This is a genomic window from Chryseobacterium sp. NFX27 (assembly GCF_049887855.1).
Classification (GTDB): domain Bacteria; phylum Bacteroidota; class Bacteroidia; order Flavobacteriales; family Weeksellaceae; genus Chryseobacterium.
On the sequence record NZ_JAGEKK010000003.1, the window covers coordinates 1 to 57,671 of the forward strand.

Here is a 57,671-nt window from a genome sequence, read left to right on the forward strand (position 1 = left end):
ACTCAGAGAAGGCATTCGGCTTTAGGGAATTTAACCATAAAAGAGTATCAAAATTTAATGTCTAATCTATCTAAAAATGTAGCATAAAGAGTATATAAATTTTGTCTCAAAAATAGTTGCAAGTTCACATGGAGCATTGCAGATGATCCCGCACAGACTGTTTACATCAGCAAAATGGGAGTCCGCTATTATAACGTGCACCGCATAAGACACAGTTTTGATCTGAATATGGATTATGAATTCAATTCCAAAAACAAGATCTATGCTTCTGCCATGTACAATTTCAGAACCGATAAGGAAAACAGGTTTGCCTTGGGTTATAAAATAAAGCCGGTTTATAATGACGATGAAACTGAAATTACAGGCTGGAAAGGCAGTATTACAAGGCAGAATAAAGGCGGAGATGCAGATAATGACAACACACGTCTGGAAAGACAGAAGGTACAGAATTATGCTTTAAGAGGAGAACATCTTTTGGGCTCGAAGATTGATCTTGACTGGTCCATGAACTATGCAACGGCCAGTGAAAAGAAACCTCATGAACGTTATATAGAGTTTGAGAACGGAAAGATGAATTTCTCTTCAGACCTCAGCGATCCGGAAAGACCGATGATCACTCCCCTTTCTGCTGACAATTTAGGCGTTTATGAGTTAAGTGACCTTTCAGATTCCAACAATTTTACACAGGAAAAAGAATTTGGGGCAAAGGTCAATGTCCGTTTTCCGTTTTCTGTGGTCGAAAACCAGAAAGGCAGACTTCGTGCAGGTTTACGTCTACGTTTAAAGGAAAAAGAACGGAACAATGATTATTATGCATTTGAGCCTTTGAATGATATGGGAAGCCTGTTATCTGTTCCTACTGTTCATTTTGACGGTCACAACTTCCAGCCTGGAAACTACGTTCCGGGAACATTCGTAAATCCGTCATACATCGGTGGCCTGGATCTTTTTAATTCTAATTTATTTACAGGTGAAATGAAGCCTGAAGAATTCCTTTCCAGCAATTATACCGCAAAAGAAAATATCTATGCCGGATACATCAGATGGGACCAGGATTTCAGCGACAAATTCTCAATGATTGCAGGAGCCCGTATTGAAACCACAAAAATTGATTATACCGGAAATTATGTACTGGATGAGGAAGATCTGGCAGGAAAGATCAACCGTACGAACACCTATACCAATGTGCTTCCGAATGTATCCTTCAAATATGTCCCTGTCAAGGATCTTATATTGCGTGCAGCATTTACAACAGCTTTGGCCCGTCCGAATTATTATTCACTGGTTCCCTATCTTAACGTTATTTCAGGGGATGAGACCATTGCGGCAGGAAATCCGGATTTAAAGGCAACGTATGCTTATAATTTTGATTTTATGGCAGAGAAATATTTTAAATCTGTGGGTATTCTTTCGGGAGGTATTTTTTATAAGAACCTTAAGGATTTTATTTATACCTATTCGAGAAGAAATTATACATCGGGTGATTTTTCGAATGATTTTGCAGGACAGTCCAATCCTATTCCTGCCGGAGAAAATAACTGGAGCTTTACACAGCAGCGTAATGGTGACAATGTAGATATTTATGGTTTTGAAGTAGCTCTTCAGCGCCAGCTCGACTTTATTCCGGGAGCATTCTGGAAAGGTCTTGGAGTATATGTCAATTATACGTATACCAAATCCAAAGCAAAAGGAATCACAAATGAAGATGGTGTAGAAAGAACAGATGTAGGTCTTCCGGGAGCTGCTCCGCATATGTTCAACGGATCTCTTTCGTGGGAAAACAAACGTTTCTCGGCAAGGGTTTCTATGAATTATGCATCTGATTATATCGATGAACTGGGTGGGAAATCATTTGAAGACCGTTATTATGACAAGCAGGTTTTCCTTGATGCCAATGCATCGTATAAAATTACAAGCCAGCTCAGAGTTTTTGCCGAAGCCAATAATCTGACGAATCAACCGTTACGGTATTATCAGGGTATCCAAAGCAGAACTGCACAGGTGGAATACTATAAACCGAGATTCACTTTAGGATTGAAATTTGATTTTTAAACGTATGAAAAAGTTACCATTTATTATAGCGATATCAGTTTTACCTTTTGTGGTGAGCTGCAGCACGCAAAATTTAGGAAAAAATATAAACCCTTCCGTGATTACAGAAACGGTAGTTCATGATACGGATGATCCTGCCATCTGGATCAATCCTGCGGATGCTTCCAAAAGTATTATTATCGGCACAGATAAGGATACTGACGGAGGACTGTATGCCTTTGGCCTGAATGGAAAAATCGTCAATAAAGTTTTAGGATTAAAACGGCCGAACAATGTAGATATGGAATACGGCTTTATGCTGAATGGAAAGAAAACAGATATTGCTGCTGTTACGGAAAGGGAAACCAATACGGTAAAGCTTTACAGCCTTCCTGACTTGAAGGAAGTAGGTAGATTTACAGTATTTGATGGCGAAACGGAGCGCGACCCGATGGGAATTTCTATGTACCGAAATCCTGCATCAGGAGAAATACATGCTGTTGTGGGAAGAAAATCCGGACCGGCCGATGGCTACCTGTGGCAGTATAAGCTTTCTGAGAAAGAAGGAAAAATAACAGGTGAAGTTATCCGGAAGTTCGGAAAATACAGTGGTCTGAAAGAGATTGAAAGTATCGCTGTAGATGATGAAATGGGCTACATCTATTATTCTGACGAGCAGTTTGGGGTACATCAGTATTATGCAGATCCGGACAAAGGAAATGAGGAACTTCTGGTGTTTGGAAAAGGTGATTTTAAGTCCGATGTGGAAGGAATCTCTATCTATCCTACTTCAGAAAAAACAGGATATATTCTGGTCTCCAACCAGCAGAAAGATACTTTTAACGTGTATCTGCGAGAAGATCCCACCAAAGGAAGGATTGCCGAGATTCCTGTTTCCACCAGTGAAAGTGACGGTTCAGAAGTTACGAATGTAAATTTGGGACCGGATTTTCCAAAGGGAGTATTTGTCGCTATGAGCAATGGAAGGGTTTTTCATTTCTATGACTGGAGAATGATTGAGGAGAGGATAAAAGCTCAGGTGAACGCGGCAAAAACAGGAAATTAAAAATGTGATGTTTTTGAATCATTAAGGAGTAATAAATACCCGGCTAAGTCTCAGAGTAGCCTTGTCAAGGTTCGAACCTTGACAAGGCTTATTCTTAGACAACTATTAAATAATTGAGGATTGTCCTATTGATTTTAATATGCCGGATACTTTATAAAAATCGTATCCTAAAACTTCTCTTTCTTTTCTTAAAATTTTCTGCAGAAACTCCCAATCTTCCACTAAACTCCCCATAGTTAAATCTTGTGGCTCTTGATATGCATTATACAATTTATCATCAGGAATACTCCAGTATAAATCCTTTTCTAATGAAAACTTATCCGTTGGGAAGTTATCCAGTTGATCAATTAACATGAAAAGAATCTTTTTTAAATCTTCTTTTTGAATTTCTATATTGTTTTTCATTTAATCTGTTTTTAAATCTCCTTTCTGTTATATCCATAGTAATAAGCCGATTTTCCAGTTGACTTATCATAACTCTCATATTTTAGAAACTTTTTTTCTGGAATTTCTGCATTTCCAATTAGACTTAAAATCGTCTAAAACGTTTGTTTTCTACATGGCTATTTACATTAATTCATCACCGATACGTCCCAAAAACCCTGTCCCAGACCGAAGTATAAAAACCAAAATTTTTATTCTCAACCAGATGATGTTGGTTATGAAATCTCGTTGTTCCTACAAAAAAACGGTCAAACGACGCCGGAAAGAACTCCCGGTTCAGGTGGCCTATCGTTCCCCAGATAAGATTGATGATTAAATAAAGACTGATGGATTGAATAGAAAAATCATAGCCCATCAACAGGGCTAAGATCATGAATCCAAAACCAATGGTTTCAAAAGGATGCAGTACGAAAAGACTCAGAAAATTGGTGCTTACATGTTCATGATGCCTTGCGTGTAATTTTTTGTATATAAAAGGCTGATGGGCTGCATAATGAAAAAAGTACATCAAAAGATCCATCAGAAGAATCAAGGTAATGGTTTCAAGAAAAACTGAAACCCCAGAAGGATCCTGATTGAGGCTGATCCAGTTGATTTTCCATAAAAAAGCTCCTAAAAGCATAACGAAGCTATTGCAGATAACCGTGAGCAAGCAGAGATAAAAATCCGATCCGGAGACAGGATGATTCCCCTTCTGAAGCTGCTGTTTAGGGCATGTCTTTTCAATAAACTGAAAAAGTCCTATTGAGAACAAACACAGAAATACATTAGATAAAATACTGAATATGATCCACTGCAGCCATGAAAACTGCCAGAATATCTTTAAATAACCGGAAAAATCAAGCCAATTAAGAACCATATATCATCACCTGTAAACTAAGTTCATAAATGTATGAATTTCCTCTTTAAATATCAAGCCTTCACAAATCCAGGAATACAAGGCGTTATGACAATCTGCTTCATCAAAATCTGCGTGATTTATTTTATGACCATTCTGATCTCTCGCAGATTTTGCAGATGAAGCCGTTATTTTGTTTCGCAAAATGAATGGGAAGCAACAAGATTATTTCTGTCTCTGCTTTCTTTTCAATTCCCGGACCCGTAAGGTCAGTTGTTTTCGCAGATCATTGTGATACTGTCTGTAATTTTTTATGCTTCTTTCCAGTTGTTTCTTTTGAGCCAGATAATCCTCATATAATTCACTTAATTCCGAGACCTTTGAAATCATCTCAGAAGGCTGAATATCCGGATCTCCGGCTGCTTTTTTCAGCAGACCACGGTAATATTCCATACGGTCTGTAATGCTGCTGTGAAATTTTGGTTCTATTCCCTGCATGGCTGTTGGTTTATGTATTAAAATTTAAAAATGGTCACTTTCCGATGGCTGCAGAAGGCGTATCACTCTGAAATAAAATCTTAACACTTTGGTCCAAAGCATTCTTGCCTGCTGATTTTGAATAAATAGTGTTCAGGGCGGATGAAATCAAGGTTTCTTCCGGATCTCCCAGGGGAAGCAAGGGCAGCGAAGCATATTCACCGGCTGCAATCTGTGGAGGAATCCCATTGCTGTAAGCTCCTTCCCCATTTGCATTGAACACTTTATAAATCACCGGATGAAGCTGCCACGATATTTTTTTGGGGTTTCTTTTGTCTTCCACCATAAATCCGGCCATATCTTTCCCCAATGTCACACCTCCCACCTGAATGACCTGCATATAAGGTTTAAGGTTATTGATCACAATCTCCGAAGCAGATGCCGTACTGGTTGAGGTAAGAATATAAACTTTACCCAGTCCCAGAGCATTCGCACGCAGAGTATTAAAGTCAAGGGCATTAGCATCATAGCTGATCTGCTGGGCAAATGTCCGTTTCACTTCACCTCCGTTTTTATTCCCTTTATAGATAATAAATGGAGAGGACGAGGAAATGCCGGAAGGGATCAGTGAGCAAAGTGCCGCTGCTGAAGCCACAGATCCTCCATAATTGTACCGGATATCAATGATAAGATCCTGTATTCCGGCTGCTTTGAATGCGGCGAACTTCTGATTCAGAACAGAAGTCATTCCGTCCGGAAAATCATAAATGTAAAGATATCCTGTCTTTTTTCCGTTTTTTTCAAATATTTTAGATTCCAGAGGCTGTTCAAAGGAATACCCGTAATAGAAGGTGATGTTCTTTTCATGTACAACAGTATCATTTTCCCACCTTCCAACTGTTAATTCTATGACCGTCTGATCTTTAATTGATGACGTCAGTTCTTCCGCATTGGACGCGGTAATCGTTTTACCATTGATCTTCGTGATGATCATCCCCCTTTCCAGGCCGGAATTGAATGCCGGAGAGTTTTTCATAACAAGCTTTACGGTGGTTACAACACTGCCATTAGCGAGCTTTATAACAGTATAATCAAAGCCATACATATTCCGGACAGAACGCGGATAGGAAGAAGGGTCTTTACTGTCTACAGCAAATGAAAACCTGTCCTGTGAGGATAAAAGGCTCTTAAAAAAATCCTTCACCGGTAGATGGTAATCCGGTTTGGCGGGCATCTGGTCTGCCCAGTAATAGTATCTTTTCATGCTGTCCTGCACCCATTGGTTTACAGACTCCCTGCTTCCTTCCGGGAAACGCGGAAGGCCCTCATCATCATTACGGTTACATGATAAGATAAAGATAGAGACTGCCGAGAGCAGCAATAGAAAATTAAAATATTTCTTCATACAATTGCCCATCATTACAGATAATCTACCACATCAATCTCTCCTTTAACAGTGAAGGCTCCATTTTCCATTTTTTCCTGAAGAATGATAAGATTGGCTCCCATATCCTGTTTTATTTTTACTTTAATGATTTCAGTTCCGGTATACGGCACAGAGCTGTCCGGTTTATACAGTTCAAGATAGACAGGAGCTATATTGCTGAAAAAATTATAGATCTTTACCTCAGTAAAATTTTTCTTTCCGATATCGGCAAATTCTGCAAGCACGGTTCCGTTTTCCCTTTTCAGAACCCCTTTTACATTGGAAAGTGAACTCCCTGAGTATTCACCCAGATTGGGGAAAATAAATTCAAAGCCTACTTTTCCAAGATTGATCTGCGGCTTAACAGCGGATGCCTGAAGAAAAATACCCGGAAGATTGAAAAAATTCAGGGTTTTATAATCACTGACATTGTCGTAAGTGATATTGTAACGGGCAATTTCGGCCCCTGTTTCATTATTGTAGATTCCAAGCTTATTTGTTTCTCCTTCATCCAGAACGAAATCAAGTCTGGTCTCAATTTTATTGGTATAAGAAGTGTTTCCGTCAATAGATACGGGGGTCCCGTTCAGTCTCAGCTGGATGACATCCGGCTTGGAATACCCTTTGATAGTCACCTCAGCGGGTTTCTGTGATTTATCAAACGGCTGCATCACGCTGCCATCCGAACAGGAAACAAGTAATGTAAAAAATACGAGTGCAATGAACTTATTCATTTATATTATTTTAAATTAAAAAATCTAACTCAGAAAATGTTGTCCCGCCCGGTGAGAGTACGGGACAACATAATAATTATAAAAAAAAACTAAGTTGGATATGTTTATGATCAAACGGTTTTTGCGGGGAAGCTTTAAACCTGTTTGATCTATTAAGTTTTCATGGTTAATTCCTGCAGAATACTCTGAAGGCTGGGTGGATAAACGGTGATTATTTTTTTATAAACTTCAGTTTCTCCGTTGTTTTCCCGTCAGAAACTTCAGCAATGTACATTCCGGACTGCAATGATGCTACATTAACAGATCTGCTGTATTGAGCTGAAAGTACTTTCTGTCCGGCCACATTATAAATAGAAACCGCCGTCATATTTTCTTTAAAACTTGGATTTAATTGTAGCTGAAGGAATTCCTTTACCGGATTTTCTTCGATTTTCGTTAAATTTTCTTTCTTCTTTACATCTTTTGTGTCCAGGAATGTGGAAGCATAAATCGCCATTTCATCGATATTGATATTCTGGAGATTATTACCGCTTGGCTTTCTGTTAGACCATATTCCGATATAGATCTTTTTACCCGCAAAGGCTGAAATATCAACAATACTTTCGTTAAACTGAGTTAAATCATTAGGAAAAGGGTTAGCCACAGTTCCTGCAATGATGCTGTAAGGGCTTGGCATATCATTCCCGTCTACGTCGACTGTCATAGCCTGAAAATCGGCCAATTCCGGAACCGGTTTCTGAGGGGTGCTCACATAAATAAAAAGATCACGCCCTACATTGAAATGGGTTGTTCTCTGTCTTCCGATATAAGCCGCCAGGCTGATTGTTCCTGATGCGCCCTGCAGATCAATCGGCGGCGAAATAATCCAGTCGTTTTCAGTAGCGAAACCTGCAACATTTCCGGTTGGAACCAGACTTACTGAATATCGGAGAACTCCTGCAGTACCATAAGTAAGGGCATTGGTCCCGTTAAAATAAATATTCTGTCCCTGAACCCATCCGTTTCCATTATTGTTCAGATCATGAGCAGTCCATCCCTGAAGATCAGCAGGGGTATCAAAAGAATTGCTCCATACCAGAGACTGCGCAGCAGCCGCCTGTGAAAGCAATACAACAGATAATAAAAATAATTTTTTCATAATACAGATTATTAGAGATTAAAAAAATAAAAGCAGGGAAAGACATGGGAAGCTTCCCCTGCATTTAAAATTATTCTACAATAGAGAAGTTATATTTCGTCCAAGTTCCCTGGAAGTCTCCACAGTTTCTAGGAGCCACGTTCCATGGTCCTACGTTGAAGAATGGCTGAGTCATTCCCCAAGCTGAAGCTGTACTTCCTACCAGTAGGTTGGCAGCAGGGATTCCTGCAGTTCCTGCACCTGTAACAGAAGTTGTAAATCCGTGTACTTTGATGGTGTTTAAAGTAGAAGCTGAAGACAGTTCAGAACCTGTTCCCTCTACTTTGATTCCTGTAGGATAACCTGTTACTACAGCGTTATTCAACGTTAATTTTCCTGCTCTTCTGATGTGGATACCATTTTCATATAATGGTCCTGAAGGTGTTGATGAAGAATATAACACGTTAGTACGAGATCCTACGATAGTAAGGTTGTTGATCACAGGATTTGTAATAAGCGGTGTAGCTGTACCCGTTGAGTTGTTATCCAGCTCAATACCGTTGGTATCGGAAACACCACCACTAATACTGTGTGTAGAGTTGTTGTCTGCTAAAGCAAGGGCACAAGTAATTGTTCCTGTATATCCGTTGTCGAAATCAAAGTTATCATCATCCGGAGCAAAAGAAACAAGATTAGATGCATTCACAGTACCTCCGAAGAATTCGAAAGAGTCATCTTTCCCGTAAGATACCTGTATGTGGTCTAAAGTAGTCCCGTTTCCTACAGCTCCCAAAGTAAGACCGTTGATCTCATTTCCTGAGTTTGGAGCTAAAAGATCGAATCCGGCAAATTCAATACGAACATACTTTAAAATTCCAGCATTGTGAGCTGCATTGGTACCTCCGTAATAGAAATCAGAACCGTTTAATCCTTCGATAGTTTTAGTATCAGGTGTATTTGCAGGTGCATCTCCTAAAACAATCACACCACCAAAGTCACCAGGAGCAGCCGTTGTATTTTCGTCTCCATCTAACAGTTTATAACTTGTAAAAATAATCGGCTGTGTCGCTGTACCGGTAGCATCTATTTTACCAGCTTTAGAAATCACAAGAACACCAGTAGGGGTATTCGTAGTGTTTGGTTTTGCTTTGATGAAAGTTCCTGGCTGGATTGTTAATTTAGCACCATTCTTTACGGTAACGATACCGTTAAGTTCTACCACACCGCTCCATGTAGTGTTGGTAGTGATGTCACCACTTACGGTTGTTACCGGAAGTGAAGAAGCTGTAATATATTCAGCAGAAGCAGACTGCATTTCGAATGGTGTAGAAGAATCCGCTAAATGATCATTTTGACACGCAGTAAGAGATAATGCTGCAACAGCAATTAAAGTTAGTTTTTTCATTGTTATAATTTTTAATAGATCCAGTAATGTTATTTTAATAACCGGAAATTTTAATATTTAGGAATATCCGCCTCTATATTCCTGCGATTTGGTTTATTTCACCCTGCATTTCAGGAGGAGCTGTCCTGCCGGGGTTTCCTGCTTATCCGCTGTTGTCCGGAAAAAAACAACAGCGTCCGGTTTTTATCTGATCCGGTACTGCTGTGCGCATCATCAGTATTGATCCGGCTCGTGCCCAGGATTCCGAAACCTGTACATTGCATCAATGAGCTCTTTTATTCTGTTTTTTTAATGTCTTTAAAAAGTATAATTCACGCTTAAACCGAATATCCTTCCGCTATAAGCCCGGAATGTAATCTTGTCGATATCTTTGTCATATTTATCAGTGGCTCCCGGCAGAAGCTTCCAGGCCTCCCTGTCTGTAGATATGTTGCTTCCTCCTGATCCATTGGGTACTGAATAGGAATTGAAATTGTTATAAAACTCTTTAACTCTGTTGAAAAGGTTTCTGACGTTAAATTTCACTTCCAGATTCCTGTCCCTCAGGAATTTATAAGAAATCTGGGCATCTGCTACAGCATAAGGACGCTGTATTTCTTCTCCGTTATAATCATATCCTACCGTGATGTACTGATCACCTTTGGCATTGTATAAAAAGCTGGCCCCTAAACGGCCTCCATCATAGGTCATTCCTAAATTGTAGGCATAAGGAGTCTGCCCGTACAGCGGTCTTTCCACTTCATAGGTTTCTCCATTGTCTCCTGTTTTATACTGATCTTTGAAAGCGATTATCTTTGTCGTATTATAGGTGAAATTTCCGCTTACAAAAAGTTTTTCCAGAAAAGATTCTTCAGCAATAAACCCCAGATTTTTCCGGACTTCCACTTCTACTCCTTTCAGTTTTGCATTTTTAGAATTTCCGTTGTACAGGAAGAGGTTTCCTTCGTTCGAAAGACGTCCTTCACGCTCAATAGGCCTGTCGATGTCCTTGTAATAAAGTGCGGCAGAGAATATTTCTCCCAGGCCGGGAAACCATTCAAACTTGAAATCATAGTTATTGACTACCGATGAGGTCATTTCCGTATTATAAATCAGACCGTTGGCTACCGGATCAAAATAAGGCAGCCCTGTTCTCTCATTAAACTGAGGACGGATTACCGTTTTATTGTAGGCAAGTCTTACATTAATTTTATTGGTCGGGCTGTACGTAAAATTCACGGAAGGCATCCACTGCCACGGTTTATCATCTATCGGCTCTTTTGTAACCGTTTGATTATCCGAAAGATCTAATTGCTGAGAAATAAGGTCGTATTTAAAATATTCTGCACGAACTCCCCAAACCAACCTGAATCTATTCTTCCAGCGGTTGTCAAACATAACATAAAAGGCATTCTGGGTTACTTTCCCTTCGTATTTGTTATCCTTGTACAGAGGTCTGGTCTGCCAGCCTATTCCCCCGGGAACATATTTGGAACCATCAAACCACTGGGACAAAGAACCATACATCGTTAAAAGGCCTTTTACATTATTCGGAACATCTCTGTTTTCATCCACTCTTAAAAAAAATTTCTCCTGCTGATTGGTATTATTCTTTATAACACCGGCATAGCCTGCTTTAATGTCATTTTTAAAATTTCCTTTATCTACATTCCATTTAAGGGAAGCTCCGTAATTATAATCTGTTTCTTTATTGCCAATATATCCTCTGTAAAAGTTTGATGCTGAATTATATATATTATGATAGGTAAGAATTTCACCTCCAATGAAATCATATTGACTCAGGTACTGTGTATAATCTTTGGTATCAGATTTCACTCCTGTTCTTGCAGCAAACCAGTTGATTTCTGCATTTCCAACTTTGTGGTTTCCCTCAAGCTTGTTCTGTAAAAGTGTCTGATAGATAGGATAATTAGTATTGTCGGTATAGGGCTTATCCAGATCCTTGATCTGTGCGGGATTATTATTGGGAATAATGCCGTTATAGAAATAATTATAGGATGCTTCAGCATTGGCGGCCATTCCGCTTCCTCCTGTATATTCGTTCCAGCCGGTTATTCTTGTCAGCGTATTATCATAAATATGAGTGTAGGAATTACGGAAGGAAATTCTGTTTTTTCCCAGCTGCAATCCAAAATTCAGCATTCCTGCCAATGTTGAGTTATAATTGTATGAAGCTCCTTTATTTTTGAAATTGTAAAATACTATCGGGCTTGTTCCATTCTCCTGCCAGTTAGGATCGTATGGTGCTGTGGTGTCCAGCCAGTTTCCTCTTCCTGTATGATCGATATCTAACTTATTCTGCTCATTTCTTACCGTAAATGCTCCGGCAAAGCCCCATTTATTATTATTTTTAAGTGCAAATGATCTTCCTAATGCTACCTGTACATTGGAACCCATATCCCCTGTGGTACTGAATGTGGAAAAATTATCATTTTTGAATTTTTTGGACTGTTCAAAAAACAAAGGATTGTTCCAGTCTGTTGCTTCAAGACCTTTGGGGAAATCTCTCGTGCCGTCATCATATCCGAAATAATCGTATTTTCCACGTTTACGGGTCAGAAATTCCTTAAATGCTGACTGGTCATTATAGGAAGTTCCCATGCTTACCGTCGTAAAGTTTTCGTTGGGAATATCTTTGGTTCTTACCTCCACATAACCTCCTGCAAAGCTGGCATTCATATCCGGTGTTGCCGTTTTACTTACTACAATGCTTTCCACCATGGCGGTAGGAATAATATCAAATGAGAAGTTCTGGTTGTAAGCCTCTGTACTGGGAAGATTGATTCCGTCCATAGCCGCTGTATTCCAACGTTCTCCCATAGACCGGACCACTACATATTTGTTATCTATGGTCGTTATTCCTGTCACTCTTTTAAGGGTTCCTCCTACGTCGCTGTCAGGAGTTTTGGCGATCTGCTCGGCAGAGATCCCGTCACTCATCTGGGCCGCTTTTTTCTGTTGGGCGAGAAGTCCGGCCTGGGTATCTGCTTTTCTGGTTCCGGTAATCACCACTTCCCTGATATCCGTTATTTTATCGGGAGCCTGCTTCATGGCAAATGAGACCGTATTGGTTTCATTAGTGTTCACTGAAAGTTTTTCTACGCGCAGCGGGCTGTATTTTGAAGCTTTTACGGTTAAAGTATATATTCCGGAAGGAAGATCTACCATGAAATCTCCGTTATTATCTGTAAGTACGGTCTTTTTAGCAACCGTCACTTCAGCTCCGGCTACAGGATTTCCTACTTCATCCACAATCTTTCCGGTGATTCTTCCGTCTCCCGCTACCGAAATACCGGTTCCTTCATATTTTATTGAAATAAGATCTCCACGAAGGCGGAATGCCACCGGAAGCCCGTTTGTAATATCTTTAAGACAGTTATTGACAGAAGTATTTTCACATTTTACGCCTTTTACCTTCAGCTCTTTAATATCCATTTTAGAATAGGCCAGCCTCATTCCCGTTTTTCCGGCAAAATCTTCCAGAACCTCAATAAGAGGTCTGCTTGCAGGCACTGAAAATGATACTTTCTGAACCAGTTCCTGAGCTTCAGCTGCTACGGTAAAGAATACTGCCGCAACGGTAAGACCGCATTTCAATCTTTTCATATGTTCAATTTCTCTTTTAATAATTTATTTTTCTTTTAGTGTTAATTCTATTTATGCTATTTCTTCAGAGTGTATACATCATCTTCTTTGTGTACCTCAAGTCCCAATATAAAGGCCAGCGCTTCCATGTTTTCATCAGCTGAACCTCCTGTGAAATCTGCCGTTATCCTCTTTTCTGCAGTTTCCCTGGGATACAGGATCCTGATCTTATAATTATTCTGCATCACATCTGCCACTTGTTTAAAGGAAACATCATTGAAGCTTAATGACAGCAGCTCTGTTTTCAGGTTTCCAGGTTTCTTATCTTTCATCATCGAAATCACGGCTGCGGTATGGGCTATCCCGAAATTCGTCCATTTCTGATTAGGCTTCAGGTAAGAAATGGGGACTCCGGCATAGGAAACAGCAACTTTTCCTTCGTAAAGCTGTACGGATTTATCTTTTCCAGACTGTGAAATTCTAAAAACAGTTCCCAGGACTTTGGTACTGAAACCGTCCGCATGTACAATAAATGGATGGGTTTTTGATTTGGCCACAGAAAAAATGGCATCTCCTTTCAGATTCACAATCCTCGTGGAAGCAGGAAATGACTTATCGACTGTAAGTTCTGCACCTTTTAGCAGAGTTACAACTGAACCGTCTGCCAGGTAAACTTTACGGTTTTCCGGGCCCGAAGTATAGGTATCGGGTTTAAAAAAAGCAGTATAAAGGATTCCTCCTAAAGACAGCAGAAGTATAATTGCTGCCGCTGCTGTGTAAGCATATTTTTTCAGTGAATGAACAGGGGCTTCTTTCGCAGGCTTCATAAAATACAGTTCCAGTGCAGATAAAACCCTTTCTTTGGATTCCTTCATATGGATTCTGTCCAGGTCTTTTTCTGCGCGGGTTTCCCACTGGTTTAAAATTTCATTTTCTTTTCCGGAAATTTCCCCTTCGGAAACTTCTCTTTGCCAGAGCTTAAAAACGAAAGCTGCAGTATTCTTATTTTTTTGGCTTTTCATAAAATATTTCATGTATTCACAGATACTTCTATCTATAAGACTGTGAAAATGAAAAACTTCCCCAGGCGGTTCTTAATATTGTATTCATATTAAAACCAACTTGTTAACATTTTTAACCTATTTTGCTGTTTTCTCAACATTTGATTCACATTCCAGGGATATGTTTCAGAAATAATTAATCTTAGAATCCCCAAAGTTCATAAAAAGTTAATTTTCCTTTAGGTAATTTTGTACCAACGATATGATGCTTACAGACTATACGATATTAAAGAAGATAAAATCAGGTGACCGTCCTGCATTCATGCTGCTCTATGAGCGGTACTGGGACAGTCTTTACCGTTTTGTTTTCATGAGGACGAGAGACAAAGAGATGTCTGAAGAACTGCTGCAGAACCTTTGGATAAAGATCCTGGAAGATACGGCCTCTATACAGACCGACGACACGGAAAGTGCAAAAGGCTACCTGCTGCGTTATCTTCATTACCGGATTATTGATCATTATAACAGCTCTAAAAAGATACCGTCTACCATTAGTATTGATGAATATGATCCTACCGGCGAAATGAATATATCGGATACGGAATATTTTGAAATTCTTGAAGAAAATGAGATCTCTGCTTTATTATCTATGATTGATGAGGTGGTTTCTCAGCTTCCCACGACGGAGCAAAGCGTGTATGATATGAGAATCAGAAGAAATATGTCTGTTGATGAAACTGCAGAAGCTCTGGGCATCAGCCATAAGACGGTAAGTAATAAATTAAGTAAAGCCTTGGGGGAAATAAGGGAACAGCTGAACCCGGAATACCAGTCTTCTAAAAAACTGGTATCTATCCTGATGCTGATGGAAATTCTGACGAAGTACTAAAGACTACGGTTATTCATAAACTACGTAATTTACTTTATCCACTCCTGTATTCCCAGATTTCTCGTGGTAGGCATATAAGGTAAGTTCGTAATTTCCGGGGATATTCAGCATATCAGTTCCTTCAAACAGGTTGGTAGAGATGAGTGATAAGGTAACCTCTTTGATATATTTATCGTCTTTTTTAAGAATTCCTTTTACTTCAATTTCGTCGGAATTCCAGACACCTCCTTTTTCAATGACACATCCGCACATCATGACAATATTGGCCTGAAACTGAAAAGGTTTTCCTTTAATGGTATTTAAAGGAATGTACTGATGGGTCCTGGGTTTCAGGATGTCAATAATAAAACCGGGAACTTCCAGAATAATTCCGTCACCCAGAATATGTTTTCCGGGAATCAGCCATAGCTCTGTACTGATCGCAGCTTGTGCCTGTTTATTGTTCAGCGGAGAAATCATTTCAATGGTGATGAAAGTAGGTTCATGAATATCTATGGATGCAAGAAAACCAGCGGTCTGGGAGTCGGTGATGGAAGCTCCCCTTGCTTTAGCTACTTTCATAATCAGATCTGTATTTCCTGTACTTCCGGTTGTATTCCCTTCTGCCAGGATCTGCCGGTTTACTTTATTCCGCACAATAATATGGGCGCCTCCCAGAGAACTTCCTATAAATTTGGCGTCTCTTGCTTTTGCCCTGATCATAATCTTGGTCTCTGCTGCAGAAAGAGTCAGGCTGGAGAAAAGAAGTGTTGCAATAAAAATGAGTGCTTTCATACGATATTTGTTTTTAAGTATTCGTTTTTAAACCTGTCGTGAAAAGATTCGTTTTTAAGACGTGAATCTATACCGTCCAGATAGGTAAAAATTGCCAGATCATCGGAAAGAACCTGTAAGATAGCTTTCTCACAGCTGTCCCACACCTTCTCTAGCTGTGGAAGCATTTTAACTGCTTTTTCTGTAAGCGAGACCATCTGTTTCCGTTTGTCTGTAAGGTCTTTTTTAATAACCAGATAGCCTTTATCTGCCATTTTTTTTACAATAACGACTACTGAAGGATGGGCGTATCCTAAAGGCTCTGCAATATCTATAATGGACATTTCTTTATTTTTTTGAAGCAGCATAAAAACAAGATACCAGTTAGGTTCTACATCTATTTTCTGCTCTTTATAAAATTTCCTGACATCATGGGACATCCGGTCGCTTATTCTTTTTAATCTGCTGTCCAGTGCTTTATATCCTAATTCTTTAATAAAATCCTGATTCATTTCCTGATGATTTAAATACAAATATATAAATTATAAAGGGAACTATATAGTTAACTTTATAATTATTTCAAATGAATGGTGATTAAAAAGGGAAAGAGTAATTTTTGAAGTCAAAAGGAGATCCTGATCAAAAATCAAGATAATCTGGCTATATTTTAGTGATCAGGTTTATTTAAAATACTCTTTCTGTATTCTTTAGGCGTCATATTTCTGTGCTTCTTGAAAAGTTTTGAAAGATGGCTTTCATCACTGAACTGAAGTTCGTACGCAATTTCACTTAACCGGACACTGCTGTATTTTAAATAGGTTTCCACCAGCCGTAAGCGATAATCCAGCAGATAATCCTGGTAAGAAACACCCGTATGCTGTTTGAAGTATTCTCCAAAATAATTCCTGGAAATCCCAAAATGATCCGCTATTACCTGAATCCTGGTTTTATCTTTATCTTTTATATGCTCCTGGATATAGGTGATGATCTTCATGATAGAAAAAGCGGTTCTGTTCTGCGGCAGATCGGAGGTTTCGCTTTCGATGATATTCCGTGCAATAAGATTCAGTAAAATGGAAATACAGTTCCGGATAATCAGGTAATCATCGGTTTTATTTTTATATTCTTTCGCAATCTGTAGGATAAGGGTTTCAGCAAAACATTCATCATCTTTATTACGGAATACACATCCTGCCCTCGCATGAAAATTATTACTGATATATTGCAGTTTGTAAAGGTTTTCGCAGCTCTCTATACGGTCAGCTTCCAGCCTTATTTTATCAATGAATTCAATCGGGCATTCTATAACGATCAATTGCGCATCACTGCTTTCAAAATGGTACAGCTGATGTTGGGGGATAATAAAAAGCTTCGATTCTCCGAATGTAATAGTACGTTCGTCATAGGTGAGTGTTCCGCGCCCCTTCAAAACATAAACCAGCGAAAGAAAAGCTTTTGTTTTAAGAACCAGTCCTTTGCAAACCCGGATTTCCTTTACATCAATGCGTTCAATCTGTAACATTTTCATACCTGAGTACTTATTTTTCCTCCAAAAGTACAATTTTACAGGTACAATCAGAGGCTAATTTTGCAGAAAAAATATGAATATCTATCCCAAACGATGGCAGGCACTGGCCTATCTTACAGCAGGGGCTTTTCTATCACCACTTGATTATTTTATAGTCAATATGGCACTTCCCTCCATTAAAAAGGCTTTTGCTGCCAGCGATCATCAACTCCAGATGGTAGTTGCTATTTACGGTCTGACTTATGCTGCACTTGTGGTTTGTGGAGGACGTCTGGGAGATCTATATGGGAGGAAGAAAATATTTTCCCTGGGATTGTACCTTTTTTTACTTTCTTCTCTTGCCTGTGCTTTCTCTCCGAACATTACATTTCTTATTATTTCCCGGATGTTTCAGGGAGTTGGAGCTTCTTTTCTGGCTCCGCAGGTTTTAGCATCTATAAGGGTTTTGTTCAACAGCAGTGAGCAACCTAAAGCGGTAAGTATATTCAGTTCTGTATTCGGACTGGCTTCTGTTGCAGGGCAATTGTTAGGTGGTTTTCTTCTTAATCTGCACTGGGCAGCATTTTCATGGGAAACGGTATTTCTAGTCAATGTTCCGGTTACGCTGCTTTGTATCATAGGGATTCATTATACCATGGATAATAACCGGGAAGAAAAGAGACAGCCTATTGATTTTACCGGAGCATTATTATTAATCACCTCCTTATTAATGCTCATATGTCCTATTATTTTCGGGCGGAAATACCATTGGGCATGGTGGATCTTTGCGCTTTTACTGACCGGACTTTTTCTGCTTACTGTTTTTTACAGATATGAAATCAAAGCCATGCAAAAAAACAAACCTGTACTGATAAATCCTGATCTTTTGCAGCACCAGCCCTTTGTTTTATGTCTGTCTATTATTTTCTTTTATAATTTCACATCAGGTCTGTTTATCTGTTATCCATATTATCTACAGCAGTTTCTGAACCGGAACCCGGTAGAGACGGGGCTTGCCATTATTCCTTATGGACTGGCTTTCTTTATTGGGCCATTACTTATTTCGAGAATAAAACATTCTTCACATACGATGATCTATATTGGTTTGGGGCTCCTGATTTCAGGGTTCTCAATGGCTTCAATATTCATTTATCTTCAGGAAAAACCTTCGATAGAAATGGATATCAGCTTATTTTTGGCCGGGTTGGGTCATGGTATTATCATGCCTGTGATGATGCGGGAAGCTATTGCATTAATAGATAGAGAAAAGGCAGGTCAGGCCTCAGGGTTGATCAGTATCAGCATACAGATCGGCAGTGTAACCGGTGGTACCATTATCGGGACTGTATTTTTCAGTACCATTGAATCTCTGGGGTTCCCGAAAGCTTTTGCTTTGGCTGTTTTGATGATTGCACTCTTTCAGGTCGCAGGCGTTTTCATCAATAAGAAGCTCTTGAAGCATAATAAATTATAAAATGAGTAGACTTTAATCATTTTCAGTAACAAGAATTATATATTTAAACTTATGAATAACACAGAAAAAATCATTACAGAAATCAAGGAATTCCACAGAGATATTGAAGCGTGGTTCCATGGAAAAGAAGACAACAACGGGCTTTACAAAAAACTAATGTCCGGGTTTGATGCAGATTTTAAAATGGTCACCGGCAATGGTGATACAGTGACTTTAACTGCATTTTCAGAATGGCTTCCGGAAGCCTACGGTAAATTTCCGGAACGAAGCATCATTATTGAAAATATTGAGATTCAGACTACAGAAAACCATGGACTGGCTTCGTACGTTGAGATCCAGACCACCGGAGCTGTAGTGACGCGCAGGAAATCATCAGCGGTTTTTGTGATCGGGGAGAAAAAAGCATGCTGGCTTCATCTTATTGAGAAATGGATCTGATTGTTATGGAAGGATTCTTATTTAGGTTTTGGCTAAAGCCAAATGAATTAGAATTGAATATTTTGTAAGCGGGCTAAAGCCCGCTCCTATTGAATTTTAACAACAAGATCTTTTATCTTTTATCTTTTATCTTTTATCTTAAAATCACCCACTAATCTTATACACACACCGCTGTCCGCCGGAAAGAATATGGTTTACTCTTTCCACCTGATACTCTTTGCCGATCAGGTTCCGGAAGTTGGAAAGCTCTGCACGGCAGAATCCCTGACATTCGGTGGCGGCGGCACATATCGGGCAGTGATTTTCTATCAGGAAATAATCATTGCCTTCTTTGGTCCATTCTGCCATATAGCCTTCATCGCTTCGGGCCTTTACCAGTATTTCTAAACGATGTTCTAAGGATTCTGCTTTTACCAAAGCTTTTTCATAGCGTTCGTACGTATTTTTTTCTCTGTCGTTGATCAGCAGATCCAGTGCATTTTCACCCAACAGATTTTTTACAGACCTGAGGATCTGTACCGTTACATCGGCATGGGAATCGGGAAACTGCGACAATCCTTTTTCAGTAAGAATATAAAAGGTTGAGGGCCGTCCGACGCCTTCACTTTTTGCGACAGAACGGATCAGTCCTTCCCCTGCAAGATTCAGTAAATGCTTTCTTGCTCCCTCCTTGGTTATGGAGAGCTCTTCAGAGATCAAACGCGATGTGGCCTCGCCTCTCATCTTTAAAAACATCAGGATTCGGTCTGCTGCCGGCTTCTTCATTTTACAATATTTAGGTTGTTTTATTTTCGTACAACAAATATAGTCATTTTCTATAATCTTGAATTTTAAATGCCAATCCAATAATAATCAAACATTTAACTGAATACATAGCGAACAATAAAACAACAATAAAGTTGTTTTATTAAAATATATGATTACCTTTGAAATACATTAATTAAAAAAATAAAGCGATGAGTACATTTACATTACCTCAGCTTCCTTATGCTTACGATGCACTGGAACCATTTATAGATAAAGAAACAATGACCATTCATCATCAGCGCCACCATCAGGCTTATGTGGATAATCTGAATGCGGCATTGAAGGCATCAGAAGAAACCTCTGACGACCTGGATTCCATACTACAAAGAATCAGTGAATACAGCCCTGCAGTAAGAAATAACGGCGGCGGTCATTTCAACCACTCATTATTCTGGGAAATCCTTTCTCCACAGCCACAGTTAAATCCTGAAGGAAAGCTGGCAGAAGCTATCAGCTCTACTTTTGGGAGCCTTGAAAACCTTAAGGCTGAGATGAAAAAAGCAGGTCTTGGACAGTTTGGATCCGGATGGGTATGGCTGTTCGTAAAATTCAGTGGTTCACTGGCTGTGGCTTCTACTCCCAACCAGGATAACCCGATGATGGATATCCTACCGGTCAACAGAGGGTTTCCGATTCTAGGGATTGACGTATGGGAACATGCCTATTATTTAGCCTACCAGAATAAAAGAGCGGATTATCTGGATTCATTCTGGTCTGTTTTAAACTGGTCAGCCGTAGAAAAAAAATACGAAGAAGCTCTTTCAAAAATTAAATAACTAATTTTAATATTGATTACAAAATCAATTATGGATCAGAAAATTTTCATCAATAAAGCAGAAGCCTCCGGAATCATTGCCCTTGATCTTTCAGATTACAGACCCACTACAGAAATTGTGGAACTGGATATCAAAGATCACCTTTTCATGGGAATAATCGTGAAGGAGAAGGAATTTAAGGAGTCCATTGCTGCCGTAGACTTTTCTGTATACAATGAAAAAGCCGTAGGGATCATCTGCTCTACAGATGCTATTATTCCGCCGTGGGCATTTATGATGTTAATGGAAAAATTATCTCCTTATGCCATTTATGCAGATTTAAATGATGCAGGAACGGTTCTGCTGGATCTTTGGAAACGGCGTCTCATGTATGCTGACCTGAGATCCTATAAAAATCAGAAGGTTGTTGTCAGGGCAAAGGCAGACCACGATCCGTCACTGTATTTATTAGCAGCCGGGCTTCTGAAACCTCTGGTTAAGAGCCTGATGTATGGAGAAATAGGTCTTCCGAAAGTAATTTTTAAAAGCTAGAAAAACCATGAAAGCAATTATATTTAACGGCTCTTTAGAAAGAAGACCTGAATCGACTTCCGGACGGATTTCCCGATACTTTGCAGAAAGACTGGAGCCATCAGGTTTCCAGACGGAGATTTTTACACTGGCAGATTCAGGAGTTCCCCTTTTTGACACGACCCTTACTCAAACTCCTTTGGCTGTAGAACGCATGTCTCAGCTGTTTTTGGAGGCAGATATCCATTTCTGGTTAGCTCCGCTTTATCACGGGAGTATTCCGGGAGTCATGAAAAACTGCCTGGACTGGCTTGAAATCACGGCCAGTCATTATCAGCCTTATCTTACAGATAAAACGGTTGGGCTGGTGTGCTGGGCAGATGGTCTGCAGGCCATGCAGGGCATCAATACAATGGATGCGGTGGCAAAATCCCTGCGGGCATGGCCGATTCCTTTCAGCGTACCTATTATCAGATCAGCATTATTTGATCCGGAAGATCCGGCAAAAATATCTTCATTATATTCTGATAAATTCGACAAACTGATCGGCATTGCCACGACAAAAAGGATAGAAAGAATATAATAAAATTACAACCAATTGTTTTTCATTTAAGTTATGTTTAGACTGGGGATTTCCGAGATCAAAGGTCAGAAGAAATCCCTTTTTAAAACAAACTTGTCAATCAAAATATTATGGCTATTACAATAACCGATGACTGCATCAACTGCGGAGCCTGCGAACCTGAATGCCCTAATTCAGCGATCTATGAAGGCGCTATTGACTGGAGATGGCAGGATAAAACAAAACTTTCCGGAAGAGTAGTATTTCCGGATGGCACGGAAGCAGATGCAGCCGCTTACCAACAGGCTTATTCGGATGACGTTTATTATATTGTTCCGGGAAAATGTACAGAATGTAAGGGATTTCATGAGGAGCCACAGTGCAAAACAGTCTGCCCGGTAGATTGCTGTATAGATGATCCTGAGCACCGTGAAACCGATGACATTTTATTCAGCCGGCAGAAATTTCTTCATTCTTAAATGAGTGAACTTATATAAACCAATATAAAAGCGGGAAATATCCCGCTTTTATTTTATTATTTACCTCTGCTAAAGATACGTCACCAATTTACAAAGCCTTTATCTCATTATAAATTTTGTACGTGGAAGGAGTATCTATCCCTGATTCTTTTCCAAAATTCAAAACGGCGCCTCCCAATAATTCAAGTTCATTATTTTCTTTTCCGGAATTGACATCGAGCTGTAAAGAAGTTGGAGTTTCAAAAGGGAATGTAGCTGCTTTTTCAAATGTTTTCTGAATAATATCTTCATCCAGGGCAATCCTTTTTTCGTCAGCGATCATTTTTATTTCTTTCATGATCTCAGAAGCTTCAGCCCTCTGATTTTCATCTGTGCATACCATACCAATGGAAGAATTATGTTTAGCTGTCACCAATCCGAAACTGGCGATGAAAATATATTTCGTCCAGATATCTGCCAGAGAATTATCTTTAAAATCAAAATCGATTTTACTTTCTTTCAATACGTCCACGATCCAATCCACATCCGCAGAAAAATGCTCAGGATCTCTTCCTACAATCATTTTCCCTGCTTTTCCTTTATGCTCTACTATTCCTTTTTCTTTGATATGGGAAGCAACATAAATACAGGTCGGAAGAATAATATTACCGGGAATTATTTTTCTTATTCTTTCATAGATATCTGCTCCGTTCATCATTGGCAGCAATACGGTGTCCTGACTAATGACATCTTTCAGCTGCTGGCAAACATTTTCCAGATCATATTCTTTTACACAGATCAGGACAAGATCCGGATCTTTCACGTTACTGATATGCTCCCCGATAAAATCCGGGTATGTATGATCCACAGGATGCTCAGGAGAAAGAAGAACCAGGCCGTTTTCTTTTACTCTCCGGTAGGTTTCCCCTCTTGCTACAAAGCTTACTTTATAGCTTTTGGAGGTTTCATTTTCCTGGCTTATTTTAAAACCGAAATATCCGCCTACGCCGCCCAATCCAAGCACTGCAATATGTTTCTTGTTCATAAATTTATTTTTAACAAAGATGTATCCTAAATTCTAATATATCACTTGACAAATGAAAAGAAATTAGATTTCATATGCAAGATGAGACTTTTATTGATGTTAGAAAAGATCAATAGTTAATTTTGCTTTTCAAGTGAAATAGTAAATAATAAGGTCAAGATGCAAGACATCGGGCAACCCTATTTAAACAAGCAACTCAATACAATCATATACCCTAAAACCAAAACAACCCGTATTCCTAAACTCTAAAACCCAAAAACACTCCGACTCTCAAACCCGTAAGGCTTACATTTAATTGGGGATTTATTCATTATAATAAAGTGCTGCAGTAAGAATCAAAATTAAGCAAAATCCGGAAAAGTTCCTTTATCAATCGGTTTTATCAATAATCCAGATCGACATAATATGTGTAACAGCTGAAAAAAATTAAAGAGATTTGTAGCTTCAAATTATTCAACATTCCAAAAATTATTTATATTGAAAACTCAGCCCGTTATTGCCGTTCTGTTCCCAGGAGACATGGGAACTCAAATAGCAAAAGCACTTATAGAACAAAATTTTAAAGTCATTACCGCAGGAGAAGGAAGATCGGCACGGACATTACAGAATATAAAAGACTTGGGAATTATTGACACTCATTTTCTTCAGGATGCTGTTGATGAGGCTGATGTTATCCTTTCTCTTACCAGCCCGGAAGGAAGCCTGAAAATGGCGGAAAATATTATTTCCTGTCTGAAAAAAAGTTCAAACCGCCCTCTGTATGTAGATTTAAATTCCAATACTCCTGCCCTTGCCTCTTCTATTGAGAAGTTATTTTCGCTGGTCAGTATCCCATTTGTCAACGGTGCCGTAATGGGAGCCTCCAGGGATGTTCCTAATCATGCTGTTCTTGTAGTGAGCGGCATTTACAGACATCTGTTTATTAATCTGTTTGCTTCAGTTTTTAAAATAAAAGATGCCGGTGAAAAAACTGAGGCATCATCAGCTTATAAACTCTTATTTTCTATGGTGAATAAAGGAATGAATGCTTTGTTTTTTGAAACTATGACTGCGGCAGCTCATTTCGGAATCCTGGACGAGCTGAATGAAAGCCTTCAGGCGTTTCTTCCCGGTACCTATCAGGATCTCATGAAAACCACACCTACCTATCCTCAGCATATTGTGAGAAGAATCGATGAAATGAACGGTCTGGCAGAAATGCTGAAAGATGAAAACCTTCCTAATATTATCGCTTCCGGAACGGCCACAACCTTTGAAAGAGTATCAAAGTCCGGTATTTTTGAAAATGAAAAGCCTCAAGGAGTTGTGGAAACGCTCCAGAATTTTAAAAAATTGCTGTAAATATATATTTCACGAAGGCTAAAATTCTTCCCAGCCATCGTTTTGCGGATCGTATTTTGCGAATTCACCGGTATCGGTAAATTCAGATGCAGTCATTCCCACTTCAAAAATAGAACTTTCGCTAAGGCTTGCATTGAAATACAGGCCTCTTTTAGTAAGTAAAGCCATTCCAAAATCTTCATCCGGATGGTTGAAATGAGCTCCGGCATCATCTTCTTTTACCGGTTCATACTTATATCTTAGAAGACGTTCTTTTAATCCGGCAATCTGTTCCTCCGTTAAGGGAACAAGATTTTCTTCACGGTCAAAAAAGCTGTCGTCATCAGCTGCCTGTTCTTTTGCTTTTGTTTTAACACTGAATAACTGGATATTATAGCTCATGAGATCTGTTGATTATTAATTGCCCAATATAATACTTTTATAAGTATCTATCCGGTCTGTTTCTCTAAACATATTACAGAGAATCAGAAGTTCGTCTGTATTATACTCTTCTGCCTTTTCCTGCAGCCTTCGGGAAATATTTCCGGGTGTATCCACAATGATGTGATTCAGAATATCAGAGAATTCCTTTTCATCTTCACTTCCCATTATTCTCTGTTCAATTATTGCTGTTGGAAGTAGGGCTTCAGGCGCCTGAATATGCCTCGCCTGCAAAAACTGATACGCCATTCCGTAGGCATTGTATCTGGCCGTTTTTAAATCATCTGCAACAGATACAGCAACCGCTATCTGCAGCGACGGAGCTTTACCGTATTGATTTCTGCTAAATTCATTACAATAAATTTCAGTGCTTTCCATTCCCATATCGTTTCTCATAAAATCCGCATACGAATAGCCTACGCCATGTTGAGCCGCTTCCCTGGCAGATTGAATTCCGGAGCCGAGCCAAAGGATCTCCGGCAAATAAGCAGGATCTTTGGGCTGTGCAATAAGTCTGTCATAGATTCCTTTCTCTTCTTTAATGTAATGGATAACCTCTTCCAGCTTAGCTTCCTGGCTGGATAAAATAACAGGTCTGTGGTTATTCAGTGCAGACACGGCGTCCTTTAAACCTCCCGGAGCTTTGCCCAATCCCAGGATAAAACGTTCCGGAAACAGGCTTCCCAGCATTTTGGCCCATTCTGCAATCTTATAAGCAGAATAGTTCTTCATCATAATTCCTCCTGTTCCTACTTTGATACGCTGGGTCTTACTTAGTACAACAGCAGACAGAATTTCCGGACTTGAACTTCCATAAGCTTCCACACCGTGATGTTCGGAGTAGATCACACTGTGAAATCCTGATTTATCAGCAAACAGCGCCAGATCGATGCTGTTATTTAATGCCTGCATTGAACTTCCTCCTTCGATGGTTGGAGACTGATCCAGAATACCTAATTTTAACTTCATACCTGCCCTTACTTTAATGTAAAGCTAAAATAATTTCATGATTGAACATTATACTTTTGAAAATGAACATGAGTCCCTGAAATTTTTATAAAAATACCAAAAATTTAACGATCCGTTAAAAGCATACTTCCTGTTTATTGATAATTTTGAGCAGATTTAATTGGCTATGTTGTACATTTTAATGGTTGTCATCCTGCAGGCTGTAATTACGCTGACTGTATTACTCTGTCTTGCCAAGAACAGAAAGTCTTTTCATAATATGTTGTTGCTCTATATTGTGACCGTAGTGACGGATATGGGCTATGAATATTTCATCATCCAAAGATTCGGCTATGAATCTATTCTTTATGAAATACCGGGCAGTCTAAGAGTTTTTAAAGGTCTAATATTTCTGAACATCACTTTTTACCTGATTCATTTCAAACACCGGGACAAACTGAAATATCTGCTATACCCATTCTCTCTGATTGTTCTCATCCATACCTTTGGACTGTCAGCAAAACTATTTGGTTACCAGGAAGGAGATCTCATTATCAGCCTGTACTCAAAGTATTTTGCCAATTATTATGTTCACTATTGGATAGGAAGTCTGGTCATCTGTATTGTTTTGCTGTACTTGCATCAAAAAAAGATCGAAGACCATTTTATAAAAAAGTTCCGGCTGTTTTTAACTTTTGTATTATTGAGTGTGCTGACTTTTTGGGGTGGTTACAAATTAAGTCTGGATATTCTTCTGTTTCAAAAAATGTATAACCTTTCTTTTTTAATCCAGTTCGCCTGGATATTGTACGTTTATGTTTTAACGTACCACGAACAGCAGAAGAAAGAAGCGCTTATAATCCCTGAAGAGCCTCTTTTTAAGGAAAAATATCAATACAAGGATCTTTCTAAAATAGACTTTAAAAAAATAAAATCTTCCATAGAGGAATTTTATGACAAAAGTGTCATCTATCTAGATGAAGACTTTACCCTGGAGCAGCTTTCACAGTATTTATCTATTTCCAGAACCGATCTTACCATTACATTCAGTCAGTACCTGGCTTCCAATTTTCATGAATACACCAACCGCAACAGGGTTTTACAGTTCAAACTGATGCAGGAAAAAGAGCCCGGTTCCAATGTTACAGACCTCGCTTACCAATGCGGATTTAAATCGAAATCTACCTTTTACAAATATTTTAAAAAAGAATTCAACTGTTTGCCAACAGATCATATTTTATAACGTACAAATGCTATATTACGATTATTTAACAAACATAAATAACTGTAAATAAGCATTTTAAATAATTACCAAATATAAACAAGTCTGTTAAAATTTAAATGAACCGAATTTTTTCTCAGGGAAAACATCTTTGTGGAAAATTTATAAAATGCTACGAAGAAGATTTTTTTTAACCACTGCAGCAGTTTTTTTTCTGGGGTGCCTTGCGATGGCTCAAACCACAGTTCATGGTGTTGTAGTTGATCAGCAGGGGAACCTGCCTAACGCTTTAGTGTATATAGAAAATAAAGCTGAAAAAATAACGTCCAATACAGACGGATCTTTTATACTAAGTAATATTCCCGATGGAAATTACAGACTGATCGTTGAATATACAGGCTACGAAACTGTTTATTTTCCTTTTACAATTGCAAATAAGAAGGCGGTTGATCTTGGCTTAATCAGCGTAGGCGAAAAAAAGACACAAGAGAATGCCATTCAGGAAGTAGTAGTCACCAGTGTTTACAAAGCGTCACAGGCCCGGGCTATTACTATGAAGAAAAACTCCAATACCATTACGGAAGTTCTGAGTGCAGATGCTATCGGTAAATTACCGGACCGTAATGCCGCAGATGCCGTTCAGCGTATGCAGGGAGTATCCATTGAAAGGGATATGGGAGAAGGACGTTTTGTAGCCGTAAGAGGTACACCAGTCCAATGGACCTCTTCCACATTAAATGGCAGCAGAATGCCCAGTGCCAGTGGTGACAATGCCAACAGAGGAGTCCAGATGGATATATTCCCTTCGGAGCTTATACAAAGCGTACGTTTGTCGAAAGCACTGACTCCTGATCTTGATGGCGACGCTATCGGCGGAAATGTGGATTTCATTACAAAAACATCTCCCAACAAGGAAACATTGGCCATCAGTACTGCTACCGGATATGTAAATATGTCTAAATCCCCAACGTTTAACTCTTCTATCGTTTATGGAAATAAAATTACAGAAAAGCTGAAATTCATTTCTTCTGCGGTGATATGGCAACGGTCAAGTGCCATAGACCAAATGAGGAATATTTTCAATTATGGTTTAGCAGATCAAACGGCATCCTACTCCATTAATCAATTACAGCTTCGGGATTATCTGGCGGACAGAAGAACTTTGGGGTTCAATTATGCAATGGATTATGACATCAACAGTAAAAACAAATTGTATTTCAAGGGACTGTACAGTCAGTATAAAGACGGACAGTCTGTGCGGGAAACCTATTTTAATTTTGACTCTAAGAGTGTAACACTTCAGGCAAGACATGCCGATTATCTTACGGATTTGTATTCCATGCAGTTGGGTGGGAATCATCAGGTGGGCCAGCGTTTAGAAATAGACTGGTCTTTGTCTAAGGCCAGATCAAGTTTTAAATTTAATTCTCCGGAAAATTTAGACGACCATGACAGAGGCTACCCGATCATTAATTTTGTGCAGCCTATGACCTATGGAAATCTGGCCTCCGATGGCAGAAAATACTTTGCCATGGATGCTCCCGGCGGAACGGGTGATCCTATAGACTTTACCTTACCTCATAATCAGAGCCCGGTTTCTGCCAGCCAGCTAAAACTAAACCAGGTGATCCTCAGCCAGAACCGAAACAGCGAAACGGATCTTAGGGGCCAGATGGATCTGAAATATACCGTTTCAGAGAACTTTAAACTTCAATTCGGAACAAAATTCAATAATAAAGAAAAAGTAGTCGATGCCGCTGTATTGGTCTGGATGCCGAAATCAGCACTGGGAATCCCGGGATCTCCGGTAAGTTATATGAGCCAGTTTGAACAAATCCCTTTTCCTTTTAAAGGAGGTTTTATGAATTCTCTCGGCCATCCTTATCAGTCAGTTATGATCAACCCAATAACTAACGGACAGATCGATCAATTTTATAATTCCTATACTCAAAATAATCTGGGACTACAGCAGGTAAGCGGAAAGAACAGCAATTCCAATATGACCAGTTCCTACAGAGGAACAGAAAATGTTTGGGCAACCTATGTAATGGGTACATGGCGTATCAATGAGAACTTTCAGCTGGTAGGCGGTGTAAGAAATGAATACAATGATATTTCCTTCTATGGCAAGAAAGTAGTTTCCGATAAGACCGGAACTGTGGCAGAAGATATTAAAGACGGGAAAAAGTATAACATATTTCTGCCTATGATCAATATGAAATGGAAACTGACCAAAGACCGAATACTGAGAGCTGCATACACCAGATCTTTTGCCAGACCTGATTTTAATGACCTCAATCCTGGGACCATTGTCAATGATCTGTCCAATACGGTCGTCCAGGGAAATACCCAGCTGAACCCTACTTTTTCCAATAATTTCGATCTGATGTTTGAAAACTATTTCGGAAAACTGGATCTTGTCACTGCCGGAGCTTTTTATAAGGACATTACCGATCTCATCTACAAAGACCAATCTATTCTTAATATCAATGGACTTCCGTACACCTTTAGCACTCCTAAAAATTTAGAAGGGGCAAAACTCTATGGCTTCGAAATCGGAATCTCCAAACGGTTTGAAAGGCTCCCCGGATTTCTGAAACACCTTGGTTTTGAAGGAAATTACACCTATATCAATTCTGAAATGAAAATGCCCGTCTATGAAAGCGGAAAACAGACCGGAACAATGAAGACAAGCATTCCCAATCAGGCCAGGCATATTTTTAATACCATATTATTTTTCGAAACCAGTAAGCTCATGCTCCGCTTGGCTGGAAATTATAAGGGAGATTACGTCAGCGAAATAAGAACGGCTGCCGGTCCCGGTCATTATCAGCATTTTGATAAAAACTTTACAGTAGACGCCTCTACGTCGTACAGCATCAATAAAAATATCAGACTGTTTGTAGAACTAAATAATATTTTTAACGAGCCCAACCGGTATTATATGGGAGAAAAATCCAGAGTTGAAAACCTCTCTTATTCCGGAATAAGAGGTCAGCTTGGTGTTAACTTCAATTTTTAATCTTATAAAATTATCCACTTTATGAAAAAGTATATGTACACTGCTGCAGTCGCTGCAGCCTCGATGTTCCATGCCCAGGAAAAATGTAAAGACATCAGAATTAATCAGATACAGGTGCTGGGAACTCATAATTCCTATGCAGAACCTGTAGATCCCAAAGTTTTAGATCTGGCAGCTCCTGTTATCAAGAATCTGATGGCAAAATACGATTCCGGAATGTCCTCCGAGCAGAAAGCTAAATTCCAGGAATACCATCCTAACGGAATGGATTTTACAGAGGCCCTCAATTATAATCACCCCGGATTAACAGAGCAGCTTAATGCCAACCTCCGCGGCCTTGAGCTGGATGTTTACTATGATCCGGACGGCAACCGCTTTAGTCATCCGGCATCTTACCGCATTTTAAAGGAGAAAGGCGTAAAAGATCTGGCACCGCACAATACCAGAAACCTGGACCAACCCGGCTTTAAACTTCTGCACATGGCCGATATTGATTTCAGGTCGCATTATCCAACGTTAAAAGATGCTCTCAAAGAACTGAAACAATGGTCGGATCAGCATCCTCAGCATACCACCCTATTTATTATGGTGGAAGCCAAGGACTCCGGATTTCCCATTTTTCCTCATTCCACCCAGGTTTTACCTTTTACCCAAAAAGCTTACGATGATCTGGATCAGGAAATTTTACAGTATCTGGGAAAAGATAAAATCATTACTCCAAAAGAAGTACAGGGCAAATTCCCTACCCTTCAGCAGGCTGTCGTACACCATAACTGGCCAAAAGCAGAAGACAGCAGAGGAAAATTCATCTTCATGCTGTTACCGGGAAGCGCAGGAACTCAGTCTACTAAAAATAGCCCTTATCTTATTGACGGTTCTCTGGAAAAAAGAGTGATGTTCATGGAAAGTGAGCCGGAGGACAGTTTTGCAGCCTTTATTTTAAAAGATAATGCAATCGTCCGACAGCAGGAAATTCAGAGCCTGGTGAAACAGGGGTTTATGGTACGGACAAGGGCTGATATTGAAACGTATGAAGCCAAGATCAATGACCTTACCCGCTCAAAAGCAGCCTTCAGCAGCGGTGCACAGGTTGTTTCTACAGATTTTTTCCGGCCCGGAAATATTTATGGAACTTCCTATTTTGTAAAACCTCCTCAGGACAAAGATTATATACTGAATCCTATTAATACAAATTGTCATTAAACCCTGTGAAGCAGCCTCAAATATAATTTTTGGGGCTGTTTTATCTTTCATGATGCATAAGCAAAGCTGTTACATCTGACCTTTTCGCTGTATCTTCAGGATAAGGGAAATTTTAATTAAAATTGGTCATCCTAAGGAATTTCTGAGATTCCTTTACAATTTTTTGTAATTTTCTATTTTGAAATAACAGAAGTACATTTCTATGGATCACAAATTCTACTGTAAATTTATTAAGCCGGATCCGTTGCTGGACAGCTTTGTAGAAAATATAGGGATGTTTCATAATCCGGGGGATGAAGCAAAAGATGTTGTTATACTGCCTGATGGAAGGGTTGATTTATTTTTTATGAGATCCGGATCAGGTCCTTTCAGGGTTTTTCTTATCGGATTGGAGACCGAACCGGAACAAAGAAGCATTCCTCCTGACACCATCGCTTTTGCCGTCAGTTTCCGGCCGCTTGCCGTAGAATATATCCTTCATACTTCTATTGCAGTCCTGCTCAACAGTGGCAAAAATCTTTCTGATGATTTCTGGAATCTGAATGAACAGGACCTTAAAAGTCTTGAGATATTTACTGAAAAGATAACAGAAAAAATAAGAAAACTGTTACCTGCGTCCGTAGATGAAAGAAAACTGAATCTTTTTAAACTCATTTATGTATCAAATGGAGAGATGAGCGTGAAAGAACTTTCGGAAAAAACAGGCTGGAGCAGCAGACAGATCAACCGTTATTTTAATCAGCAGTTTGGACTTTCTTTAAAAGCCTATTGCAATATCCTGCGTTTCAGAGCCTCTTTAGGACATATCGCGGAAGGCAAGCTGTTTCCGGAACTGAATTTTACGGATCAGACCCATTTCATCAAAGAAATCAAAAAATTTTCCGGCGTACCTCCAAAAGAATTATCCAAAAACAAAAATGACCGATTTATACTATTATCCGTATTGAAACAAAAATAATTTTGCATCAGTAAAATTTAAAATTACAATACAATGTTAATAGAAAATAAATCAATAGCCATAGTAGGTGCCGGTCCGGGAGGATTGACGCTGGCAAGACTTTTACAGCTTAAAAATGCTGATGTTAAGGTATATGAAAGGGACTTTAATAAAAATGCCAGGGTTCAGGGTTCCCCGCTGGACATGCATGAAGGATCGGGAATGGCTGCCATTCGAGGTGCTGGCCTTCTGGATGAATTTAAAAAAAATTACCGCCCCGGAGCAGACAGAATGCTGATTGTAAATGAACACGCAGAAATAATATTCAACGACCACGAAATAAAGCCTGATGAGGATTTCGGGAACGCAGATTTCCGCCCGGAAATAGACCGCGGCCCGTTAAGAAATATGCTTCTGGAATCTCTAAAACCTGAAACAGTAATCTGGGACTGCCATTTTATTGCTATGGAACCTCAAAATGGAGGCTGGCAGCTGCACTTCAAGAACGGCTTTTCTGCCTATGCAGATATTGTCATTGCTGCTGACGGAGCCAATTCTAAGATCCGTCCTTATCTTACAGATCTGAAACCGATGTATTCGGGGATTTTAATGCTTGAAGGCAATATATATCATGCAGAAAAAACTGCTCCGCATATTAAAAAGCTGATAAAAGACGGTAAAATAATGGCTTTTGGAAACAATAAAAATCTGCTTATGGGCCAAAAAGGGAGTGGTGATCTTGGATTTTATGCAAGTTTCAGAACAAAGGAGAACTGGGCTAAGGAAAGCGGTCTTGATTTTTCTGATCAAAAGCAGATGCTGCAGTGGTTCAAAAAAGAATATGCTGAGTGGGACAGTATCTGGTACGAGCTTTTTGAAAACGCCTCTGTCCCTTTTATTCCCCGTCCGATATATTCTATGCCTCTGGATCAGTCATGGGAAACGAAACCCAATCTCACACTGCTTGGAGATGCTGCTCATGTGATGCCGCCGTTTGCCGGAGAAGGGGCCAATATGGCGATGCTGGATGCTTTGGAGCTGAGTGAGTGCCTGACTTCGGATCATTTCACTACTCTCGGGGAAGCCATTAGCCATTATGAAATTCAGATGCGCCAAAGAGCTGCTGAAGCCACGAAAGAATCCCTGGAAAACGGTGATAAGATGCATTCCGAAAAGGCACTGGATGACATGCTGGAATTTTTCAGCAGCCATTGAAACTAAAAAAAATAAATCAATTTTTCCGGACTTTTCTAAAGATTAGAGACTTCCAGCTCATCGAAGTCTTTAATCTCGGAAAGAGTCATCAGTTTTGTTGTTTTTAATTTTCTCCAGATATCTTCAAATACTTCATCTCCACTTTCAGCACCTTCATTCACATTTGTTCTGTCAAGCTGCTTTCCGGTTAGAAAATTAATGCTGGTTGTACTGTTCACCCTCGGTCCGGTGTTGGAGCTTTCATCATAGCCAATCAGTTCAAAATCTGACTGTCCGTATCTAAAGGTATAGGTCCGGTAGCCATATCTGCCATGAGCATAATGAATATATAGCTTATCCTTTTCGGCATAAACATCCAGCTCAGGGGCATAATAAACGCCTCCGTCCTCGTTTTCTGAAGAGAAGCAGGTTTCATTTTTGGCAGCCAGTTCGTATCCTTCATTTTTCTTGAAGAGAATGATGAGACCACGGCGGTTTCGGTCCAGTTTTCCACGGGATTCATCGGTAATGATCTTGTCTGGATCTGTTTTTTTGATGATAAGAATACAGTCCTCTGCCCCATCTTTATTTAAATCGCCGAACGATTTTTTGAACACTTTATAACCTTCCGGGATAAAATCAGAAGGGTCTTTTTTAGTTTCAGTTATCGGTTCAGTCTTTTCAGACACGTTGGCTGATGCGGTGCTGACAGAATTCTTTTCAGGAGATTCAGGCTTTTTGTCTTCTTTGGAACATCCGGCAATTATAAAAAGTGGAAGGAAAAACAACCATTTAAAATTCAGTGCACCGTTTATATTTCTCATGAGAATGATATGTTAGAACTCAAATGTAAGAAATTCTTCTATTATTTTCTATGATGTTATTTTTTTAACATTTTAATGAATAAGTATGTATTAATCAATTGATTATTTGTTCATTATTCAAAAGCAGCTATTGAGTAACGTTGATCATGGCCCGGGTAATCTGATCTTCTTTTTCTTTGGAATAGGTAGAATCGAAAGGTTCCATCACATCAAATAAATACTGGTAGAAAGGCGTGATTTTCTGCACGTTTTCAGATTCTTTCATTGCCTTTTCTTTACCCATCTGCTGAAGCTCTTTGATGAAAACATTGAATTTTTTATCAATTGGCTCTATAGATTTTACAAGGTAAGCATAAGCTTTTTCATTCTGCCCCATCTTTTTGTAAGCATCTGTAACAGCGGCTACTACAAGAGAATATTCCATAGGTTTTACTCTCATCTGCCTGGCTGACTGCCTTTGGAATGCCGGGGAAAGACTCAGATAGTAATCGTATTCTTCAAAGATCTCCTTTTTCAGAAGTTCTGCCAGCTGCAGCCCTTTTTTCTCCTGCCCTGCAATAATATATCCGGTTACCATAGCGCTTAATGAACGCGGATCGTTGTATTTCTCAGCAGGAATTTCTTTTGAAGCAAGATCCAGTAATTCTACGGCCTGAGCTTTCTTTCCGCTTAATGCCAGTGCTGAAGCGGCTCTGCCGGCAGTCATTCTATAACCTATAATGTTTGAAGTTGCAGCTTCATCATAATGAATACTCTGGTCTTTAAAATTTCCCCATCTGAAGTTTTTTACAACGTTATAAAGGGAATTGGCATCTACCCTTCCCATATCTCCATCTGCGTTCGGAGCGGTATGGATAGGCACTAATTTATAGCTGAACCCTTCAAACTGAAGATATTCGTCAAGATAAAAGATGTTTTCACTATCATAAATTCCTCCTGATGAGAAGTTGATTGGACGTTTCCAGTCGAAGTTCGCCAGCATATCCAACATCATCAGGTTGTTTTTATAAAGTGTGTTTCCTTTATAAGTGATCATGATCTGGTTCACAACATCCGGAAGATCTGCCTTGGTGATGATTCCCGCTTTTAAAGCATTTTCTTTATTGACAGGAAGAATGAATTTGTTCACCGGAAGAATATTGTATTTCTCAAATTTTTCTTCCCCAAAATACATTTTCAGAAGCTCATCTTTTTCAGGAGATTTAAACTTCAGAAAGCTAATTGCCTCCTTAAGGGTTAGTGAATCCTGTGTAAGATATTTTCTGAAAGCTCCAAACTGAGTATCAGGAACTCCCTGCTCTTTCAGCATAGAGAAAACTCCTTCCCAGTCTTCTTTTTTCATCATATAGATCTGGTCGTTTACTCCATCTTTATAATCTTCATGATTTAATTGGGTGGGAATTCCAGCTGCATTGTAGGTTTTTCTCCTTACCTGATCAATATACCAGGGAGTCGCCAACAGTGTAAAATTTACGGTTTTTACATCATCACGGAACTGTTCTGTTTCCTGGATAGCCCATACCGGAAAGGTGTCGTTATCTCCGTAAATAAAAATGATATCATCTTTAGACAGTGATTTCAGGAATGAATAGGCATAGTCGCGCGCCGCCGATTTTTTGCTGCGGTCATGCGGAATATAATTCTGGAAGCCCATCATAAAAGGGACGCCTAATAAAACTACTCCTAAAGCAATGTTGGCTCCGTTTGATTTTATCTTAGACTGGATAAACCATAAAATAGCTCCGGCACCAAGCCCGATCCAGATTGCAAAGGCATAGAAGGAACCTACCATCGCATAATCTCTTTCTCTTACTTCAAAAGGTTTTACACCGGTATAGAAAATAATGCCGACACTGGTTAAAATAAATAATGAAAGCAGTGCATAAAATCTTCCAAAGTCTCTGTTCAGCTGGAAAAAGAAACCAATCAATCCTAAGATTAAAGGTAAAAAGAAGAATTTAACCGTACTTTCATTCTTGAATTTAGCAGGCATCTTATCCTGGTTTCCAAGCAGGGCATTATCGATAAAAGGAATTCCGGAGATCCAGTTTCCTTTGGTGTTTTCCATATTTCCTTCAAGGTCGTTCTGTCTTCCCACGAAGTTCCACATCAGGTATCTTACAAAGTAATAGCCATTCTGGAAGGTAATGAAATAATCCATATTCTGAGCCAGTGAGGGCTTCTGAACATTGATCAGGTTGTAGGGTTTCACTTTCAGATAATCTGCTGCCGTAATGGATTTGTCTTCATATTTCGCTCTCAGCTCGTCAAAGATCTGCTTGGCCTGTGGATTGTCGGCCACATCTTCATTGGCGTAATTGAAGGTAAAATCCGGAGCTCCGTACATGGAAATATAGTTTGCCATGACATCTTTATCTTCATTAAACATTCTCGGCATTAAGCTGATCTGGGATTTGCTGAATGTATAATTGAAACGGTCTCCTGTTTTTCTGTAGGTTCCGGTTTTTTCATCCTTTTCGTAAATCTCGCCGGTTTTTTTGGTCTTGAAGCTGCCGTCTTCATTTTTCTCAATTCCGTTGGCATCAAGAAAGGCGGTATAGTTCTGACCGTAAATGGTAGGCCAGTCACCGTACTGCTCTCTGTTGTAATAATCCAGCATTCCAATGGCGGTATCCGGATCGTTAAGGTTCATCGGTGGATTCGCATTCGCTCTGATGGGAATAACCATCCAGCATGAGAAACCAATGATCATAAAGACCACTGACAAAGCAGCAGTCTGATATATATTTTTCTTAGCTCTTCTTGCATATTTAATGATAAAATAACAAGCTGCCGTCATTAAAATAAAGGCTACTATCGTTCCTGAGTGGAAAGGAAGTCCAAGTCCGTTCACAAAGAATATTTCCAGTCTTCCGAACATGGTCATGATCAATGGGAAGATAATTTTGAAAACAATAATCAGAATTCCCAGGGTGATCACATTGGCCCAGATAAAGTTTTTCCAGGTGAATTTGTAATTTCTTGCATAATATACCAGGCAAACGGCCGGTACAGCAAGCATCCCCATCATGTGTACGCCTACAGAAAGTCCTAATACAAAGAAAATAAGGATGATCCATCTTTCGCTGTCTTTCGCAAGGTAGTCGTTTTCCCATTTGGTGATCAGCCATACCAGCAGAGCAATAAATAGGGAAGCCATGGAATATACTTCTCCTTCTACCGCAGAAAACCAGAAAGTATCTGAAAAGGTAAAGCATAAAGCACCTACAGCACCTGCAAAAAGAATGGAAATTTCCTGGTGTTTTGTAATTTCTTCAAAATCCTTGTTCAACAGCCGTCTTACAAAATGGGTAATCGTCCAGAATAAAAATAAAATCGTCAATGCACTGAACAACGCAGACATCGCATTGATCACGATTGAATAATTTTCACCTTTCCCTAAAGCAAAAATGGCTGCCACGGCACCCACAATCTGGAATAAAGCAGCCCCGGGAGCATGCGTTACTTCAAGTTTTACAGCTGAGGAAATGTACTCACCGCAGTCCCAGAAACTCAGGGAATGTTCCATGGTGGAGAAATACGTAATCAGAGCAATACCAAAAATACCCCATCCTAAGACAGTGTTCCATTTTTTAAAAGACCAGTTCTTCATAAACTATGTGGTTTCAATACATAGTAAGACAACCCGGATTGGGGAATTATTACATAGTCATTAAAAATATAAACCCGAATCAGAAAAAATTAAGCCCCCAAAAGATGATTCTATTTCTGAATTTTCTATTTTTTAACAGTCTACTGTCAGTTGATGATCGGGAAAAAGCTTATCCCCTACGCTAACGTTAATTGCTTCTTAACTCTACGATTTCTTTTACCAGTTCCGGATACATTGGCTGTAAATCCGCTCCTCTTCTCGGTTCCCGGTTCATGCTGCGTTCCATACTGTCATAATCGTTTTCAGGGTATAATTCGTATACGGTATCTTTTATAATTGATTCTTCATCGTCATGATTTTGGGCATACGCTTCATCAGCAACATACAAAAGACCTTCCGCCCAGCAGTCTCCGATATTAAAGCTATATTTCCCACTTACGAACGACTGAATATCTACCTTTATATCTTCAAAAAATTCTTTTCCTTTCAGCAGCAGCCAACATCTGAAGTATAAAAATCCGTCATCAGAAAGGTAATCATCAAATATATATGTTCCATTTTCATTCTTAAAATCACATTCAAGAATAATGGAAAGCTCGGCAATTTCAGCGGTATAAAGTTCACTCAGTTTTTCCTGAAGTGTTCTTTCAAAAAGAAGCATTCTGTCCTTTCCAAATCTGGACAAATAATCGGTCAGGTTTTCAATATGTTCATCAATGTCATACTCACTCCAGTGGGCTTTTTTATATTTGTTGGATTTTTCAATGGCTTCCCAAAAATAAATATCGGCTTTTTCATTATCCGACAGTTCTGCCTTTTGTGGAATTTCATCATTTTCCTGAATTTCCGTGTAGCCTTTTTTGATTTTTTGAACCATCAGCTTTTCAGACTCCTGAATGCACTCATTTTCGTCCGTATATTCTTTAACTGTTTCCCGGCCTTTAGTTCCGGTTTTTCCAAAAGATATTTTCTGTATTTTTCCGGCATACTCAATATTCCAAAACTTATCGGACAGCTCTTTCTGGTTGATAAAGTTCCTTTTCATAAAAATTGTGATGGTATTTTGTTCAAGAGGTGAAACTACAAAAAAAATCGTGGATTTAAAAAGTAAAGCACCTAACGATAAGCATTTGCAGTGATTTTTAGTAAAATTTTCATCTCAATACCTTCCTCTTAATTAATAGGTATTGTTCAGCCCTCCATCCAAAGGAATACTGGTTCCGGTAAGATAAGATGAATATTCCGATGCCAGAAAAGCAGCCAGATGACCATATTCTTCAGTTTTACCAAGTCTTTTCATTGGAATTTTATTTTCTCTGGCCTTTTTTATTTCTTCCTGGGATTTTCCTGTCTGCTGTGACTCATGGCTGATGAGATTCTGAATACGCTCCGTATCAAAATATCCTGTCAGAATATTGTTAATCGTGATCTGATGCTGTGCCACTTCATTGGATAATGTCTTTGCCCAGGCGATCACCGCTGAGCGGATAGAATTGAAAAGGGATAAATTATTGATCGGTTCTTTTACAGACAGTGAAGAAACATTGATGATCCGGCCGCTTTTCTGCTTGATCATATGGGGTAAAGCCAGTAAAGTTGTTTCACAAACCGTTTTAAAAAGCAGGTCAAATGCCTTCTGATAATCATCAGCATTTTTATCCAGTGCCAATCCAGGTTCCGGGCCATTGGTATTGTTAACCAGGATATCTATAGAATTATGGCGGAAATATCCGGAAACAATGGTTCTGTAGTCTTCAAAATTAGAAAAATCGGCCACCAGATACTGATGCTTCTGACCGGAATTGATGACAGGTAATGAAGACACCATCTTTTTAAGTTTTGCTTCATTGCGGGCCATCACCGTTACGTTAGCCCCACATTTGGCGAGCTCCAATGCTATTCCTGCGCCTATTCCCTGGGTAGCTGCGCCAACCAAAGCATTTTTTGAAGAAAGTTGAATATTCATAAGTGGATAATTATTCTGATTATTGCTCTATAAATGTAGCGAAAAAGCTTTACATTCTGAAGCAGTAAATCTTTAAATTCCAGCTCATATCAGTGTTAATTTACTGGGGTAATGCAGGCGGTAAAACTCTTTCCGGTTTTGTAGATAAAGTCCGCAGAAATGCCTCCAACTGGGCAATTTCTTGATCTGTAAGATCCAGCAGTCTCACAAAGCCTGATTTTTCAGAAGAAAGGGCAATTCCCTGATGAACTGTTGAGCGTTTTTGGGAATGTTCAGGATTTCCTCTGCTGTAAAACCCGATTACTTCCGTGAGTGTTGTCATAGAGCCATTATGCATCCATGGCCCTGTTCTTGATGTTTCACGCAGTCCAGGTACCCGGAATTTCCCGGCATCTTCCGGCTTTCCGGTCATCAGATAGCGACCCAGATCCTCTTCTTTTGATCCTAATAAAGAAGTTCCTACATTTTCAAACTGATTATTGGAAAAATAGCCGGAGCTGTGACAGTTCATGCACTGGGCTTTGGTCCGGAAAAGATGTAAACCCATGAGCTCTTCATCAGAATAAATATCTGTTTTTCCATCAATAAACTGGTCAAATTTAGAAGTTCCGCTCCTAATGGTTCGTTCAAAAGCGGCTATTGCTTTGGAAATTCTGTCCTTTGAAACCATTTTATCTCCAAAAGCTTTTTCAAATAACATTTCATAGCCTTTAATTTTCGCAATTTTTCCGGCTGCAAGATCAATATGCCCGTTCATTTCTCTTGCATCACGCATTGGCATTTCGGACTGCTCTTCAAGAGATGTGGCGCGCCCGTCCCAGAATAAAAACTGGGCATACGCTACATTCAGAATGCTCATCGCGTTTCTGATACCGAGCTGCCTGTCGTGTCCGAAAGAAAAGGTCCGGTTATCGCACCATCCCAATTCAGGATCATGGCAGGAAGCACAGGCAATCTGATTGGATCTGGAGAGCCGCGGATCAAAGAAAAGTGTTTTTCCAAGCAGTGCTTTATCTTCTGAATAGGGATTATCCGCAGGAAACGGAATTTCCGGGAGATGTCCGATTTCAGAAAAGTACGGTAAGGCTTCGGGATCCAGGATCGGTTTTGGCCATTTGGAAGAATCTCCGGACGAATATAATTTCCTCAATTCGGCAAGAAAGGAGGATTTCTCTCTGATTTCCTTCTGAACACTGTTGCTGAAACAGTTATTCAAAAGAGAAACGATAAGGAATGTAATTAATATCCAGCTCAGGACATTCTTCATGAATAGTAGAATTTTGACAAAAATAGGGAATCTGTTAAATACATTTCCACAACTGAAGTAAGATTCTGTTTTTCATTTAAAATTACAGTAAGTTTTACGAATAGTTTTTTATTAAACTCTAAGATAATATTTATTTTAAAATATCCAATGATCATCTTCGTTGCAGCTGATTATCAATAAAAAAAATCGCTAAAAAGCAATTGTGGCATAAATATTATTGTATATCTTATAAATACACCAGGATGGAAAATATGTTACAAAATATAGATCTCATACACCGGTATCTGTCTATTAGTATAACAGACCGGTTTTACTCAAATGTTGATCTGGAGGGTGAATATACCTTTACACAGAATATCGTCTCTAAAAAGACTATCATTGCTTCTACATTTACAAACAAAATACTGTTGTATCCTCAACTGAAATTATTTTTATCAGCACTCATTACTGAAATCAACAATGGAAAATGCACCGTTGATCTTATCCGTGAAAGAATCAGACATTTTGAGGAAATAAGATATCTGCCTGTCAGAAGGATCGTTTAAATTAAAAATAATCCCTACAGGTGCTGTAAGGATTATTCCATTTACTCTAAGGCTTTTGCATTTATATGACTTGATATTGTCTTATTCCTGTAAATATTTAGCCACTTTTTCTTCCAGATCATCAAGATTAAATGGTTTTGCCACATAATCGTCAGCCTGAGCTTCCTGTGCCAGCCTTACAATGTCATTGTTAGCTGTTACATAAATAACCGGGATTGATCTGAACTCTTCATGGCTCTTCAGAAGCTGGGTAGCCTGAACTCCTCCAATTTTTGGAATCCAGTTATCCATAAGAATAACATCTGGCTGAAACTGCGAAACTTTTTCCAAAATATCATGAGATGTTTCTGAAATTTCGACCTGATACCCATTCTCTTCGAAAATGATGGTAATGATCTCTAAAATAGTGGTATCATCATCAAAAATCAAAATTTTCTTTGTACTCATATTTGTTCTATTTAATCTTTTAGGGTTGTTTTTAATTTATTATTTACTGCTTATTGATATGATCTGCCAGAGTATCCGGCTTAATAATTAAATCACAGGAAACTTCCTGTAAGGCATGTCTGGGCATATAATCCACTTCAGCTGTCTCAGGCTCCTGGATCCAGACTTTTCCTTTATTTTTTTTAATGAATCCCAAGCCTTCCACTCCATCGGCATTGGCGCCTGACAGCAGGACACCCACCAGGTTTTTACCATATACTTCTGCAGCAGATTTGAAAGTCACATCAATGGATGGCCGCGAATAGTTCATTTTCTCCGAAAAATCCAGTGACATCATATGTTTGTTCTCAAAAAGAAGGTGATAATCCGCAGGAACTACATACACCTTATTGTTCTGAATTTCTGTTTTATCATCAATTTCCACCACTTCAATAGAAATAAACTGCTGCAGCAGGGTCTGCAGAATATTGGTTGAATAAGCTTTACGGTGCAGTATCAGAACAATAGGGAAACTAAGCTCATCTTTTAATTTTTTAAGCATTTCAAGAATGACCTGCAGACTTCCTGCAGACCCTCCTATCACCACTAATTCTGTTTTTGTGTTTTCTGTTTCCATGATCATGTTTTACATATGCTCTGTTTTCTTCCAGATTCGCTGGTCATCTATCTGATGGTAATTCCTGTCCAGTTTGGAAAATCTAAGGGTTTCTTTTGCTCCCAGTGCGAGATAACCCAAATTTTCAAGACTGTTGTCAAAAAGTTGAAAGACCCGCTCCTGCAGTCCTCTGTCAAAATAAATCAGTACATTTCTGCAGATGATGAGCTGAAAGCTGTTAAAAGAGCTGTCTGAAACCAGGTTGTGAGTAGATAAAATCAGTTTTTCCTGTAGACTTTTATCAAATCTCACACTGTCGTAGTTCGCGGTATAATAATCTGAAAAGTCTTTTTTCCCGCCGGATAAAATATAGTTTTCCGAATAGGTTTTCATTTGCTGTAAAGGAAAAACTCCTGAACGCGCGGTTTCCAAAACGGATGGATTGAGATCTGTACCGTAGATCAGTGATTTATGATACAGATTGGCTTCTTTAAGCAGTATAGCCATGGAATAGGCTTCTTCACCGGTAGAACAACCTGCCACCCAGATTCTGATCAGCGGATAGGTACCGAGCTGCGGCAGTATCTTTTCTCTGAGCGATTTAAAGAATTGCGGATCGCGGAACATTTCTGTAACATTCACCGTTATTTCTTCTACAAAGCGCTTCAGATACTCTGGATCATTGAGAATGGTATACCTGAGCTCTGCAAAGCTGGTAAATCTGTCAATCAGGCAGATACGGTTTACCCGACGCTTAAAGGAGGCTCTGCTGTACTCCGAAAAGTCATAGCCGTACATCTCATAAACATCTTTTATAAGGTATTCTACTTCTTCATCTTTTACAATACTGGGCTCTAACATTTTATGGAAGCTTTTCTATGGCTGCAATCAGCTGATCTACATCTATCGGTTTTGATACGTAATCCTGGGCTCCGGCATCAAGACATTTCTGACGGTCTTCCGGCATTGCCTGCGCTGTAACGGCAATTACAGGAATCTGGCTGATAGCCGGTGTATTTCTGATCATCTTTATCGCTTCATAACCGTCCATTTCAGGCATCATCATATCCATAAGGACAATATCTATTCCGTTTTCTTTTAAAACCTGAATAGCTGCCTGCGCACTGATACAGCTTTCAATCTGATATCCACGGGATTTCAGGGTGAGTTTGAGTGCAAATATATTGCGTGGATCATCGTCCACAATTAAAATTTTCTTTTTCATCATTTAACTTTCATATAGCCAGACACGCAGTAAGGACAATAACTGGTCAATATCCACAGGTTTCGAGATATAATCTGAGGCTCCTGCCTCAATACATTTTTCACGGTCTCCGATCATAGATTTTGCTGTAATGGCAATAATAGGAAGCCGTGTAAGAGCAGGCATTTTTCTGATCTCTTTTATGGTTTCATAGCCGTCCATTTCAGGCATCATCATATCCATTAAAATAACGTCTATATCTTTATGTTCTTTGATCTGCTGCAGGGCATGTTTTCCATCCATGGCAACAACGACCTCAACTTTATATTTTTCCAAAGCCTTGGTCAGAGAGAAAATGTTACGGACATCATCATCGGTAATCAGAATTTTTTTGCCGCTTAATACTTCAGTCAGTGATCCTAAAACTTTGTTCCTTGCCGTTTCAACAGAGTTATTTTTTTCTTCCACCAAATGCAGGAATAAACCTACTTCGTCTAAAATCCTTTCGTAAGAATGAGCAGTTTTTACGACGATGGAATCTGCATATTGCTTGATTTTAAGTTCTTCGGATTTGGACAGACTGTGTTCTGTAAAAATAATGATGGGCAGGTTTTCCAGGCCTTCATAGCTTTTGATAGATTCAATAATCTGATATTCATTCCCTTTTGAAGCTTCCAGGATAACGCAGTCTACATGGGATGATGTCAGGGCTTTCACGCTATCTTCAACATTATTTTCCACTGATAAGGAAATATTGAAATTACTCAGGAAGTAAGCCAGCGCACTGGCATGTTTAGCATTGTTTTCTACAATTAAGACCTTTTGCGGAGATTTCAGAAGGGCTTCTTCAATTTTCCTGAAAACATCGGTCATTTTATCGAGGGCCATCGGCTTATTTATAAAATCAATGGCTCCTTTCATGAGACTTTCTTTTTCAAGCTGCAATACGGACATTATATGTACCGGAATATGCCTGGTGACAGCATTGGATTTAAGCTCATCCATCACCTGCCAGCCGTCTTTCACCGGTAGCTGAACATCAAGTAAAATAGCCTGCGGATGATACTGAACGGCTGCGGATAACGCATAATCCCCTCTTACCACCACTACTCCTTTGTACTGGTTCATCCGGGCGTATTTGAGTAAAGCTTTGGCAAAATGAATATCATCTTCAACAATCAAAATCACCTTATCCTGTGCAGTTATTGCATCCCGGTCATCGTCTATGGCTTCCGGAATCGGCAATATCTCTATAGGTAAGGTTTGCTGGGATTCAGTATCTTCCAAAATATTCTGGATTTCTTCAACATCTTCACGGATGATATCCACCAAATGCTGGTCTGTTTCAGTCGGAGCTACTTCAGCTACAGCTTTTACAGGAATAATCAGGCTGAACTCGCTGCCTTCATTTACCTTACTTTTCAGGGTGAGTTCTCCTCCAAGCAGTCTGGCAATTTCACGGCTTATGGACAGTCCCAATCCGGTCCCGCCAAATCTACGGCGTGTTGAACCGTCTGCCTGCTGGAATGCTTCAAAAATAATGGCCTGCTTTTCTTCCGGAATTCCTATTCCGGTATCTTTTACAGTGAAAACAATAAAGTTTTTATTTTTAGGATCCTTTGCTATGTTCAGCGCAATGCTTCCTTCTGATGTAAATTTCAAAGCATTTGACAAAAGGTTACGCAGCACCTGGTCTACTCTTAGCCTGTCGGTCTCAATTGTATTTTCAACATCACTCTCGATCTGAATATCAAATTCGAGTTTCTTTTCCTGAACAACCGGATTAAAGAGGCTTTTCAGATCTTTCACCACATCATCAATCGCAACATCCTGATATTCCAGTGACATTTTCCCTGATTCTATTTTAGCCAAGTCTAAAATCTCATCAATAAGGGTGAGAAGACTGGTTCCGGAACTCTGAATAACTTTTGCCGATTCTATCTGATCTTCATTTAGGTTTTCATCTGGGTTTTCGCCCATTAATCTTGAGAGAAGAAGAATTGAATTCAGCGGGGTCCTCAGCTCGTGGGACATATTGGCTAAAAATTCGGATTTATACTTGGTGCTTAAAGCCAGTTCTTCTACTTTTTTCTGGATTTCGCTGTTTCTTTCTGCAATCAGGTGGTTCTTTTCTTCGAGCATTCTTGAACGTTCTTCCAGTTCGGCATTGGCCTGCATCAGTTCTTCCTGCTGTACTTTCAGCTCTTCTTCGGATGCCTGAAGTTTCTGGGTCTGGGCTTCCAGCTCGGTATTCAGGTTTTCCAGCTCGGCATGTTGTACCTGTAATTCTTCCGACTGCGCCTGGGTTTCTTCCAGGAGCTGCTGTTCTTTTTCGCGGCCTTTGGCTGCATTTAAGGCAATTCCGATATTACGGCTGCATTCGGCAAAATAATTAATTTTTTCTTCATCAAAATCTGATGTTGAACCTAATTCCAGTATCCCGATACAGTGGCCGTCCGCGTGAACCGGAAATAACAGTATGCTGTTAATTTTTATCCTGCTGCTGGCAAAGCTTACGGCAAAATTGTCTTCATTAAGGTTGTTGTAAACCTGCATCTTTTCATTGGCAAAAGCCTGTCCAACCATTCCTTCTCCCGGCTCGAAAGTTTTTTTCATGGTACTTTCCAGACCGAAAGCTGTACTAAGCTTAAGGATCCCTTCATCAAACAGGTATAAAGCACCATTGAGGCATTTACTATATTCTACAAGCTGGTTTAAAGATGCCTCAGAGACTTCTTTTACGGATTTATTACCTACCAGCGATTCATTGAGCAAAGCAAGGCCTTTCTGGCGCCAGTCACTTTTATTGATCTTCTCGAAAGATTTTTTCAGGGAATCGGTCATATGGTTCAGGGAATCTACAAGATCACCAAGGTCATCCTGCGAATGATCTACTGCTTTCTGGCTGTAGTCTCCATTGGCAACCCTGTTCGCTATCTGCTGAACAGCACTTACACGTCTGCTTATTTCGAGATCTTTGGATCTTAATTCTTTTTCCAGTTTGTCTCTCCGGATCAGATCTGCCCTAAGCTTAAAATAAAAAAATATAGTAACAATTACCGCAGCTATTGCCGAAACAACAATAAACATAACCGTTGTACCGGATGAGCGGTTGAGATCTTTATTTTTAATTTCAAGCTGGTTCTCTTCGTACTGTACAAAATCGCGGACGATCTGGCGGCATTTATCCATATAGCTTTTGCTCAGCAGGATCTGCTGCTGGGTCATGATAACACCATTCCGTCTGTTCTGGACAAACTGCTTTAAATTATCAATATTACTGTTAACATTTTTTTCCAGATCATGTAAACGATTCAACTGTTTCTGATCTGAAATATGTAAAGATTTTGCCCGTTCTATCGCTTTAGAATATTCACTTAAACTGCGGTTGTAAGGCTCCAGGAAACTTTCTTTTCCGGTAAGCTGGTACCCTCTGCTTCCTGTTTCTGCATCCAGTAATGCAACAAGAACGTCTTTTACGGCCGTTATTGATCTCCTGCTTTGTGAAAGACTTTCACGATGATCCATCTGTCTTTGAATGCTCAGATAAGAGGCAACTGAACTTGCAATAAGGATCAGTAAAGATAATCCGACCCCAAACTGAAGATTTCTGATTATTTTTTTCGGCATGAGAAATTTAGTTTAAAGGTAACGTGAAATAGAAAGTAGAACCTTCTTCTACTTTACTGGATACTCCTATGGTTCCGTGGTGCTGTTTGATGATTTCTGAGCAGATAAACAATCCTATACCCATTCCCTGAAACTGCAGCGAGGATTCCTCTACACGGTAAAATTTATGGAAGACAGCGTCCTGCTTAAAGTCCGGAATTCCTATTCCGAAATCGGTGACACTTACTTTTACTTCCTGCTTTTCTTCGTCTACAAACGTAGTGACTATAATCTGGTTATTCTGAGGAGAGTATTTGATGGCATTGGTAAGAAAGTTAATAAGAACCTGCTCTATGCGTACTTCATCCAGCGGAATCAGGATATCCGGATTTATACCATGCCGTTTTATTTTGACTTTATTTTCGTCATGAGTCTGGATAATGGTTTCAACAGCATTGCTTATGATGTTTTCAAGGCTGGTTGGTTTTTTGTTGATTTTAAGCTTTCCATTTTCTATTTTCGAAACATCCAGCAGATCAGTAATCAGGTTATTCAGTTTTTCGATCTGATCCTGAACCTTGCTCATAAAACCTGCTTCAGCACTTTGTTTATCGAGTTTTAATTTACGGTCCAGCAGCTGAACATAAGCTTTTATACTGGTCAAAGGTGTTTTCAGCTCATGGCTGGCGATGCTCAGGAATTCATCTTTTTCTTTTTCAACTTTTTTCTGATCATCAATATCGGTAAAGGTACCTACCCAGTTTTTCACCACATTTCCGTCGTTTACGGGGGTTATCCGCAAGAGATGATATCTGTATTCTCCGGAATCCACTTTTTTTATTCTGGCCTCTAGTTCGAGTGCCTGATTCTTTCTGCGGCAGCGCTCAAATTCTTCTCTGATATTAAGGTCATCGGGATGAACTTCGGGAAAATCCACCTCGGTATCTGAGTATTCGTACCATTTACAGTTGACAAATTCTATATTTCCATCTTCATTGAGTGTGAATGCAATCTGCGGCAGGGATTCCAGCATAAGCTGAAAGTGATCAATCTGGGATTTCATGGTCACCTGCGATTCACGTCTGCCTTTGACCTCGAGCTCCAGGCTCTGCTGGGTCTTTTTCATGGCAAGGTTCTGCTCCTGAAGATTGTAGAAAGTTTTAACTTTAAGCAGCAGAATTTCAGGATCTACAGGTTTTGTCACATAGTCCTTTCCTCCTGAAGCATATCCGCGGGTTATGAATTTCTTTTCGGTATTAACTGCGGATAAAAATATAATGGGAACTTCTTTTGTTTTGCTGTAGTCTGCCAATGTTTCGGCCACTTCAAAGCCATCCATGCCCGGCATCTGCACATCCAGAATAATAAGTGCATAGTTATTTTTTATGGCTTTACCTAATGCTTCTTCTCCGGAATTGGCTGTATCTACCTGGAAATCTTTAGATTCCAGCAGTTTTTTCAGTGAATAGAGATTGCTTTGGTTATCATCAACAATTAAGATCATAAGATGAATCAGTACTTTGGTTTATTTTTGCTTTTAAATACTGCCAAAAATACTCACAAAATTTCGAAAAACATTGATTTTTTAATCATTTTATGCCTACATACCACACATATACACTTATAAATTAATTTTTAAAAAGAATATTTATAAATATTTCCTTACACCCACAAAAAACATCAATATTTTCAGATAACAGGCAGTGAACAAGATATTTATCCAAAAAAATCTACGATGGTGAAAATTCTAACCATCCCCGCAATAAATCTGTGATATCTGCCAATGGAAAAGTCCCCGCCCGCCCATCAATTATAAAATACGGCTCATTAAAAACTGCCTTCAAAAAATGAAAGCAGTTTGTTTTTATAATGTTTTTAAGACGTTTTTGGCATTTTCATTAGCAGGATTTATCTTCAGTAATTTTTGATAGGTTTCTTTTGCTTTGTCTTTTTGTCCGGCCTTCATATAGGCTTCTCCAAGGCTGTCATAAGCATTTGAACTTCCGGAATATAAGGCTGTATTTAAACGGAAAACATCAATGGCTTTTGTGAAATCTTTTTTGTTGAGTAATGAATAGCCTACATCGTTCAGATAATTTTCGGAAAGAAGATGATGATTCTCTTCTTTGATTCTTGCTTTCCTGTAGGCTTCCAACCCTTCATCAAAATTTCCTTCAAGAATCATTTCCAAAGGCATTTTTTCATTATCACTTAACTTCGCACCCTGTCTGATTTTCCCATTGCGGAGAATCTGCAGCAGTTCTGACTTTCCTGTCTGGGTATTTTTCACCAGTTTAAGCTTAAAATCCCATTCCCGGACTGCGTAAGTATCTTTTCCTGTTTTTACAAGTTCCATAGGAGCTTCTGTATTGTTGATAGTCATCAGCTTTCCTTTTTCACGATAGATTTTGAAAAAACCGTAGGTATCATTTCCATAACGCCCGACAGAATTGAAATCTTCATTATTCAGTGGTGAAATTTTGTTAACCGGAGAATTAAATTCAGGCCAGTGATAAACTTCTGCAACCGAACGGGCAAGCTCCTCTACAAATTCAGGCTTGTTGGTATTGGTTAAAATTACAATCCCGTCACCGCTTGTTTTATTGGCTATAAATCTGCTTGAAAAGCCTTCGTTCCAACCTCCGTGATTGAAATAGATGTGTCCTTCCCTGTTTTCCAGAAAGACTCCCAATCCCATAAACGGATCAATAAAAGGGGTTGTAAATTCTTCAGCTGTTTTTTGTGAAATAATGGTACTGCTTTTACCGCTAAGGGTATTTTGGATATCAATTATAAATTTAGACAGATCTTCAGCGGTGGTCCATAAACCGGCAGGTGCCTGTTCAGGATAGATATGGTGTTTTCCGGCAACCTTTACACCTTCCTGGTTATAGGCCGTAGCCGCCAATTGGGCCTGGGCTTCAGACAGAGGCTGGGAAAAGGTACTGTTCTTCATGTTCAGAGGTATCAGTACTTTTTCGTTCATAACAGTGGTAAAGTCCTTCCCTTCTATATCCATCAGCATTTGCTGCATGACGCAGTACCCGCCACCTGAATAGCGAAAAGGTGTTCCGGGAGCTTTATCCACAAAAATAGCCGGAGTATTGGAGGGGCTTTGGCCATTCAGAAGCTGAACCAGCGTAGGAACAGGCTTATCGGGTTCGTATCCTGGGAAACCGCTCACTGTAAATCCAGCAGTGTGACTGGCTATATTTTTGAAACTTACCTTTTTTTGTTTTGTAAATTCATTTTCAGGAATTTTCCAGGATTTCATGTAGATATTCACGTCAGCATCCGGATTTATTTTCCCGGCTTCAACTTCAGCCAGTGCGGCATACACACTTACCGGTTTACTCATAGATGCTGCCTGAAACAGCGTTTGCGTATTCACCGGAACTTTGGATTCTACATCTGCAAAACCATAAGCTTTGCTCCAGATCACTTTGGAATTTTTAATAACCGCAATACTGACGCCGGGAATATTATAATGTTTCATTCTGGACTCTAAGGTCCAGAGGGCGTCGCCCTGGAAACGGACCGCGGGCATCAGCCCTGCCTCTACTTTGGAAATCTCGCTGTTCAATTGGGATTTTGTCTGTGCAGATACTGGAAGATAGGTCATTCCGATGATAAGCGCAGTATAAAAAGGAGTTTTGGTTTTCATTTTTATTTTGAAATTTAGTTTTTATACAAGAACAGGCGGAAAATGCCTGTTCCTGATTTTCTCTTTCAGATATTGATTGATGGACTACAACTTAACATAGTCCGATAATTATTTTTTTAACAGTATAGTCGTTGCTGTATTTATATACCCTGCATCCGACAGGTCTTTTAACTGAACCTGGGGAGAAAACCCCTGACCCACTTTAGAATATTCTTTTTTGGTGCGGTCTACTATATTTCCGGTTGTTAAAACAAGAAATGCCCCGTCAGAAAGTTTGTATTCCTGGTTTCCCGAGGTTAGTCCCATTGTATTCTGCCCGATTACCGTTGTATTCTTTTGACCGGCAAATGCAACGGTACAGAATTCTCCTGAGCTGGAGGTTTTCTTGCTGACCATTACTACAATAGGTTTTCTAATCCGTTGAGGAACTTTTTTAACATTAAAATGATGAACCAGCTGCTTACCTTCAAACAGGTTTCCGTCCTGGTCATATTCAAAAAACGAGTATTCCCCGTCTGCATCTACTGTTCCAATGGCATTCTGCTTATCCAGCATCGGTGACAGAGCTGCCAGCATCGGATAAAACATACCGCCGCCATTATCTCTGAGATCCAATATCCAGCCTTTGGGCTTCTGAGCATTCAGCTCTTCAATTTTCTGATAAAAGGTATTGACAAACTCATCCCATTCTGCGAAATGATAACAGGCAATTCCGGGAAGCTTAATATAGGCGATCTGATTTTCAATTCTCGCTTCAATAACAGGAAATTCCTGACCCGTAGCTCTGTAACCAAGGGTATAAGCCTGAACCATTTCAGGGGGAAAGAAATTGGAATGCGCGTCTTTCAGGGCTCCAAGAATATCTTTAATAAGCGGATAAGTATCTCTGACAGTATAAAGATTTTCAGCATTTTTACGTGAATCCGTATACAGCGAATCCCAGTTGATCCGATGTTTATTGACGGATTTAGCTTTCATAAGATCAAGAGCACTGATTACATAATTTCTGACACTATCGGTCTTCTGTGCATTGGCATTGATATGAATAAGGATCAGAAAACCAGTCATCAGAAAATAAAATCGTTTCATTGTTATCAATTGAGGTATGGTAAAGATAAACTTTTTCACAAATGAATGATTAACCTAAGAAAAACAATCATAAATCTTTTACGAAAGGTTAAAAAAATCAATAAGCTGGTTAGGCCGATATTTCAGCAGGTTCTTTAATTTTTCAGCCAGCTTAAACATTCCGTGATCTGTCTTTTGCTGATAAATACATCTGAATTGATTTCAGGAGCCGGAGCAAGCTTTAATTCCACCTTCTGGCTGGAATGTTTAATGATCTCAACAATAGCATTTTTATTGATGATAAACTTGCGGTTGATTTTAAAAAAAAGTTCCGGATTCAGTTTGTGGATGATGTCTTTAATGGTGTCATCATAAATATAGGTCCGGTTGTCGGTTGTTGTGAGAAAAAGATATTTTCCCGAAGCAAAAAAGTAAGCAGTATTATGCTCATCTATTGACTTCAGTTTATTTCCTTCGCGCACCATAAAATGATTCATCTTACCGGGATTTTCTGCCTGACGTAAGGTAGAAATAGACTGTAAGACAGGTACAGGATCGAAATTGGATCTTATGGAAATGAATTTCTGTAACGCCTGATGCAGATCATTCTCTTCAAAAGGTTTCAGAAGATAATCTATGGTGAAATGCCTGAAAACCCGTATCGCATATTCATCAAATGCAGTAATAAAAATAATGGGTGTAAAGAGTTCCACCTGCTCGAAAATCTCCAGACTCATCCCGTCTCCCAGATGGATATCCATAAAGATAAGATCTGCCGAATGGTTTTCGAAGAAGTCTATGGCCTGTTTTTTTGAACGGAGAACCACAGTTTCTGTAACAGGAACTATGCTTTGTTTATCCAGTAAATCTTTGAGATAATTAACAGCCAGTAATTCATCTTCTATAATGGCGATTTTCATAACATTACAAAAGTACAAAAAAACCGCTAAAACTATTACGTTCAAGCGGTTTCAGGGGTGTTAATATGAATGTTTTATAAAAGGGGGTTGTTCTTTTTGGCGCTCATTGGAAATTCTATCGTATATCTCACATCATTCTGCTGAAGAATATACTCCGCACCGTTGACGATATGAATGATTTTTTTCTGGTCTGCACGTCTTAAATCGAACCAGCGCTGTCCTTCCAATGCAAATTCTATGAATCTCTCATCCAGAATATAATTCATGAAGTCTGTACTGTTCATTGGGTTGATGGTAGTCTGAACTGCTGCATATCCTTCAGGATTATATCTGTTCTTTAAAACTTTAAGCAGCGTTTCTTTAGCCTCACTCAGCCTGTTCAGCTTCAATAATGCCTCAGATTTAATGAAATACATTTCCGCCGTTCTGAAAGACACTCTGAAATCTGAGCTTCCTCCTTTGATGACCTTGTATTTGCTTCCGCTCTTTTCAAAGTAAAGCCCAAATCTTTTGTCTGTTGTATTATTATATTTTGAGATCAGTTCCGGAGTGGCAAAGGATAAATTCTGTACGGAGCTGTTCATTGCATTGTCCAAAGCCAGGATAGATTCTACAGAAGCATAATGATTGGGTGCTGTAGCAGCTGTATTCAAATTGCTCAAATCTCCTTTTAGAGCAAGCACCTGGTCTGAATAGTTCAAAGCCTTGTTCCAGTCGCCCTGATAAAGAGCTGTTCTGGCCTGAAGTGCCTTCAATGCAACCTTTGAAAATCTGTAATGGATTCCGGACGGCTGCTTCTCCTCTACCATCAGTCCTTCCGCTTTTTCCATATCTGTGTGAATCTGGTTATAGACTTCCTGTACGGATGAAGGCTTCAATACCTGCTCAAGATCGATTTCGAGACTGATCGGAACTCCTCTGTCTGCAGATGCCGTAGCACTGTTGTACGGTTTTCCGTATAAGTTCACCATATCAAAATAGAGGTAGGCACGAAGAGCGTAGGCTTCAGCAAGAATCTGATTCTTTTCAGGAGAATCGGCCATTGTTTTGCTTCCTTCATTGATGATCTGGTTCAGATAAAAATTCACGGAATAAAAGCTCACCCACGGAAATTCTGTAGTGGCCTGATCTGTGTTTGAATCTTTCCACATGGCAATTTCACGGTAGGCAATAAAATCGGTACTGTTTTCGTCTATACTCACCTCATCAGTACGAAGAGCTGTTAAAGACTTATGAGCAGGATATTTTGAATAGGCTGATGTAAGTACTTTACGGTAGTCTTCAACGGTTATGGGAATAATTTTCCCTTCAGGCTGTATATCTAAAAAACGATCGCACCCGATACTGGAAAAACTTAATACGGCAAGTGCAATGAATGTTGTTATTTTTCTCATTTTTTTTCAAGTTTTAAAAAGAAACATTAAATCCTACGGTAACAGATTTGGTAATAGGCTGTGCATAAATATTACCATAGGTTTCGGGATCAAAATATCCTTTGTACCCATTGCTGAACACAAAGAGATTACGCCCTTCCACACTTAATCTGAGGCTGGAAATGCCCATAGGATTGGTAAATTCTTTCGGAAGCGTATATCCTAAACGGATGCTGCTGATCCTTACATAGCTGATCTCTTTTGCCCATACATCCAGAAGACTGTAGGCGTTGGAGCGGTTATCGGCAAACCATTTATTGCCCATCCATCCCGGATTGGATTCCATATCGGGACTCGTGATTCCCGGAAGTGTAGTTCCTGCCTGGTAGATATCTTTGGTATAGTTTCTTCCTCTGTCCAGATCCATTCCGCGGTAAGAAGGAGTCTGCATGACGGTCTGCTTCAGGTTGAAAGCCGCAGAAATCGTCAGGTCAAAGTTTCGCACCTTGAAGGTGTTGATAATTCCTCCCGTAAACTTCGGGTCTCTGTCTCCTATATAGGTGAAAAGGCCTCTCAGTTCAGCATTGGAAAGTTTGGTATCTACTAACTGGCCCGGAAGAAAATCTGCGTACACGTCATACAGCTTGAAGAAATCTTCAGCTTTTACTTTTTCATTGCCTCTCCAGAACATCGGGTTTCCGTTTTCGTCCATTCCTGCTGTTTTCAAAGCAAAAACAGCATTTACAGGAAGTCCTTCCCTGGAAGGAAGCAGGGCATTGTCGCGTGGCTGCTCACTGAGCACTCTGCTTTTATTATGTGCGAAATTGATGGTAGTGGTCCATTTGAAATTTTCCTTATCGATATTTCTTGTGGATAACGCCAGTTCGAAACCTTTGTTGGTCAAGCTACCCCAGTTCATCATCGTATATTCAAACCCGGTTTCGAGCGGCGTTTCTTTCATACTGATCATATCCGTCCCTTTTCTGCTGTAGACATCTGCGGTAAAGCTGATCCTGTTTTTCAGCATTCCCAGGTCAAGACCAAGGTTCATGTTGGTTGTTTTTTCCCAACGAAGTTTATCATTGGGCGGACTGATCACATTAATAATATTCTCTTTATTTCCCGGAAGAATAGTGGCATCAAAATATTCCCCGATAAAGAACGGCGACGTGTTACGGTCTATATTTCCCTGCAGACCATAGGAAGCTCTCAGCCTAAGGTTGGAAACAGCCGTAAGATCCTTCATGAAGTTTTCCTTCGTCACTAACCATGACCCTGAAACAGCCCATATCGGCAGGTATTTATATTTTTTATTAACTCCGAATAAATTGGTCCCGTCATATCTCACACTTCCAAAGAAAGTATATTTCTGGTCATAGGTATAAGAAACTGTCGCAAACATGGAAGCATATGCATTCTCAATTGGCGGCATTTCGCGGTAGGTTTCATATTTTCTTTCTGCTGCAAAACTTGATGTCGGGAAAACGATCGCTGTTGCTCTTCTGGTCGTACTGTCGTAACCGAAAGCTCTGGTTACGGTAGTATTATCGTCGGTTTTACGGATCTCCGTTCCGGCCATTAAATCGATTTCATGTACAGAATTGATCCTTGTGCTGTAGGCGGCCTGCAATTTCCAGTTGTATTGGAAAAAATCGTTATCCCAATTTTGCTTCACTCCTCCGTCAGGGAGAAAGTAACGGTATGCGCCATCTTTGTAATAGCGTGTCCCTTCTTTCATCTTTCTCGTAAAGTAGGTGTTTCCGGCAGCAAATTTCTCAGTTTTATTGCTGTCGTACTGCATCCCCAGCTGCGAGGTAATTTTCAGGTCTTTTGTTATTTTATATTCTAAATCGAATATGGCTTTTAATGAAAGGTTTTTCAGCGTATAGCTTGTATTATTCCTTTCTTCCAGGAAATTGAAAGGGATATATCTGTTCTCAAAACCATCGATATCCTGATCATATCTGTAGCTTCCGTCTGCATTGTAAGGCGTAAGATAAGGATTGGCGTTTCTTGAATAATTTATCGGGCTGATAGAAGCATCAGCATCTGTCACAAACGATTCGCGTTCACTGTGTGTTCCAAAAATAGAGATTCCTGCATTCAGCTTATCACTTATTTTATAATTGTTCTTTAAAGTCAGGTTATAGCGTTTAAAGCCTGTTCCTATCGTTGTTCCTTCTTCATCATAATACCCCAGGGAGAAATAATAATCCGACCGGTCGCTGCCTCCTGAAAGGCTTAATCCATATTGCTTGTTGATGGCATTTCTATAGAGCAGTTTCCCCCAGTCCGTATTGTTGTTTCTTAAACCGTCGATCTGCTGACGGGTAAAGGTATTCAGTGCACCCAGACCTCCGTTCCTGAAGGCATCAAGCTGGCTGTTCTTCATTAAAATTCTCATAACCTCTCCTTTGTCGGCACGATACGTAAGATCGGCACGGCTGGCAAGCATTAATTCAAGATCAACTTTTTCAGAGGCATTCAACAGATTCAGTCGGTCGAAATCAGGACGGGCCGTTACGAAAGTATCTGCTGAGAAATTCAGCTTCATTGCTCCTTTCTTTCCTTTTTTCGTCGTAATGGAAATGACTCCGTTTGCAGCTCTGGCTCCATAAATAGCTGTAGCCGCTGCATCTTTCAGGATGGTAATATCTTCAATATCGTTAGGATTAAGACCTGCAATAGAAAAATTCTGAAGCTGGTCAATATTATCTTTATCGCTGAAATTTGGAACGTCATTTCCTTCTAACGGAAGACCGTCAATCACCCATAGCGGATCCTGCGGACCGGAAAGAGAGGCAGTTCCCCTGATTCTGATTTTTGCAGGGCTGCCGGGAGCTCCTGTTTCCGGGGTCACCACCACTCCGGCAATCTGTCCTGCCATCATCTGATCCACACTGGCAACACCGGCCTGGCTGATATTATCCATCTTCACCGTTGAAA

Annotated in this window: 47 protein-coding genes and 1 pseudogene (1 of these 48 running past the window's edge); 16 read left to right on the plus strand and 32 right to left on the minus strand. The window is 39.6% G+C overall.

Annotated elements, in window-relative coordinates; translation table 11 throughout:
• Positions 1–129 precede the first annotated feature (129 nt).
• Both J4Q03_RS04300 and J4Q03_RS04305 read left to right on the plus strand, forming a co-directional pair.
• Positions 130–2,052: pseudogene (locus J4Q03_RS04300) on the plus strand (TonB-dependent receptor); the annotation flags it as partial.
• A 4-nt stretch (positions 2,053–2,056) separates the two neighbouring features.
• On the plus strand, positions 2,057–3,097 hold the full coding sequence (locus tag J4Q03_RS04305; RefSeq protein WP_426046973.1) for a phytase: 1,041 nt from the start codon (positions 2,057–2,059) through the stop codon (positions 3,095–3,097).
• Positions 3,098–3,202: 105 nt separating this feature from the next.
• Here the strand turns inward: J4Q03_RS04305 and J4Q03_RS04310 are convergent, their stop codons facing one another.
• The 9 genes from J4Q03_RS04310 to J4Q03_RS04350 all read right to left on the minus strand — a co-directional run bounded on the left by J4Q03_RS04310 (position 3,203) and on the right by J4Q03_RS04350 (position 14,145).
• Positions 3,203–3,502, minus strand: a complete 300-nt coding sequence (locus tag J4Q03_RS04310) for a hypothetical protein (protein WP_426046974.1) — start codon at positions 3,500–3,502, stop codon at positions 3,203–3,205.
• Positions 3,503–3,677: 175 nt separating this feature from the next.
• On the minus strand, positions 3,678–4,400 hold the full coding sequence (locus J4Q03_RS04315) for a sterol desaturase family protein (protein WP_426046975.1): 723 nt from the start codon (positions 4,398–4,400) through the stop codon (positions 3,678–3,680).
• Positions 4,401–4,604: 204 nt separating this feature from the next.
• A complete protein-coding gene (locus J4Q03_RS04320) occupies positions 4,605–4,877 on the minus strand; it encodes a hypothetical protein (RefSeq protein ID WP_426046976.1) in 273 nt (90 codons plus the stop codon).
• Between the two features lie 34 nt (positions 4,878–4,911).
• Positions 4,912–6,261: a S41 family peptidase gene (locus J4Q03_RS04325; protein ID WP_426046977.1), complete on the minus strand. Its 1,350-nt coding sequence runs from the start codon at positions 6,259–6,261 to the stop codon at positions 4,912–4,914.
• Between the two features lie 14 nt (positions 6,262–6,275).
• Positions 6,276–7,016 (minus strand): hypothetical protein, encoded by a 741-nt coding sequence (locus tag J4Q03_RS04330; RefSeq protein ID WP_426046978.1) that lies wholly within the window; start codon positions 7,014–7,016, stop codon positions 6,276–6,278.
• A 211-nt stretch (positions 7,017–7,227) separates the two neighbouring features.
• Entirely contained in the window at positions 7,228–8,154 is a 927-nt protein-coding gene (locus J4Q03_RS04335) for a T9SS type A sorting domain-containing protein (RefSeq protein ID WP_426046979.1), read from the minus strand.
• A gap of 70 nt (positions 8,155–8,224) precedes the next feature.
• Positions 8,225–9,538, minus strand: coding sequence for a hypothetical protein (locus tag J4Q03_RS04340; protein ID WP_426046980.1), 1,314 nt, complete (start codon positions 9,536–9,538; stop codon positions 8,225–8,227).
• A gap of 297 nt (positions 9,539–9,835) precedes the next feature.
• The gene (locus J4Q03_RS04345; protein ID WP_426046981.1) at positions 9,836–13,144 is read right to left on the minus strand and encodes a TonB-dependent receptor domain-containing protein; all 3,309 of its coding nucleotides are present in this window, start codon (positions 13,142–13,144) and stop codon (positions 9,836–9,838) included.
• A gap of 56 nt (positions 13,145–13,200) precedes the next feature.
• Positions 13,201–14,145 carry a FecR family protein gene (locus J4Q03_RS04350; RefSeq protein ID WP_426046982.1) on the minus strand — a complete coding sequence of 315 codons (945 nt, stop codon included), beginning with the start codon at positions 14,143–14,145 and terminating at the stop codon, positions 13,201–13,203.
• 241 nt (positions 14,146–14,386) lie between these two features.
• Between J4Q03_RS04350 and J4Q03_RS04355 the strand changes: the two genes are divergently transcribed.
• On the plus strand, positions 14,387–15,013 hold the full coding sequence (locus J4Q03_RS04355; RefSeq protein WP_426046983.1) for an RNA polymerase sigma factor: 627 nt from the start codon (positions 14,387–14,389) through the stop codon (positions 15,011–15,013).
• 9 nt (positions 15,014–15,022) lie between these two features.
• On the opposite strand, the gene J4Q03_RS04360 is transcribed toward J4Q03_RS04355, so the two are convergent.
• From J4Q03_RS04360 to J4Q03_RS04370, 3 genes are all read right to left on the minus strand, one after another.
• A complete protein-coding gene (locus J4Q03_RS04360) occupies positions 15,023–15,787 on the minus strand; it encodes a hypothetical protein (RefSeq protein ID WP_426046984.1) in 765 nt (254 codons plus the stop codon).
• Entirely contained in the window at positions 15,784–16,278 is a 495-nt protein-coding gene (locus J4Q03_RS04365) for a MarR family winged helix-turn-helix transcriptional regulator (RefSeq protein WP_426046985.1), read from the minus strand. Before J4Q03_RS04365 ends, J4Q03_RS04360 begins: the two co-directional genes overlap by 4 nt.
• A 155-nt stretch (positions 16,279–16,433) precedes the next feature.
• Positions 16,434–17,294 (minus strand): helix-turn-helix domain-containing protein, encoded by an 861-nt coding sequence (locus tag J4Q03_RS04370; protein WP_426046986.1) that lies wholly within the window; start codon positions 17,292–17,294, stop codon positions 16,434–16,436.
• Between the two features lie 73 nt (positions 17,295–17,367).
• Between J4Q03_RS04370 and J4Q03_RS04375 the strand changes: the two genes are divergently transcribed.
• Together J4Q03_RS04375 and J4Q03_RS04380 are read left to right on the plus strand one after the other, a co-directional pair.
• Positions 17,368–18,747, plus strand: a complete 1,380-nt coding sequence (locus J4Q03_RS04375) for an MFS transporter (RefSeq protein ID WP_426046987.1) — start codon at positions 17,368–17,370, stop codon at positions 18,745–18,747.
• 51 nt (positions 18,748–18,798) lie between these two features.
• Positions 18,799–19,185: a hypothetical protein gene (locus tag J4Q03_RS04380; protein WP_426046988.1), complete on the plus strand. Its 387-nt coding sequence runs from the start codon at positions 18,799–18,801 to the stop codon at positions 19,183–19,185.
• Positions 19,186–19,329: 144 nt separating this feature from the next.
• Here J4Q03_RS04380 and J4Q03_RS04385 read toward each other — a convergent pair whose 3' ends face one another.
• Positions 19,330–19,950 (minus strand): helix-turn-helix transcriptional regulator, encoded by a 621-nt coding sequence (locus J4Q03_RS04385; RefSeq protein ID WP_426046989.1) that lies wholly within the window; start codon positions 19,948–19,950, stop codon positions 19,330–19,332.
• Positions 19,951–20,141: 191 nt separating this feature from the next.
• Between J4Q03_RS04385 and J4Q03_RS04390 the strand changes: the two genes are divergently transcribed.
• The 4 genes from J4Q03_RS04390 to J4Q03_RS04405 all read left to right on the plus strand — a co-directional run bounded on the left by J4Q03_RS04390 (position 20,142) and on the right by J4Q03_RS04405 (position 22,319).
• The gene (locus J4Q03_RS04390; RefSeq protein WP_426046990.1) at positions 20,142–20,768 is read left to right on the plus strand and encodes a superoxide dismutase; all 627 of its coding nucleotides are present in this window, start codon (positions 20,142–20,144) and stop codon (positions 20,766–20,768) included.
• A 30-nt stretch (positions 20,769–20,798) separates the two neighbouring features.
• Complete coding sequence (locus tag J4Q03_RS04395; protein WP_426046991.1) at positions 20,799–21,299, plus strand: DUF2480 family protein; 501 nt, start codon at positions 20,799–20,801, stop codon at positions 21,297–21,299.
• A gap of 7 nt (positions 21,300–21,306) precedes the next feature.
• Positions 21,307–21,861: an NADPH-dependent FMN reductase gene (locus J4Q03_RS04400; protein ID WP_426046992.1), complete on the plus strand. Its 555-nt coding sequence runs from the start codon at positions 21,307–21,309 to the stop codon at positions 21,859–21,861.
• 110 nt (positions 21,862–21,971) lie between these two features.
• On the plus strand, positions 21,972–22,319 hold the full coding sequence (locus J4Q03_RS04405; RefSeq protein WP_426046993.1) for a 4Fe-4S dicluster domain-containing protein: 348 nt from the start codon (positions 21,972–21,974) through the stop codon (positions 22,317–22,319).
• Between the two features lie 88 nt (positions 22,320–22,407).
• Here the strand turns inward: J4Q03_RS04405 and J4Q03_RS04410 are convergent, their stop codons facing one another.
• On the minus strand, positions 22,408–23,343 hold the full coding sequence (locus J4Q03_RS04410; protein ID WP_426046994.1) for a ketopantoate reductase family protein: 936 nt from the start codon (positions 23,341–23,343) through the stop codon (positions 22,408–22,410).
• A 477-nt stretch (positions 23,344–23,820) separates the two neighbouring features.
• Here J4Q03_RS04410 and J4Q03_RS04415 point away from each other — a divergent pair, with 477 nt between their 5' ends.
• On the plus strand, positions 23,821–24,684 hold the full coding sequence (locus J4Q03_RS04415; RefSeq protein WP_426046995.1) for a DUF1932 domain-containing protein: 864 nt from the start codon (positions 23,821–23,823) through the stop codon (positions 24,682–24,684).
• Between the two features lie 18 nt (positions 24,685–24,702).
• On the opposite strand, the gene J4Q03_RS04420 is transcribed toward J4Q03_RS04415, so the two are convergent.
• Together J4Q03_RS04420 and J4Q03_RS04425 are read right to left on the minus strand one after the other, a co-directional pair.
• On the minus strand, positions 24,703–25,065 hold the full coding sequence (locus tag J4Q03_RS04420; protein WP_426046996.1) for a hypothetical protein: 363 nt from the start codon (positions 25,063–25,065) through the stop codon (positions 24,703–24,705).
• A gap of 15 nt (positions 25,066–25,080) precedes the next feature.
• Positions 25,081–26,073: an MsnO8 family LLM class oxidoreductase gene (locus J4Q03_RS04425; RefSeq protein ID WP_426046997.1), complete on the minus strand. Its 993-nt coding sequence runs from the start codon at positions 26,071–26,073 to the stop codon at positions 25,081–25,083.
• Positions 26,074–26,239: 166 nt separating this feature from the next.
• Here J4Q03_RS04425 and J4Q03_RS04430 point away from each other — a divergent pair, with 166 nt between their 5' ends.
• The 5 genes from J4Q03_RS04430 (at position 26,240) to J4Q03_RS04450 (ending at position 33,651) form a co-directional block, all read left to right on the plus strand.
• A complete protein-coding gene (locus J4Q03_RS04430) occupies positions 26,240–27,295 on the plus strand; it encodes a helix-turn-helix domain-containing protein (protein ID WP_426046998.1) in 1,056 nt (351 codons plus the stop codon).
• 148 nt (positions 27,296–27,443) lie between these two features.
• A complete protein-coding gene (locus tag J4Q03_RS04435; protein ID WP_426046999.1) occupies positions 27,444–30,296 on the plus strand; it encodes a TonB-dependent receptor in 2,853 nt (950 codons plus the stop codon).
• A 21-nt stretch (positions 30,297–30,317) separates the two neighbouring features.
• Positions 30,318–31,499 carry a Ca2+-dependent phosphoinositide-specific phospholipase C gene (locus J4Q03_RS04440; protein WP_426047000.1) on the plus strand — a complete coding sequence of 394 codons (1,182 nt, stop codon included), beginning with the start codon at positions 30,318–30,320 and terminating at the stop codon, positions 31,497–31,499.
• Positions 31,500–31,701: 202 nt separating this feature from the next.
• Entirely contained in the window at positions 31,702–32,457 is a 756-nt protein-coding gene (locus J4Q03_RS04445; RefSeq protein WP_426047001.1) for a helix-turn-helix domain-containing protein, read from the plus strand.
• Between the two features lie 33 nt (positions 32,458–32,490).
• Complete coding sequence (locus J4Q03_RS04450) at positions 32,491–33,651, plus strand: FAD-dependent oxidoreductase (RefSeq protein WP_426047002.1); 1,161 nt, start codon at positions 32,491–32,493, stop codon at positions 33,649–33,651.
• A 35-nt stretch (positions 33,652–33,686) separates the two neighbouring features.
• Here J4Q03_RS04450 and J4Q03_RS04455 read toward each other — a convergent pair whose 3' ends face one another.
• The 5 genes from J4Q03_RS04455 to J4Q03_RS04475 all read right to left on the minus strand — a co-directional run bounded on the left by J4Q03_RS04455 (position 33,687) and on the right by J4Q03_RS04475 (position 41,300).
• Positions 33,687–34,454, minus strand: a complete 768-nt coding sequence (locus J4Q03_RS04455; protein ID WP_426047003.1) for a hypothetical protein — start codon at positions 34,452–34,454, stop codon at positions 33,687–33,689.
• A 127-nt stretch (positions 34,455–34,581) separates the two neighbouring features.
• The gene (locus J4Q03_RS04460; protein WP_426047004.1) at positions 34,582–38,067 is read right to left on the minus strand and encodes a glycosyltransferase family 117 protein; all 3,486 of its coding nucleotides are present in this window, start codon (positions 38,065–38,067) and stop codon (positions 34,582–34,584) included.
• 187 nt (positions 38,068–38,254) lie between these two features.
• On the minus strand, positions 38,255–39,112 hold the full coding sequence (locus J4Q03_RS04465) for a DUF4240 domain-containing protein (protein ID WP_426047005.1): 858 nt from the start codon (positions 39,110–39,112) through the stop codon (positions 38,255–38,257).
• Between the two features lie 132 nt (positions 39,113–39,244).
• On the minus strand, positions 39,245–40,033 hold the full coding sequence (locus J4Q03_RS04470) for an SDR family oxidoreductase (RefSeq protein WP_426047006.1): 789 nt from the start codon (positions 40,031–40,033) through the stop codon (positions 39,245–39,247).
• A gap of 100 nt (positions 40,034–40,133) precedes the next feature.
• Positions 40,134–41,300 (minus strand): cytochrome-c peroxidase, encoded by a 1,167-nt coding sequence (locus J4Q03_RS04475; RefSeq protein ID WP_426047007.1) that lies wholly within the window; start codon positions 41,298–41,300, stop codon positions 40,134–40,136.
• A 242-nt stretch (positions 41,301–41,542) separates the two neighbouring features.
• Between J4Q03_RS04475 and J4Q03_RS04480 the strand changes: the two genes are divergently transcribed.
• The gene (locus J4Q03_RS04480; RefSeq protein WP_426047008.1) at positions 41,543–41,845 is read left to right on the plus strand and encodes a hypothetical protein; all 303 of its coding nucleotides are present in this window, start codon (positions 41,543–41,545) and stop codon (positions 41,843–41,845) included.
• A gap of 81 nt (positions 41,846–41,926) precedes the next feature.
• On the opposite strand, the gene J4Q03_RS04485 is transcribed toward J4Q03_RS04480, so the two are convergent.
• The 11 genes from J4Q03_RS04485 to J4Q03_RS04535 form a co-directional block, all read right to left on the minus strand.
• A complete protein-coding gene (locus J4Q03_RS04485; RefSeq protein WP_426047009.1) occupies positions 41,927–42,292 on the minus strand; it encodes a response regulator in 366 nt (121 codons plus the stop codon).
• A gap of 43 nt (positions 42,293–42,335) precedes the next feature.
• Complete coding sequence (locus tag J4Q03_RS04490; protein WP_426047010.1) at positions 42,336–42,908, minus strand: chemotaxis protein CheB; 573 nt, start codon at positions 42,906–42,908, stop codon at positions 42,336–42,338.
• 9 nt (positions 42,909–42,917) lie between these two features.
• Positions 42,918–43,748, minus strand: a complete 831-nt coding sequence (locus J4Q03_RS04495; RefSeq protein ID WP_426047011.1) for a CheR family methyltransferase — start codon at positions 43,746–43,748, stop codon at positions 42,918–42,920.
• A gap of 1 nt (position 43,749) precedes the next feature.
• Positions 43,750–44,115 (minus strand): response regulator, encoded by a 366-nt coding sequence (locus J4Q03_RS04500; protein WP_426047012.1) that lies wholly within the window; start codon positions 44,113–44,115, stop codon positions 43,750–43,752.
• Positions 44,116–47,721, minus strand: coding sequence for a response regulator (locus J4Q03_RS04505; RefSeq protein ID WP_426047013.1), 3,606 nt, complete (start codon positions 47,719–47,721; stop codon positions 44,116–44,118).
• Positions 47,722–47,728: 7 nt separating this feature from the next.
• Entirely contained in the window at positions 47,729–49,204 is a 1,476-nt protein-coding gene (locus J4Q03_RS04510; RefSeq protein WP_426047014.1) for an ATP-binding protein, read from the minus strand.
• Positions 49,205–49,564: 360 nt separating this feature from the next.
• The gene (locus J4Q03_RS04515; protein ID WP_426047015.1) at positions 49,565–51,364 is read right to left on the minus strand and encodes a serine hydrolase; all 1,800 of its coding nucleotides are present in this window, start codon (positions 51,362–51,364) and stop codon (positions 49,565–49,567) included.
• Positions 51,365–51,472: 108 nt separating this feature from the next.
• Positions 51,473–52,453, minus strand: coding sequence for a S41 family peptidase (locus J4Q03_RS04520; RefSeq protein WP_426047016.1), 981 nt, complete (start codon positions 52,451–52,453; stop codon positions 51,473–51,475).
• Between the two features lie 134 nt (positions 52,454–52,587).
• Complete coding sequence (locus J4Q03_RS04525) at positions 52,588–53,352, minus strand: LytR/AlgR family response regulator transcription factor (protein ID WP_426047017.1); 765 nt, start codon at positions 53,350–53,352, stop codon at positions 52,588–52,590.
• Between the two features lie 74 nt (positions 53,353–53,426).
• Complete coding sequence (locus J4Q03_RS04530; RefSeq protein ID WP_426047018.1) at positions 53,427–54,746, minus strand: RagB/SusD family nutrient uptake outer membrane protein; 1,320 nt, start codon at positions 54,744–54,746, stop codon at positions 53,427–53,429.
• 13 nt (positions 54,747–54,759) lie between these two features.
• Positions 54,760–57,671, minus strand: the 3' portion of a protein-coding gene (locus J4Q03_RS04535) for a SusC/RagA family TonB-linked outer membrane protein (RefSeq protein WP_426047019.1). Its footprint extends 418 nt past the window's final position; only the last 2,912 of its 3,330 coding nucleotides appear in the window; its start codon lies beyond the right edge, outside the window; its stop codon occupies positions 54,760–54,762.

Coding starts and splice junctions, on each gene's coding strand:
- J4Q03_RS04320 (WP_426046976.1), bottom strand. CDS start 4,877: ATGCAGGGAATAGAACCAAAATTTCACAGCAGCATTACAGACCGTATG.
- J4Q03_RS04315 (WP_426046975.1), bottom strand. CDS start 4,400: ATGGTTCTTAATTGGCTTGATTTTTCCGGTTATTTAAAGATATTCTGG.
- J4Q03_RS04485 (WP_426047009.1), bottom strand. CDS start 42,292: ATGAGTACAAAGAAAATTTTGATTTTTGATGATGATACCACTATTTTA.
- J4Q03_RS04395 (WP_426046991.1), top strand. CDS start 20,799: ATGGATCAGAAAATTTTCATCAATAAAGCAGAAGCCTCCGGAATCATT.
- J4Q03_RS04340 (WP_426046980.1), bottom strand. CDS start 9,538: ATGAAAAAACTAACTTTAATTGCTGTTGCAGCATTATCTCTTACTGCG.
- J4Q03_RS04470 (WP_426047006.1), bottom strand. CDS start 40,033: ATGAATATTCAACTTTCTTCAAAAAATGCTTTGGTTGGCGCAGCTACC.
- J4Q03_RS04365 (WP_426046985.1), bottom strand. CDS start 16,278: ATGAATCAGGATTTTATTAAAGAATTAGGATATAAAGCACTGGACAGC.
- J4Q03_RS04515 (WP_426047015.1), bottom strand. CDS start 51,364: ATGAAAACCAAAACTCCTTTTTATACTGCGCTTATCATCGGAATGACC.
- J4Q03_RS04525 (WP_426047017.1), bottom strand. CDS start 53,352: ATGAAAATCGCCATTATAGAAGATGAATTACTGGCTGTTAATTATCTC.
- J4Q03_RS04325 (WP_426046977.1), bottom strand. CDS start 6,261: ATGAAGAAATATTTTAATTTTCTATTGCTGCTCTCGGCAGTCTCTATC.
- J4Q03_RS04460 (WP_426047004.1), bottom strand. CDS start 38,067: ATGAAGAACTGGTCTTTTAAAAAATGGAACACTGTCTTAGGATGGGGT.
- J4Q03_RS04355 (WP_426046983.1), top strand. CDS start 14,387: ATGATGCTTACAGACTATACGATATTAAAGAAGATAAAATCAGGTGAC.
- J4Q03_RS04510 (WP_426047014.1), bottom strand. CDS start 49,204: ATGATCTTAATTGTTGATGATAACCAAAGCAATCTCTATTCACTGAAA.
- J4Q03_RS04500 (WP_426047012.1), bottom strand. CDS start 44,115: ATGATGAAAAAGAAAATTTTAATTGTGGACGATGATCCACGCAATATA.
- J4Q03_RS04440 (WP_426047000.1), top strand. CDS start 30,318: ATGAAAAAGTATATGTACACTGCTGCAGTCGCTGCAGCCTCGATGTTC.
- J4Q03_RS04360 (WP_426046984.1), bottom strand. CDS start 15,787: ATGAAAGCACTCATTTTTATTGCAACACTTCTTTTCTCCAGCCTGACT.
- J4Q03_RS04375 (WP_426046987.1), top strand. CDS start 17,368: ATGAATATCTATCCCAAACGATGGCAGGCACTGGCCTATCTTACAGCA.
- J4Q03_RS04400 (WP_426046992.1), top strand. CDS start 21,307: ATGAAAGCAATTATATTTAACGGCTCTTTAGAAAGAAGACCTGAATCG.
- J4Q03_RS04455 (WP_426047003.1), bottom strand. CDS start 34,454: ATGAGAAATATAAACGGTGCACTGAATTTTAAATGGTTGTTTTTCCTT.
- J4Q03_RS04445 (WP_426047001.1), top strand. CDS start 31,702: ATGGATCACAAATTCTACTGTAAATTTATTAAGCCGGATCCGTTGCTG.
- J4Q03_RS04410 (WP_426046994.1), bottom strand. CDS start 23,343: ATGAACAAGAAACATATTGCAGTGCTTGGATTGGGCGGCGTAGGCGGA.
- J4Q03_RS04305 (WP_426046973.1), top strand. CDS start 2,057: ATGAAAAAGTTACCATTTATTATAGCGATATCAGTTTTACCTTTTGTG.
- J4Q03_RS04310 (WP_426046974.1), bottom strand. CDS start 3,502: ATGAAAAACAATATAGAAATTCAAAAAGAAGATTTAAAAAAGATTCTT.
- J4Q03_RS04370 (WP_426046986.1), bottom strand. CDS start 17,294: ATGAAAATGTTACAGATTGAACGCATTGATGTAAAGGAAATCCGGGTT.
- J4Q03_RS04385 (WP_426046989.1), bottom strand. CDS start 19,950: ATGAAGAAGCCGGCAGCAGACCGAATCCTGATGTTTTTAAAGATGAGA.
- J4Q03_RS04520 (WP_426047016.1), bottom strand. CDS start 52,453: ATGAAACGATTTTATTTTCTGATGACTGGTTTTCTGATCCTTATTCAT.
- J4Q03_RS04430 (WP_426046998.1), top strand. CDS start 26,240: ATGTTGTACATTTTAATGGTTGTCATCCTGCAGGCTGTAATTACGCTG.
- J4Q03_RS04465 (WP_426047005.1), bottom strand. CDS start 39,112: ATGAAAAGGAACTTTATCAACCAGAAAGAGCTGTCCGATAAGTTTTGG.
- J4Q03_RS04345 (WP_426046981.1), bottom strand. CDS start 13,144: ATGAAAAGATTGAAATGCGGTCTTACCGTTGCGGCAGTATTCTTTACC.
- J4Q03_RS04425 (WP_426046997.1), bottom strand. CDS start 26,073: ATGAAGTTAAAATTAGGTATTCTGGATCAGTCTCCAACCATCGAAGGA.
- J4Q03_RS04405 (WP_426046993.1), top strand. CDS start 21,972: ATGGCTATTACAATAACCGATGACTGCATCAACTGCGGAGCCTGCGAA.
- J4Q03_RS04450 (WP_426047002.1), top strand. CDS start 32,491: ATGTTAATAGAAAATAAATCAATAGCCATAGTAGGTGCCGGTCCGGGA.
- J4Q03_RS04330 (WP_426046978.1), bottom strand. CDS start 7,016: ATGAATAAGTTCATTGCACTCGTATTTTTTACATTACTTGTTTCCTGT.
- J4Q03_RS04490 (WP_426047010.1), bottom strand. CDS start 42,908: ATGGAAACAGAAAACACAAAAACAGAATTAGTGGTGATAGGAGGGTCT.
- J4Q03_RS04530 (WP_426047018.1), bottom strand. CDS start 54,746: ATGAGAAAAATAACAACATTCATTGCACTTGCCGTATTAAGTTTTTCC.
- J4Q03_RS04350 (WP_426046982.1), bottom strand. CDS start 14,145: ATGAAAAGCCAAAAAAATAAGAATACTGCAGCTTTCGTTTTTAAGCTC.
- J4Q03_RS04380 (WP_426046988.1), top strand. CDS start 18,799: ATGAATAACACAGAAAAAATCATTACAGAAATCAAGGAATTCCACAGA.
- J4Q03_RS04420 (WP_426046996.1), bottom strand. CDS start 25,065: ATGAGCTATAATATCCAGTTATTCAGTGTTAAAACAAAAGCAAAAGAA.
- J4Q03_RS04390 (WP_426046990.1), top strand. CDS start 20,142: ATGAGTACATTTACATTACCTCAGCTTCCTTATGCTTACGATGCACTG.
- J4Q03_RS04505 (WP_426047013.1), bottom strand. CDS start 47,721: ATGCCGAAAAAAATAATCAGAAATCTTCAGTTTGGGGTCGGATTATCT.
- J4Q03_RS04475 (WP_426047007.1), bottom strand. CDS start 41,300: ATGAAGAATGTCCTGAGCTGGATATTAATTACATTCCTTATCGTTTCT.
- J4Q03_RS04495 (WP_426047011.1), bottom strand. CDS start 43,748: ATGTTAGAGCCCAGTATTGTAAAAGATGAAGAAGTAGAATACCTTATA.
- J4Q03_RS04480 (WP_426047008.1), top strand. CDS start 41,543: ATGGAAAATATGTTACAAAATATAGATCTCATACACCGGTATCTGTCT.
- J4Q03_RS04335 (WP_426046979.1), bottom strand. CDS start 8,154: ATGAAAAAATTATTTTTATTATCTGTTGTATTGCTTTCACAGGCGGCT.
- J4Q03_RS04435 (WP_426046999.1), top strand. CDS start 27,444: ATGCTACGAAGAAGATTTTTTTTAACCACTGCAGCAGTTTTTTTTCTG.